59 protein-coding genes, 1 tRNA gene and 2 pseudogenes (1 of these 62 running past the window's edge) are annotated in these 57671 nt (G+C 47.3%); 46 read left to right on the top strand and 16 right to left on the bottom strand.

Annotated features, from left to right (window positions below; all coding sequences use genetic code 11):
• Nucleotides 1–253, top strand: partial view of a LysR family transcriptional regulator gene (locus M3650_RS14460; protein WP_251575731.1) — the final stretch only. It extends 629 nt beyond the left edge of the window; only the last 253 of its 882 coding nucleotides appear in the window; its start codon lies off the left edge, out of view; the stop codon is at nt 251–253.
• Between the two features lie 88 nt (nt 254–341).
• Here M3650_RS14460 and M3650_RS14455 read toward each other — a convergent pair whose 3' ends face one another.
• From M3650_RS14455 to M3650_RS32615, 6 genes are all read right to left on the bottom strand, one after another.
• Nucleotides 342–1493, bottom strand: a complete 1152-nt coding sequence (locus M3650_RS14455) for a Ger(x)C family spore germination protein (protein ID WP_251575729.1) — start codon at nt 1491–1493, stop codon at nt 342–344.
• A complete protein-coding gene (locus M3650_RS14450; RefSeq protein ID WP_251575727.1) occupies nt 1490–2995 on the bottom strand; it encodes a spore germination protein in 1506 nt (501 codons plus the stop codon). The genes M3650_RS14455 and M3650_RS14450 overlap by 4 nt, the downstream gene beginning before the upstream one ends.
• On the bottom strand, nt 2967–4088 hold the full coding sequence (locus M3650_RS14445) for an endospore germination permease (protein WP_251575725.1): 1122 nt from the start codon (nt 4086–4088) through the stop codon (nt 2967–2969). The genes M3650_RS14450 and M3650_RS14445 overlap by 29 nt, the downstream gene beginning before the upstream one ends.
• Before the next feature lie 141 nt (nt 4089–4229).
• A tRNA-Lys gene (locus M3650_RS14440) sits at nt 4230–4302 on the bottom strand.
• Nucleotides 4303–4434: 132 nt separating this feature from the next.
• Entirely contained in the window at nt 4435–5055 is a 621-nt protein-coding gene (gene ytaF / locus M3650_RS14435) for a sporulation membrane protein YtaF (protein ID WP_251575723.1), read from the bottom strand.
• The gene (locus M3650_RS32615; RefSeq protein WP_369011128.1) at nt 5043–5297 is read right to left on the bottom strand and encodes a DUF3973 domain-containing protein; all 255 of its coding nucleotides are present in this window, start codon (nt 5295–5297) and stop codon (nt 5043–5045) included. The genes ytaF and M3650_RS32615 overlap by 13 nt, the downstream gene beginning before the upstream one ends.
• A gap of 270 nt (nt 5298–5567) precedes the next feature.
• On the opposite strand from M3650_RS32615, the gene M3650_RS14430 reads away from it, so the two are divergent.
• The 4 genes from M3650_RS14430 (at nt 5568) to M3650_RS14415 (ending at nt 9149) form a co-directional block, all read left to right on the top strand.
• Complete coding sequence (locus M3650_RS14430; protein ID WP_251575721.1) at nt 5568–6227, top strand: DUF1232 domain-containing protein; 660 nt, start codon at nt 5568–5570, stop codon at nt 6225–6227.
• 191 nt (nt 6228–6418) lie between these two features.
• Nucleotides 6419–6808: a cupredoxin domain-containing protein gene (locus tag M3650_RS14425; RefSeq protein WP_251575719.1), complete on the top strand. Its 390-nt coding sequence runs from the start codon at nt 6419–6421 to the stop codon at nt 6806–6808.
• Between the two features lie 152 nt (nt 6809–6960).
• Nucleotides 6961–8289: a WD40 repeat domain-containing protein gene (locus tag M3650_RS14420; RefSeq protein WP_251575717.1), complete on the top strand. Its 1329-nt coding sequence runs from the start codon at nt 6961–6963 to the stop codon at nt 8287–8289.
• A 158-nt stretch (nt 8290–8447) separates the two neighbouring features.
• Nucleotides 8448–9149 (top strand): 4'-phosphopantetheinyl transferase family protein, encoded by a 702-nt coding sequence (locus tag M3650_RS14415; protein WP_251575715.1) that lies wholly within the window; start codon nt 8448–8450, stop codon nt 9147–9149.
• A 130-nt stretch (nt 9150–9279) separates the two neighbouring features.
• Here M3650_RS14415 and M3650_RS14410 read toward each other — a convergent pair whose 3' ends face one another.
• Nucleotides 9280–9822: a hypothetical protein gene (locus M3650_RS14410; RefSeq protein ID WP_233696858.1), complete on the bottom strand. Its 543-nt coding sequence runs from the start codon at nt 9820–9822 to the stop codon at nt 9280–9282.
• Between the two features lie 150 nt (nt 9823–9972).
• Between M3650_RS14410 and M3650_RS14405 the strand changes: the two genes are divergently transcribed.
• The 3 genes from M3650_RS14405 (at nt 9973) to M3650_RS14395 (ending at nt 12801) form a co-directional block, all read left to right on the top strand.
• Nucleotides 9973–10713: an aspartate/glutamate racemase family protein gene (locus M3650_RS14405; RefSeq protein WP_251575713.1), complete on the top strand. Its 741-nt coding sequence runs from the start codon at nt 9973–9975 to the stop codon at nt 10711–10713.
• A 110-nt stretch (nt 10714–10823) separates the two neighbouring features.
• Complete coding sequence (locus M3650_RS14400; protein WP_251576082.1) at nt 10824–11834, top strand: Gfo/Idh/MocA family protein; 1011 nt, start codon at nt 10824–10826, stop codon at nt 11832–11834.
• Nucleotides 11835–11859: 25 nt separating this feature from the next.
• A complete protein-coding gene (locus M3650_RS14395; RefSeq protein ID WP_251575711.1) occupies nt 11860–12801 on the top strand; it encodes an AraC family transcriptional regulator in 942 nt (313 codons plus the stop codon).
• 1167 nt (nt 12802–13968) lie between these two features.
• Here the strand turns inward: M3650_RS14395 and coaA are convergent.
• Nucleotides 13969–14889 (bottom strand): type I pantothenate kinase, encoded by a 921-nt coding sequence (coaA, locus tag M3650_RS14390; RefSeq protein ID WP_019422104.1) that lies wholly within the window; start codon nt 14887–14889, stop codon nt 13969–13971.
• Nucleotides 14890–15247: 358 nt separating this feature from the next.
• Here coaA and M3650_RS14385 point away from each other — a divergent pair, with 358 nt between their 5' ends.
• On the top strand, nt 15248–15808 hold the full coding sequence (locus M3650_RS14385; RefSeq protein ID WP_251575710.1) for a hypothetical protein: 561 nt from the start codon (nt 15248–15250) through the stop codon (nt 15806–15808).
• A gap of 298 nt (nt 15809–16106) precedes the next feature.
• On the opposite strand, the gene M3650_RS14380 is transcribed toward M3650_RS14385, so the two are convergent.
• A complete protein-coding gene (locus M3650_RS14380; protein ID WP_251575708.1) occupies nt 16107–16739 on the bottom strand; it encodes an HAD family hydrolase in 633 nt (210 codons plus the stop codon).
• Between the two features lie 242 nt (nt 16740–16981).
• On the opposite strand from M3650_RS14380, the gene M3650_RS14375 reads away from it, so the two are divergent.
• The 12 genes and pseudogenes from M3650_RS14375 (at nt 16982) to M3650_RS32610 (ending at nt 27666) form a co-directional block, all read left to right on the top strand.
• Nucleotides 16982–17854, top strand: coding sequence for a LysR family transcriptional regulator (locus M3650_RS14375; RefSeq protein ID WP_251575707.1), 873 nt, complete (start codon nt 16982–16984; stop codon nt 17852–17854).
• Nucleotides 17855–18442: 588 nt separating this feature from the next.
• On the top strand, nt 18443–18847 hold the full coding sequence (locus M3650_RS14370) for a Fur family transcriptional regulator (protein ID WP_019422096.1): 405 nt from the start codon (nt 18443–18445) through the stop codon (nt 18845–18847).
• Entirely contained in the window at nt 18817–19554 is a 738-nt protein-coding gene (locus M3650_RS32300; RefSeq protein WP_251575705.1) for a winged helix-turn-helix domain-containing protein, read from the top strand. The genes M3650_RS14370 and M3650_RS32300 overlap by 31 nt, the downstream gene beginning before the upstream one ends.
• A gap of 338 nt (nt 19555–19892) precedes the next feature.
• Nucleotides 19893–20819 carry a thioredoxin-disulfide reductase gene (gene trxB, locus M3650_RS14360; RefSeq protein WP_019422094.1) on the top strand — a complete coding sequence of 309 codons (927 nt, stop codon included), beginning with the start codon at nt 19893–19895 and terminating at the stop codon, nt 20817–20819.
• 62 nt (nt 20820–20881) lie between these two features.
• Nucleotides 20882–21127, top strand: coding sequence for a glutaredoxin family protein (locus M3650_RS14355; RefSeq protein WP_251575703.1), 246 nt, complete (start codon nt 20882–20884; stop codon nt 21125–21127).
• Between the two features lie 35 nt (nt 21128–21162).
• Nucleotides 21163–21753, top strand: coding sequence for a peroxiredoxin (locus M3650_RS14350; RefSeq protein WP_251575701.1), 591 nt, complete (start codon nt 21163–21165; stop codon nt 21751–21753).
• Between the two features lie 133 nt (nt 21754–21886).
• Nucleotides 21887–23431 carry a glucose-6-phosphate dehydrogenase gene (zwf, locus tag M3650_RS14345; protein WP_251575698.1) on the top strand — a complete coding sequence of 515 codons (1545 nt, stop codon included), beginning with the start codon at nt 21887–21889 and terminating at the stop codon, nt 23429–23431.
• Nucleotides 23415–23699, top strand: a pseudogene (locus M3650_RS14340) (transketolase); the annotation flags it as partial. The gene zwf and the pseudogene M3650_RS14340, both read left to right, overlap by 17 nt.
• 327 nt (nt 23700–24026) lie before the next feature.
• The gene (locus M3650_RS14335; RefSeq protein WP_251575696.1) at nt 24027–25832 is read left to right on the top strand and encodes a Gmad2 immunoglobulin-like domain-containing protein; all 1806 of its coding nucleotides are present in this window, start codon (nt 24027–24029) and stop codon (nt 25830–25832) included.
• 155 nt (nt 25833–25987) lie between these two features.
• Nucleotides 25988–26971 carry a phosphotransferase family protein gene (locus M3650_RS14330; protein WP_251575694.1) on the top strand — a complete coding sequence of 328 codons (984 nt, stop codon included), beginning with the start codon at nt 25988–25990 and terminating at the stop codon, nt 26969–26971.
• Complete coding sequence (locus tag M3650_RS14325) at nt 26952–27329, top strand: hypothetical protein (RefSeq protein ID WP_251575692.1); 378 nt, start codon at nt 26952–26954, stop codon at nt 27327–27329. Before M3650_RS14330 ends, M3650_RS14325 begins: the two co-directional genes overlap by 20 nt.
• Nucleotides 27223–27666 (top strand): YrvL family regulatory protein, encoded by a 444-nt coding sequence (locus tag M3650_RS32610; protein ID WP_369011122.1) that lies wholly within the window; start codon nt 27223–27225, stop codon nt 27664–27666. Before M3650_RS14325 ends, M3650_RS32610 begins: the two co-directional genes overlap by 107 nt.
• Here M3650_RS32610 and M3650_RS14320 read toward each other — a convergent pair.
• Nucleotides 27561–28088 (bottom strand): integrase core domain-containing protein, encoded by a 528-nt coding sequence (locus M3650_RS14320; protein WP_285848463.1) that lies wholly within the window; start codon nt 28086–28088, stop codon nt 27561–27563. The genes M3650_RS32610 and M3650_RS14320 overlap by 106 nt on opposite strands.
• Before the next feature lie 56 nt (nt 28089–28144).
• Between M3650_RS14320 and M3650_RS14315 the strand changes: the two genes are divergently transcribed.
• The 8 genes from M3650_RS14315 (at nt 28145) to M3650_RS14280 (ending at nt 33734) form a co-directional block, all read left to right on the top strand.
• Nucleotides 28145–28879, top strand: a complete 735-nt coding sequence (locus tag M3650_RS14315) for an RNA polymerase sigma factor (protein WP_251575690.1) — start codon at nt 28145–28147, stop codon at nt 28877–28879.
• An 18-nt stretch (nt 28880–28897) separates the two neighbouring features.
• On the top strand, nt 28898–29473 hold the full coding sequence (clpP, locus tag M3650_RS14310) for an ATP-dependent Clp endopeptidase proteolytic subunit ClpP (RefSeq protein WP_233696875.1): 576 nt from the start codon (nt 28898–28900) through the stop codon (nt 29471–29473).
• A 166-nt stretch (nt 29474–29639) separates the two neighbouring features.
• Nucleotides 29640–30704 (top strand): P-loop NTPase family protein, encoded by a 1065-nt coding sequence (locus M3650_RS14305; protein WP_251575688.1) that lies wholly within the window; start codon nt 29640–29642, stop codon nt 30702–30704.
• Nucleotides 30705–30800: 96 nt separating this feature from the next.
• Nucleotides 30801–31055, top strand: coding sequence for a hypothetical protein (locus M3650_RS14300; protein ID WP_251575686.1), 255 nt, complete (start codon nt 30801–30803; stop codon nt 31053–31055).
• A 162-nt stretch (nt 31056–31217) separates the two neighbouring features.
• Nucleotides 31218–31379 carry a hypothetical protein gene (locus M3650_RS14295; RefSeq protein WP_251575684.1) on the top strand — a complete coding sequence of 54 codons (162 nt, stop codon included), beginning with the start codon at nt 31218–31220 and terminating at the stop codon, nt 31377–31379.
• Between the two features lie 157 nt (nt 31380–31536).
• The gene (locus M3650_RS14290; RefSeq protein WP_251575682.1) at nt 31537–32484 is read left to right on the top strand and encodes a ring-cleaving dioxygenase; all 948 of its coding nucleotides are present in this window, start codon (nt 31537–31539) and stop codon (nt 32482–32484) included.
• On the top strand, nt 32484–33095 hold the full coding sequence (locus M3650_RS14285) for an alpha/beta hydrolase (protein WP_251575680.1): 612 nt from the start codon (nt 32484–32486) through the stop codon (nt 33093–33095). Before M3650_RS14290 ends, M3650_RS14285 begins: the two co-directional genes overlap by 1 nt.
• Before the next feature lie 27 nt (nt 33096–33122).
• Entirely contained in the window at nt 33123–33734 is a 612-nt protein-coding gene (locus M3650_RS14280) for a flavin reductase family protein (RefSeq protein WP_251575678.1), read from the top strand.
• A 46-nt stretch (nt 33735–33780) separates the two neighbouring features.
• Here M3650_RS14280 and cdaS read toward each other — a convergent pair whose 3' ends face one another.
• Nucleotides 33781–34413 carry a sporulation-specific diadenylate cyclase CdaS gene (gene cdaS, locus M3650_RS14275; RefSeq protein WP_019422078.1) on the bottom strand — a complete coding sequence of 211 codons (633 nt, stop codon included), beginning with the start codon at nt 34411–34413 and terminating at the stop codon, nt 33781–33783.
• A gap of 544 nt (nt 34414–34957) precedes the next feature.
• On the bottom strand, nt 34958–36883 hold the full coding sequence (locus tag M3650_RS14270) for an acyltransferase family protein (protein WP_251575676.1): 1926 nt from the start codon (nt 36881–36883) through the stop codon (nt 34958–34960).
• Nucleotides 36884–37387: 504 nt separating this feature from the next.
• Here M3650_RS14270 and M3650_RS14265 point away from each other — a divergent pair.
• From M3650_RS14265 to M3650_RS14235, 7 genes are all read left to right on the top strand, one after another.
• Nucleotides 37388–37597: a hypothetical protein gene (locus tag M3650_RS14265; RefSeq protein ID WP_019422075.1), complete on the top strand. Its 210-nt coding sequence runs from the start codon at nt 37388–37390 to the stop codon at nt 37595–37597.
• A gap of 32 nt (nt 37598–37629) precedes the next feature.
• Nucleotides 37630–38301 (top strand): hypothetical protein, encoded by a 672-nt coding sequence (locus tag M3650_RS14260; RefSeq protein WP_251575674.1) that lies wholly within the window; start codon nt 37630–37632, stop codon nt 38299–38301.
• A complete protein-coding gene (locus M3650_RS14255; protein ID WP_251575672.1) occupies nt 38301–39491 on the top strand; it encodes a glutathionylspermidine synthase family protein in 1191 nt (396 codons plus the stop codon). Before M3650_RS14260 ends, M3650_RS14255 begins: the two co-directional genes overlap by 1 nt.
• A gap of 5 nt (nt 39492–39496) precedes the next feature.
• On the top strand, nt 39497–40186 hold the full coding sequence (locus M3650_RS14250) for a hypothetical protein (protein ID WP_251575670.1): 690 nt from the start codon (nt 39497–39499) through the stop codon (nt 40184–40186).
• A complete protein-coding gene (locus M3650_RS14245; RefSeq protein ID WP_019422071.1) occupies nt 40183–40572 on the top strand; it encodes a DUF350 domain-containing protein in 390 nt (129 codons plus the stop codon). Before M3650_RS14250 ends, M3650_RS14245 begins: the two co-directional genes overlap by 4 nt.
• Before the next feature lie 142 nt (nt 40573–40714).
• The gene (locus M3650_RS14240) at nt 40715–41857 is read left to right on the top strand and encodes an AI-2E family transporter (RefSeq protein ID WP_251575668.1); all 1143 of its coding nucleotides are present in this window, start codon (nt 40715–40717) and stop codon (nt 41855–41857) included.
• Nucleotides 41858–41874: 17 nt separating this feature from the next.
• Nucleotides 41875–42954 (top strand): hypothetical protein, encoded by a 1080-nt coding sequence (locus M3650_RS14235; RefSeq protein WP_251575666.1) that lies wholly within the window; start codon nt 41875–41877, stop codon nt 42952–42954.
• Nucleotides 42955–42991: 37 nt separating this feature from the next.
• Here M3650_RS14235 and M3650_RS14230 read toward each other — a convergent pair whose 3' ends face one another.
• Nucleotides 42992–43579 (bottom strand): TetR/AcrR family transcriptional regulator, encoded by a 588-nt coding sequence (locus M3650_RS14230; protein WP_251575664.1) that lies wholly within the window; start codon nt 43577–43579, stop codon nt 42992–42994.
• Nucleotides 43580–43938: 359 nt separating this feature from the next.
• Here M3650_RS14230 and M3650_RS14225 point away from each other — a divergent pair, with 359 nt between their 5' ends.
• Together M3650_RS14225 and hprK are read left to right on the top strand one after the other, a co-directional pair.
• The gene (locus tag M3650_RS14225) at nt 43939–45117 is read left to right on the top strand and encodes a cation:proton antiporter (protein WP_251575662.1); all 1179 of its coding nucleotides are present in this window, start codon (nt 43939–43941) and stop codon (nt 45115–45117) included.
• Nucleotides 45118–45268: 151 nt separating this feature from the next.
• Nucleotides 45269–46174, top strand: coding sequence for an HPr(Ser) kinase/phosphatase (hprK, locus tag M3650_RS14220; protein ID WP_019422066.1), 906 nt, complete (start codon nt 45269–45271; stop codon nt 46172–46174).
• A 203-nt stretch (nt 46175–46377) separates the two neighbouring features.
• On the opposite strand, the gene M3650_RS14215 is transcribed toward hprK, so the two are convergent.
• On the bottom strand, nt 46378–47172 hold the full coding sequence (locus M3650_RS14215; protein WP_251575660.1) for a divergent polysaccharide deacetylase family protein: 795 nt from the start codon (nt 47170–47172) through the stop codon (nt 46378–46380).
• Nucleotides 47173–47411: 239 nt separating this feature from the next.
• Here M3650_RS14215 and M3650_RS14210 point away from each other — a divergent pair, with 239 nt between their 5' ends.
• From M3650_RS14210 to M3650_RS14190, 5 genes are all read left to right on the top strand, one after another.
• On the top strand, nt 47412–48500 hold the full coding sequence (locus M3650_RS14210; protein ID WP_251575658.1) for an amidase domain-containing protein: 1089 nt from the start codon (nt 47412–47414) through the stop codon (nt 48498–48500).
• Nucleotides 48501–48586: 86 nt separating this feature from the next.
• Nucleotides 48587–50065 (top strand): oligosaccharide flippase family protein, encoded by a 1479-nt coding sequence (locus tag M3650_RS14205; RefSeq protein WP_251575656.1) that lies wholly within the window; start codon nt 48587–48589, stop codon nt 50063–50065.
• 167 nt (nt 50066–50232) lie between these two features.
• Complete coding sequence (locus tag M3650_RS14200) at nt 50233–50943, top strand: polysaccharide deacetylase family protein (RefSeq protein ID WP_311295084.1); 711 nt, start codon at nt 50233–50235, stop codon at nt 50941–50943.
• Nucleotides 50944–51094: 151 nt separating this feature from the next.
• Nucleotides 51095–51205, top strand: coding sequence for a hypothetical protein (locus tag M3650_RS14195; RefSeq protein ID WP_019422061.1), 111 nt, complete (start codon nt 51095–51097; stop codon nt 51203–51205).
• A gap of 521 nt (nt 51206–51726) precedes the next feature.
• A complete protein-coding gene (locus M3650_RS14190) occupies nt 51727–52230 on the top strand; it encodes a C39 family peptidase (protein ID WP_019422057.1) in 504 nt (167 codons plus the stop codon).
• A gap of 887 nt (nt 52231–53117) precedes the next feature.
• Here the strand turns inward: M3650_RS14190 and M3650_RS14185 are convergent.
• Nucleotides 53118–53792: a C40 family peptidase gene (locus M3650_RS14185; protein WP_311295083.1), complete on the bottom strand. Its 675-nt coding sequence runs from the start codon at nt 53790–53792 to the stop codon at nt 53118–53120.
• A 342-nt stretch (nt 53793–54134) separates the two neighbouring features.
• Between M3650_RS14185 and M3650_RS14180 the strand changes: the two genes are divergently transcribed.
• From M3650_RS14180 to M3650_RS14170, 3 genes are all read left to right on the top strand, one after another.
• The gene (locus tag M3650_RS14180; RefSeq protein ID WP_251575652.1) at nt 54135–54830 is read left to right on the top strand and encodes a response regulator transcription factor; all 696 of its coding nucleotides are present in this window, start codon (nt 54135–54137) and stop codon (nt 54828–54830) included.
• Complete coding sequence (locus M3650_RS14175; RefSeq protein ID WP_251575650.1) at nt 54827–56185, top strand: HAMP domain-containing sensor histidine kinase; 1359 nt, start codon at nt 54827–54829, stop codon at nt 56183–56185. Before M3650_RS14180 ends, M3650_RS14175 begins: the two co-directional genes overlap by 4 nt.
• Nucleotides 56186–56489: 304 nt before the next feature.
• Complete coding sequence (locus M3650_RS14170; protein ID WP_251575649.1) at nt 56490–57434, top strand: DUF4073 domain-containing protein; 945 nt, start codon at nt 56490–56492, stop codon at nt 57432–57434.
• A 73-nt stretch (nt 57435–57507) separates the two neighbouring features.
• On the opposite strand, the pseudogene M3650_RS14165 reads toward M3650_RS14170, so the two are convergent.
• Nucleotides 57508–57671, bottom strand: a pseudogene (locus M3650_RS14165) (IS30 family transposase); the annotation flags it as partial.

Below are 57671 nucleotides of genomic sequence, written 5' to 3'. Positions count from 1 at the left end.
TCAGCTTGCGGGTATGGATATCCAACCGGAAATTGAACTGGGCAGCGTTGATCTATTGGTCCAATTTGCACGGATAGGCCTGGGGATTTCTTGCGTGGTGAAGGATTATATCCGTGATGAGCTGAGGCAGGGGATTCTATACGAGATCGTGCTCGAAGATCCGATTCCCCCGCGCAGCATCGGGATCATCACATCGAAAGAAATGCCGCTCTCCGTGGCGGCCACTCAATTCCTCCAGTTGCTGCAAACGTGAAAGAACGAACATTACGCTGGAGATTGAATCCGCGCTCGTGCAAAATTACGGAATGCCCTAGCGGCGGCCATCCACTGCCAAGGCATTCCTAACGGCGCAACCGGTTCATTCCAGCATGCTCGATATGAACGTTGACCTCGATCGAATCGAGCGAGTCGGGTGTCAGTTGCAGCAATGCTCCATTTTGCGCTCGTTTCCACTTCTTGTTGCAATTCCGGTAGACATACTTCCGCAGCGAGTACACATCGACCTTTTTACGAAGCCCCTGTTCCCATGTATGGCGTACTTCGTCACGTATTTCTTGCTTGGCAAGCGAGATGATTTCTGCTTCGCTCAAACTCCCCATTACTTCCTCTATGTAGCCGTTGACATCTATTTTTAGCTTGAACTTGGGATCGAGACCACGAATAGCAACGGAAAGGCTCGATTTGGGTTTGGTCAGCGCAAGCACGGCTTCCGGCTTCTCTCCGCTGCCGATATTGATGGGGGTTCGTGTGATTTTCTCGGATAGCCATCTTATGCCATGCATATGCTTTAGATTGAACCAGCTTCGAAAGATGCCGTCTTGAAGCGCATATACGCCGTTGATTTGATACTGGTCGACTTCCTTATCATTCTCCGTCCATTTCTTCTTATTGATCGACATACTCGGCAGCAGCAGTGTGGATCCCGGCTCATTCAATTCCACAACCATACGATAGAGCTGAACGGGTGGAATATAAGCTTGCTGCTTTAACACATCATTCGGAGCATGGAGTATGGATGCAACGGGGGATTGGTTGAAAGGAATCGGCAAGGTAAATAAATCAGGGATAGATTCTTTTGTCCCAAAGACCCATGGCGTGTATCGAATTCCGGAAAACCGAAATACTGAATCGATCATCTTATTCACATCTTGTTGCAGCGCATGTTCGCTAAAAATGATCACCGTTGTATGATCCCATAAAATTTGCAACGAAGAAGTGGTATACAAGTCGTTAACGGCAGAATCGAGCGAGTAGCCCTCGCCACGCCCGACCCACACCGGTGTTTTGCCTGTGCTCTTCATTCCTTCTTGCTTGGCAACGTTGGAGAAGTCTAGAGACTGGGTATACACGACATATTTACCATCCTTGTAGTCGATACCTAGGGCGGCGATATAGTTGATGTCCTGCACACTTCGGATATCCCAGCAGCCTGCCAGCGAGAGTATTATCATGCAGCACGCGCCGAACAGGATGCATGCGTTGCGCATCCTCATGTCGAGTCATCTCCTTGCCGCGTATCATCGGTCGTATTCAGCATCGCCGGACGCCGTTTCAGCCATTTGACCGGAACACCGAACAGCGACTTGAGCATGTCTTTGAAAATAGGAGGCGACAACGGAGCAAGGTAGGGAATCCCGAAAGATTGCAATGTCGACAAATAAACAAGGATAGCCAGCATCATCAAGAAAAAACCATACATGCCGAGCACGGATGAACCAATGAGCACGAGCAGACGCAAGATGCTGACCGTGCCGCTTAACGTCTGATTGACAAGCGTAAAGGTGGCAACTGCAGTAACGGCTGCCACGACGAGCGTCGTAGGCGAGCTAAGTCCGGCACGAATAGAGGCATCCCCGACGATTAAGCCTCCAACGACGGCGATGGTCTGGCCAACCGCTTTCGGCAAGCGGATGCCTGCTTCGCGGAAAATTTCAAATAAGCCGAGCATTAGAATCATTTCCATGGGCGCGGACAATGGCAGCCCCAGACGGGAAGTCGTAACCGTCGCCAAGAGCGGAAATGGCAGTTGCTCCAGACCAAATGCGATCAAGGCAATCCAGAACCCCGGCATAAAAATGGAAACGAGCAAGCCGATGATACGCAATATTCTTTGAAACGTCACAAAGAAATAAGGAAAATGGATATCCTCCGGCGATTTAAGCGTCAATACCAAATTGGCTGGACCGATCAGCACCATTGGCGATCCATCGACAATGATGATGAAGCGGCCCCGCACAAGCGCTTGCACGACATAGTCGGGGCGCCCAATATAATCGAGCAGCGGGAACAAGGCATACTGCGAATCGCCTAGCGCTTCTCCAAGCTGGGAGCTGCTTACGACGGCGTCGGTATCGATCTGTCCGATCCGTTGTCTGACTTCATTCAACATATCCGGATTCGCGATATCCGCTATATACAGCAATGACACCTTAGTCTGGCTGCGCAGCCCTATGGAATAGGTCTCGCACTTCAACGAACGGGTCCGCATCCGCTTGCGTATGAGTGCCACATTCGTGGACAAGCTCTCCGTAAAACCATCTTTCGGACCTTTTATTGAAATTTCCGTATTCGACTCTTCGGGGGAGCGATTCGGCGGGTCTGCAATATTGACAGAGTAGAATAGGTTGTCCCGTTCAAATCCGATGATGAGCTGACCCGAGAACAGGACTGCCTCCGCCGCCTGTATTCCTGCCGTTGGATCGAACGGCTGCAGCGCAAGCGGATTGTTGCGGAGCAAGCTGTCCAAGGAATGCGCATCTTCCAGCAACGCCTTCAATTGCGGAATGACATATTGGTTCAACTGCTTAATGTCTGCCAGGCCATCGCAATAAATTAATGTAACTTTATAAAAATTACTGCTGGGACCAAATAAATGGATCTCGCTCCGGATATCACCGCATCCAGTCAGGCATGCCAATAAACGTTCGATAGTTAACGGCAGCTGTTCTGCTTGCTCATTGAACGGGTTAGGAGTCGGAACAAGGTTCTTGTTCATGTGCAGCCGCTCCTTTGGATTGTCGTTGATGGCTGGCGGCCAGAAGAGCAAGCAGCAATGACAGCAGAACAAGCCCAAAGGTTACGCCAGGAAAATAAAAGGAATGCAGCATTTCTACAAAACGAATGTCATCATTATCCGCAAGTATGGCTGCGCATAGAATGACCGCTGCCAACAGCCCGGCGCCGACTCGTTGGTGCGGGCCGCGCAGCGGCAATAAATCCAAAATAAGAAACAACTCCAACGAAATCCTGATAAACGAACCAGATAACCATTGATAGATGGAAAGAAAGTCTACATGTTCGATATATTTTCCCGCCGTTACAATTCTCCATTGCTCGAAAGCGGGATAACGCATCGAGGACGCATTGGCAGCTCCAAAGTTGGCGATTGAGCCCAGATAAGGGCCGATGGTCAGTCCGGCCAAAATGACTGCCAACGCCGCCATCCCCCAGAAGCCAGGCTTCTTCGAAAGATGGGGCTGCAGCAAAATGACAACAATCAATTCTGCCATCCCGCCTCCGATAAGCACCAATCCGCGTATGACCGGGGCAATGCCATTCTCCAGTACCGGCAGAATAAGTGAATAATCTTTGAATTGGAAATTTGCTCCCATCACGAAATAGCCTAGTATGATGACGACCGGAAGAAGGATTCCCGCGCAAATGGCGATAGCCTGAATGCCGGCAAGCGCGCTCGCTAGCGAAAGCAAGACCATTGTAGCGGTAATGACAACTATCGGCGTGTTCGGCAAATAGGATATTTTCGACCATGTGGACGTGTCCTTTAACGTGACAAACGCAGCCAGCAGCAAATATGCGACAAACAGCAGCGTGATAATCCACGCTGTTGCCGCTCCGCTTATTTTGCAAAGCCATGGGAACAGGGCATCGGTTCCTTTCTTGCGTATAATCCATATGAGAAGCGGGATCCAGCAAAGGGTAAGAACCAACGCCAACAATACGCTTATCCAACCATCTTTATGAGTTTGCCGCAACAAAAGCGGTATGACAGTAACATGGTTCAACAGCCCCGTGGACATTACCAATATGAAACAGGTTTGCAGATAGGTAATGGAATGGCGTGGCGACATCATCTGTTCTCCTTCGTGCAGTTATTATGCTGCAGTATTGCGTTGACAACCATTAGTGTTAGTCGAATCCATGAAAATCATCCCATAAACAGCAAAAAGAAGGCAGCAACCTGCTGGTTGCTGCCTTCTTAATAAAAGTAGTAGGACCGGTGGGGCTCGAACCCACGACCTGATGATTAAGAGTCACCTGCTCGGCCAACTGAGCTACGGACCTTCGATGTTTATATGTTAATCATAACATATAATGGGCGTAAAGGGTCAACCAATATATGCCTCGTTCGGCAGAGGCCGAACCGCAGACCGCTCCTTTAGGAAGGAGCGGTCTGCGATTCTAATAGGCGTTGCTTTACAGCCATGCATTGAATGCAACCACTATAATGATGGCTCCGCTTAATACGGTGCTGAATTGCCCTACAGTGAAGGAGCCTATGCGTATGTTGGCCACCTTCTGGCCGATAATCGCACCCAGCCATAGGGTGATGAAGCTGCCAATTGCCGCCGTCAATGATATGGCGATAGGGGACAGCCCGATTAATCCAGCGCTGAGACCATTGGTCAATGCATTTGCGGAAAGAGCGACGCCGAGTATAGCGGCTTCGATAAGGTTAATGTTGCCGGAACGGTCTAAATCGGCTTTTTCCGGATTGGATATTAAACCTTCGAGGCCGATATTCCCTGTATCAGGAGCAGAAGCCCGCTTGCTCCGGGGCACGGTCAGCAGCACGATGCGCACTCCGACGACCAGCAATATGAATGTTGCCAATAAGGTTGGGAGAATGCCGGGAAGAATGGTTGAAATCCATTGACCGAATAAGATTCCTGACATACTGAACAAGAAGCAAATGGCCGCAATAAAGGAGTTCGAGAGTAAGCCGATGCGAATTTTCCGGATTCCATACGATATGCCTACACCTAAATTGTCAATGCTCGATGCCGCCGCAAGCCCCAAAATCATTAACCATGCCATTGTTGAAGCACCTCCTTGTCATTGTGTTCCGTGTGGGCATGAAGTAAAAGACGCATCTCATTCATCATAGTGTGGGACGATTCAGAATAGGATGGGGGCACGATTTTTGTAGGTTTCCTCTTCTTGTTTTCACTGCACACGCCCATGTGAAATTGCTGCTTGAATACCTCATCGATGTAGTACACATTCTTGAATACGTGAGCATCCCTGTCACTTTCCAGGTGGTAATGCAGACATGACATACAATAGTACATGTTACCATCTCCCCTTCTTGTTGTCATTACGCCGACCCTGTGGGTCTGACTGTTGAGATATGTTATGTGCATCTGTTGAGAAAGGTGCATCGGGCTGAGCTATGAATTGAGAAATCTTCAACATTGCGATCTAGGCCTGCCGAAAATGATGAAATAGGCGAAAGACGGCAAGATTGGTGAGCAGACGTTCCTCATTCGTGCATATACTGATAGCGATAGACCGTGTTCTATATTTCACAGGAAAGGATTGAATTGACAATGCCGGACCATCAAGGGACAGAGGACTTGGGAATGCTGTTGAAAGATTCGTTGAAGCAACAATCCCTTTCCATGCGAAAATTAAGCGGGCTCACCAATATCGATACAGCAACGATTTCCAGAATTATCAACGGCAAGCAGCCGGCAAAGCTCGAACATCTGCGCCGATTCGCGGAGCACCTTCATCTCCCGATGGATAAATTGCTGGAAGCGGTAGGATTGAATAAAGGGACGCAGCATAAAGAACTGCGCGAGGAGATCGGTGATTCCGTGGCGACCATTCAGGAATTGCTGCATTCTATCCGGCTGCTGGATTATCAGGTGACGGCAGAGCACGTTCGCCAAGAACTGGCGAAATATGAGCAATATGCGCAAACGGAAGAAGGGAACCGCATCATTTTGGAATCTTTTCATAGCAAAGTGAAAGAAGTAAGCGGATGGGGGCCCTTCATCAATCAATTGCATTACATGTTCTCAAAATATTGCGACGAACGCGTAACTCCAGAAGATCGGTATATCTTGGGAAGCGCGCTCTTGTATTTTATTTTGTCGGCAGATATTATTCCGGACTATTTGTTCCCTATCGGCTATATCGATGATGTCATAGCTGTGCAGCTCGCCATGGAGCGTCTGTCTTCCTCTGACGATTCGATTGCTTGAGCGAATTGCGGGAGCATCCGATCCAGTATTTGTCACTGTTCGTTCAAACATCGTTCACCTTCCGTTCATATTGGACTAATAATTGTGATTTAATTTATAGCTACAATAGATAACAGGGAAGAACATTTTTCCAATACTGAACCGTTCGCGGCAATTCGTGAACAGGGTGAATGAGTTGAGGGGGCATTGATGTGAATAAGAAATTTGCCATTGCGGCATCCACACTTCTTCTCGCCGTGGCTTTGGCTGCATGCGGCAGCTCGGGAAAAGATTCAGCGGCGCAAGGAGAAAGCACGCCGGCCAACGCTTCTTCGAGCGATGTGCAAGCCGTCACCTTGAAAGCGTCCAATTTTGAATTTGATCAGAAAGAAATCAGGGTAAAGAAGGGCCAAACGGTCAAATTGACGCTTGAAAATAGTCAAGGGATGCACGGTGTAGAAATACCGGATTTGAAAGTGAAGCTAGACTCGCCGGGAACGACTGAGTTTGTGGCTGACAAAGAGGGAACATATGAATTCAAATGCTCGATTATGTGCGGCACCGGTCATAATGATATGGTCGGCAAGATCATCGTTGAGTAAGGATTAGATAATAAGCTGCGCATGGTCCAATCAATTCATGGATCATGCGTTTTTGTTTTGTCAGCAATTCGTTCATGTCCGTCTACATGAGCTTCGTATATAATGGAAAAAGAGCTCGTTGCATTAAGGAAGCGAATTGGAGAGGTGAAGATATGACGTGGTTGAATGAAATCGTTGCCATGCGATGGCGTCAAGAAGGAGAGCGGTACGCCAAGGATGTCAATGAATTTGTGCGCAAAGGGTTGACCGAGGGCTGGGATGCAGTGGACGAGGGTGCTTTGCAGGAGGACGGCCGCCGCGAGCTGGCGGAACAAGTATTCGGAATGGTAGCCGCCGCGAATGAAGCAGGAGATATCGAACAGCTGCGCAGCGCGCTTCCGCCGGCCACGTGGCCGTTATTGGGAACGTTCGAGGATAGAATTCAGGCGGTGAAATCATTGTTTTTCATCGATGAGCATACCATTGTCTTCCGAGCAGGCGCAACCTGGGAAGCGGGCTGCGTATATGTCGTCAGCGAAGAAGGGGACACGAGGCAATTCGAGCATATCACGCTCGTCGGTCGTTCTCCTAATTGTGAAACGTATGCGATTGTCGACGAGGAAGGCATCCGCACTTTACGTGGAATACATAATGATTTGACAGGAGAGCTGCTGCACTCTTTTTCTTGGAACGACATACTCGACTCCATTAAGAGTTTGGGGTGTCCTATGCAGTCCTTGGCGGACGCAGAGCAGCCTCATGAGCAACTTACGGAAATTATCCCGTTTGCTGACGGTAAGAAGCTGATTGTTGTGTCCAATCTAGGAATCTATCTGATTGAAGCCGGAGTAGCGAATCTGCTTCATCCGTCTGCAGAAGAAATCGAGGATTGGAGCAGTGACGATGTTGAAGCCATCTGGCTTGATATGGTTCATGCTGCGCTGTCGCACGATGAGAAGCATATCGCCCTTGGAAGCCAAGGAAGCTCACACCTGCTATACGACGCGGAAGGTAATTTGAAGGCAGAAATCTATCCCGAGAGCAGCTATCCGCATTGCTGTTTATTTAGCGGAGATGATGAACGCATATTGTTCAATTCTTGCCATTTCTACAATGGCATTACGCTGTCCGCTTCTATACAAGAGGCACTTGCCTCAAGTCCGCTGGAGGCCGGAGAGGAGGATATCATTGAAGACGGGGCCCGTGTGTATGCCGCTGCTGTTCGTGGCGATGAGATGATTCTAGGAGATGCCTACGGTTATTTGAGAACCGTAAGGCTTGACGGAGCATTGTTGTGGCAGCATTTTTTGGGCAGCACGATATCGGGCATTACGGTCAGTCCTTCGGGCAAGCGGCTAGCTGTCGGTTCATACGGAGGCATGCTCCATCTACTGGATTTGGATACGGACGAACGTGATCCTTACGCGATAGGGACCGCTGCACATCGAGAACTGGCGCGATGGATCGTATGGAAGGGACTAGAACAGCCCTTGCAGTGGTAACGTATGGCTTCCTGCTCAGTAAAGCAACCTGCAGACTGTATCAGCTATAGCTGAATCACGGGATGAAAGAAGGAATTCATCATGAAACGAAGCTTGAGTCTGGAACTGGAAATGTCATAGTAGTGGAACAACTAACATTCATTAGGGAGGTGTAGCGGGTGCAATTGGTTATCGTTCCGGTTGACGGAAGCTGGGATATGGAAGAGCTGCTTCCTTATGTAAGCGAAGAGCGGAAAAGTAGCATTGCTCGCTTCAGACAAGAGATCGACGCCAAGAGAGCGCTGCTTTCCGAATGTATCGTGCGCGCGTTGATCATATCCCAATACAGGTGTTCAAATGAACACATTCGATTTGAACGTCACACGCATGGCAAGCCTTATGCGGCAAGCCATCCCGATTATCACTATAATGTCAGCCATTCGGGGGATTGGGTCGCATGCGCCGTGGCGGATCTTCCGCTGGGCGTAGATATCGAGCAAATCCGTCCCATCGAGTTGTCGATTGCAGAACGCTTCTTTGCCGCTTCTGAAACGGAGGCGATCCTGTCATTGTGCGAAGCGGAAAGACTTCCGATGTTCTATAAGATTTGGACATTGAAGGAAAGCTTCGTGAAGGCGGAAGGGACAGGGCTTACCGTCCCCCTTGACAGCGTTGCATTCACCGTAGGCGGCATGAATGACATTCAGATGGCCGCACGGAATCAAGAATACCGTTATCGTTTCCGGATGTATGCTCCCGACCCGGAACATATGCTAGCCGTGTGCGCAAGCGGCTGCGAGTTCCCGGATCAGCCATGCGAGCTGACGGTGTCAGCGATAACTGAGACGCTAAGCGGAAGAAACGTTTTGACGCTTGCATAAAGACCTTATTTTCATATACAAACCGCCATTCGGCACGGAGGACATGAATGTTTCATTCCATCGCCGGACGAGCGGTTTGTTTTCTATGTGAAATCGAAACACTCAATAATCTCCGTGAGGTGCTGGCTGCTCAAGATTCCAATGCTTCAATCGACTTCAATACATGATCGATTAAGGAATCGATGTCATCGATATGGCTTTCATTCACTTTTTGGCGAAACTTCGCCCTGATTCGATATACCCCATTGTCGGCTGGCTCAGCTGATATACTCGTTGCTGCATCGCCGTATGGCTCTAATTGATATGAGCGCTCGTGAATAATATCCGCCGATTCAGCCCAGAGAGCGGTTAATTGTTCATGAACGTGATGGGAGTGAACCGCCTGCTCTCCAGGCAACTCGAAGGTAAGCTGAAGCTCTGCTCCGGGCTCTTCATCAACGATCCGTATGCCGCGAAGCTCACCGGTGAAATCAGCCAAGCCGCTCGAAATTTGAAGCTCGGCGATACAACTGCCATCCTGCGGCTTTACTCTCATTCGAAACGTCCGGTTGTATCCCGCCAGATCGATAATATCTTCGCGTCCGACGATCAGTATGCCAGCTTCTCTTTCCACATCATACAGCTTGCCTTCGAACACCACTTTCAGATTGTCGAATATCGTTGGGTCAAACATTGCTTATGCCTCCAGTCGTTCTAACCTTCTTTATTTATAATCAATCTTAGTACAACGGCACCTCATCAGTAAAGGAAGGGGCAGCATGCATGGCACTGCATGAGCATTTATGCGAAAATGGAGTAAAAATGGATTAGGGGTGCTTCGCTTTTGAAAACAATAGGTCTTATCGGCGGCATGAGTTGGGAGTCATCTTTACTTTATTACCAAATTATAAATCAGCGAGTAAAAGCAAAGTTAGGCGGGCATCATTCTGCAAAAAGTCTGATGTACTCTGTAGATTTTCAAGAAATCAAATCCCTTCAACAGCTAGGCAACTGGGATGAAGCCACAAAAATGATGATTGATGCAGCGCGAAAACTGGAAGCTGGCGGAGCCGATTGTATCGTCATCTGCACGAATACGATGCACAAGATGGCAAGCGAAGTAGAAGAATCGGTATCTATCCCTTTACTGCATATCGCTGATGCAACTGCGAATGAAATCATAAAAGACGGAGTAAAAAAAGTCGCTTTGCTGGGAACCGCGTACACGATGGAACAAAATTTTTACAAAGGCAGACTCATTGACAAGTATGGGCTGGATGTCGTGGTTCCGGATGAAGCAGAGCGAGGGATTGTACACGATATCATCTATCATGAGCTATGTCTTGGAATTATTAACGAAGAGTCTAAGCAATCCTATGTAAAAATTATTGATAATCTTATTCAACAGGGAGCTGAAGCCGTTATTCTTGGATGCACTGAAATAGGGCTGCTCATCTCACAACATAATTGCAGTATACCCGTTTATGATACAACAAAAATTCATGCTCAATGTGCTGTCGATTTTGCGATAGGCGTGCCGAGTGGCGCGGCCTTGTCTGCTGTAAAAGAGTGCATAACGGATTGATGCTTCATGTCGTAAATTTAAACACTTGATGTCGCCATATTAAACTTTTAATTCGAGTGAGCTGTGTTATATTGAATGCAGGTGTCATTATTTTATATACAAAGGGAGAGATGGCTGTGTCACTTCGCATCGGAAAATTAAGCTATTGGCACGTGCATGCTTGGGACTATACAAAACAGGCGGAAGAACACCCTGAGACGATAATAAGTGCGGTATGGGATGAAAATCCGGAACGCGGCAAGCAAGCGGCAGATAAGCTGGGCGTGCCTTTCTATGCTTCGCTTGATGACATTTTGGCCAGTGATATCGACGCCGTTATCGTGGATACGCCGACTCGCATGCACCGGAATGTGATGATTGCGGCAGCTAACGCCGGCAAACATATTTTCACCGAGAAAGTGCTTGCGCCCACGTTGAAAGAAGTTAATGAAATTTTGGAAGCGGTGGAGAAGAACGGCGTGAAGTTAACGGTGTCGCTGCCCCGATTGAATGATGGTTATACGTTGACGATTCAGCAAATATTGGCCCAACAGCTGCTCGGAAAAGTAACGTTGGTTCGTGTCCGCTTATCTCATAACGGAGCGATTGCCGGGTGGCTGCCAGATCATTTTTATAGCCTGGAGGACTGTGCAGGCGGCGCGTTGATCGATCTTGGCTGCCATCCAATGTACTTAACGCGGCTATTCCTAGGAGAAGAACCGGTTGATGTCTCGGCTCAATATGGCTATGTTACAGGAAAAGCGGTGGAAGATAACGCGGTTTCGATGCTTTCGACGAGATCAGGTGCCGTAGGCATCGTCGAAGCGGGCTTCGTGAATTCGTATTCACCGTTCACGGTAGAAGTGCATGGAACGGAAGGAACACTCCTGTACGGAACCCCGGAAGCGAAGCTTCTGCTTCGAACTAACCGTCAAGGAGCTGAACTAGCACATGATTGGCAAGAACAGCCGTTGTTGTCCAATCGGGATAGCGCTTTCCATCAGTGGGTCAGTCATATTCAAAATAACACGAAGGCAGAGGAGAATATCCGAATGGCGGTGGAATTGACCAAATTAATGGAAGCCTCCAACCGCTCGGTTGCAGAACGCCGCGCCATTGGTCTGAAGGAGCTGGAACGCTAATCCGAATTTCAGGAGGTGTTATTCAATGAATTCTTTTCCATACGAAATGATGTGGGAGCGTAAGGATGCATTGGAACGCCTTGATTTGCGGATCCGCTGGGGACATTATGAAATCCGGGTGCTCCGGTTCCATCTAACGACGTTTCCACCTGGCAAAACGGTAGGATTTCATAAACACTCAGAGTTTGAATTCCACTTCATTCCCCGGGGAAAAGGTAAAGTGATCATAGAGGATCGAACGTTCGATCTAACCGCAGGCATGTTCTATGTAACAGGCCCCGGAGTCATGCACTATCAAGAAGCCGATGCGAACGAAGCGATGGACGAGTTATGCCTGCATATCGATATCGTGGACCGTTCCTCGGCCCCATCTATCGGCGATGATCGGAATGTAGATAAGTGGGAAATCGCAGACTCCGGCAATTGTATTGAAATGCTGGAATCCTTGCCGCTGCAGCCAGCCATAGATAAACATGACGCGATGTGTTGTTTTCTTGAAGCTTATCAGGCTCGCTGCGACAATACCTTAGGTTCGTACACGGCGATTAAGCACAGCATTATCCAAATCTTGCTGCGCGCGGTAAAAGCCTATGATATGAAAGACATGCCAGCCAGTCTTCCATCGCGCGACTTGAACGCGAACCGCTATCGGCTCGCTCTGCAATATATTCGTGCCAATTATGCGGGCATGATGACGTTGAAGGATGTGGCCGAGAAGCTGAATATAAGCTCGCGCCAGCTTCAGCGTATTTTGAAAGCGCACCATGATAATCGGTCGTTTTGCGCTATTTTGGAGGAAGTGAGGCTGGATGCGGTGTGCCGGAAGCTGGTGGAAACGCGGCTTCCCATTGAAAAAATTGCTGTGTCCGAAGGGTTTGCAAGCGCAAATTATTTGCACGCCGTATTTCGCAAACGATTCGGAATGACCCCTTCGCAATATCGCGAGCGGGAATTCAAGTCCAGATAGCGAAGCTCTGCTGTATTTCATGCGAAATATAGCAGAGCTTTTTCGTTCATATAGCATGCAGGCTGGTGATGCCTGAAATGAAGTTCGTCAGGAATGCTTCAGCATCCGAACAACAGCAGACATACGATGACCAAAAGCAGGAAAAGAACGAGGATGATATCCGCATGAGTCAAAGCGGGGGACGACCTTCTGTATTCAGCACAACTGTTCGCCATGTATGCTGAACCCCTTTCACCTTACCGTAATAATTCATTGTATGAAGAAGGCCAGCCTTTCTGATTGGACACCTATCCAATTAGGTGCTGACATTGAAGCAGGAAGAGCGACCGCTCTGTTCATAAAAATTATTATGTTAACTTAAGCGTCAAATAATTATGATTCCTAAAATGTAATGCATCGATTTTCCTGAGTTTAATACCAGCAGTCATCACTCTAGCAGAGCTCGTGCGGCAGGTATCTTGTTACTCTAGCGATTGTCAGATAGCCAGTTACTTGAGTGACTGCTATGCAGCCAATTCCTCTGTTGATTGCCATGTGGTCAATTCCTCTAATGATCGTAATGAAGTTGCTTGATGCATATGCCTAATCTTCCATCCAATCGGTACAGAGACAGCGGGCGAATGCTCACCTCATTACAGGAAGCAGTTGGTCATATGGATTGCACCTATTTCATCGCCCGAACTGTGAGAGACAGAAGAGCAATACACTATTTCCTGAAGTAAGGGGAGAATGAAGCTAAATGGTTGAGAACGAGTGTACAGTCGAGTGTCTCTTTTCCAGTGAGAAATGCTCATTTCATTGGATAACTTATTAGTGTCGAGGAGGTATTTATGGATGCGAACTTATGGGATTCTACAGCGGCCGCAGTTATAGGGATAGATTGGATGAACTGGTGTACCGTTCGAATTTGCTTGGCAGCGACCGTACTGTAGCTAATCGTGGAGTAAATAATGCGATAGCAGTCCGAACAACATACCCGGACTGCCATTTTTATGGGGTGAGATAATTAAGGGAGTTTACGTTCCTCTTTGTCGTCCGGTCGATCGCGGCCGGTTCCTATATTTACAGCGCCCTGCAATACGAAGGTAAGGAGAGAGATGCCGACGACAGCCAGAAGGCGAATAGGCCCGTTCGATACAGCAGTGTATGCTTAGAAGCGTGAATCCATTACTTGCGAAGGTGAACGTTCTGGATTCGATGATCGGTATCCTTGCTTAGGATGAGCTTGGCGCGGCCTTTGGTCGGCAGTATGTTTTTAGTCAAGTTCACCTGGTTGATATCTCTCCAAATACTTCTTGCTCTAGTAATGGCCTCTTCTTCCGTCAATTCGGCATAGCGATGAAAGTAAGACGTCGGATTCTGAAAGGCCGTATCCCTCAGAAGCAGAAAACGCTCGACATACCACTTCTCCAAGTCGGGTTCCCGCGCTTCCACATAAATGGAAAAGTCGAAAAAGTCACTGACAAATACACTGGCTTCCCTGCTCACCTGCAGGACGTTGATGCCTTCGAGGATGAGAATGTCAGGCTTCTTTACCTTTATAGTCTCATCTGGAATGATATCATACGACAAATGGGAATAGACCGGAGCATGCACCTCGGCTTGTCCCGCTTTAATGTCCGTCAGAAATTGTATGAGCCGCTTCGTATCATAGCTTTGGGGAAATCCCTTCTTGTTCATCATGCGCTTATCTTCAAGTATCCGGTTCGGATACAAAAAACCATCGGTCGTCACGATTTCCACTTCGGGATGCTCTTCGTATTGGGACAACAGTGCTTGAAGCAGCCGTGCTGTCGTGCTCTTGCCTGCGGCAACGCTTCCGGCGATTCCAATGATGTACGGCACTTTGTCTGTCTTTTTTTGCAAAAAGGAAGCTGTTGTCGCTCTCAATTGCTGCGCTGCCGCCACATGGAGGTTAATCAGCTTCGTCAAGGGAAGATAGATGTCTTCTACCTCGTCCACAGATATGCGCTCATTAATGCCTTTCAAGGACTCAAATCGTTCCGGAGATAAAGACAGGCGGGATTGCTCATGAAGCCTGGACCAGTCTTCCCGTTCGATTGTTATGTAGGGACTGAAGATATGCATACTATACCTCTCAATCGGAGTAATATGTTCGGTATGATTCATTGACATATTGTCTCAATAATAATGACCCCAATATAAAACAATTGTCAAGAGGTTCCGTTCGCAGTTCAACAATTTTCACGGATGAATGATGTTATGGAACTTGTAATCTCAAGCAGCTCATTGTATAATTTATACAATTTACGACAGGAGGTGTGAAGAGGTCGATGATTTATTTCCTGTTTTTTGCAAGAAGCGGGGAGCGACACCTTTTACACCCGGGCTGGGTTCGATGGACACATCGGGTAGGGCGTTGATTCGTCCTACTCTTTTTTGTGTTTCATAAAGTTAAAATATTTTTACACGAGGAGGTTCTCGCATGTGCTTTATGAAAAGAACGGCCATCGTTATAACCGGACTGATCGCCGCGATAACGATGACTGTGAGCGATTCAATCCCATCTGTCCATGCTGAAGAAAGCGTCAAACATGTGCTTTACATGGAAGGTAAGCAAGCGAACGAAACGGATATGTTCATTCAGAACGGACAGATGTTTGTCTCGCTGAAGCAGTTGGCAGCGGCTTTTGGGCTCCCGCTCACATACTCCCTTACTGATGAACTGTTTACGTATCATGACTATAAGCTTGCAGCCGGCGATCATACGGTCTTGGTATGGGGGAACAGTTATCGGGGGTATCAGATTAACATTCGCGCTGCGGGCGAGGAAAGCTGGGAAAATGATGCCGTAGTATACAAGCCGGAACTGAACTGCCAGCCTGAGTCGGATTATTGTGAAGTAATCAAAGAAAAATACCGCGGTCCTGTCGCACGAGACGGAAGATTGTACGTACCTATACGTATGATAGCCAAAGCATTGGACTTGACGATGGATGTGCAGAAGAAAAACAATCAATTCTTTGTCGACTTGGTCAAACGATAATAGAGTATAACAAAGGCCTTTCACTGGATACAATGCAGTATAATTCCAGTGAAAGGTCTTTATATATTTCTGATAGAATCCGAATCCGAATCAATATGAAATGTTCGAAATAACAATTTCAGTCCAAAAAACCGCCACGTCGCATCTCCGTGGCGGTTCGATCGTATCCGTCATACCTGGCAACTCCTTACCCTAATGAATCCGTGCACTTCCGTAATCTTATCATAATCCGATAGGTTTGTTAACTTGGCCAGGATGGGCTTGGGATTCTCAATCCGCCATTCTTATTACGCACCGTCTAGCGGGCATAACGGGCAATCAACTGCAATATGTCCAGTGGAGATTGAAGCTGATAACGGACATGACCGGATATCTCTTTCTTGCTGCCCCATAACGCCAAAGCAAAATCGATCCCTGCTCCGTGCGCAGCTTCCATATCGTAACTTGTATCGCCAATGTAGATGGCTTTCGTCGGATCCACGCCATATTTCTTGATAAATGCAAGCAATGGTTCTGGATGGGGCTTATGGCGCAGCGTATCATCGGCGCATATCGCATTCGGCACATAGCTGCTTAGCCCAAACGGCACAAAGTCGTCGATCAATTCTTGCCGCGTCTTCGAAGTTACAATGCCCGCAGCCATCCCTCTCTCATGAAGCGTCTTGAGCACGTGTTCGATACCTGAAAATACGGTTGTCAGATGCGCATTTTCCTGCAAATATTGATTCCATTTTGCTTGCACTGTGTCAATCTCCTTCACTTCAAGCTTCATCAGCGCGTCACGGCCGGGAATCCCCAATATGAGATGCAACTGCTCGTCTTCATACACCGCTCCAAGCTCTTCATATAACACTTGCTTCAATGATGCGATAAGCGCCTGTTCCGTATCAATCAAAGTACCGTCAACATCAAATATGATGCAATAATACAATTGTTCATCCTCCTGTTCCGAAGTCACACCTTACGCAAGATAAGTGTCCTACTGGCTTTGTCCCATTATATTTGCTAGCATTGAATTTGTATAACGAATATATTGCATGGTAACAATCGGATATTTCGATTCAAAACAAGGGACTTCGAGGGTGAAAGCAAGATTGGATGTTGAATTGCCTCTCAAAATACTTCGTGATTAAAAGGGAACTTTTAAACAACCTCTAAAGAGGAGGGATTGAAATGGATATTGAGCAATTGCAAGCTTTCCTTGCTGTAGTAAAGAGCAAGAACTTCACCAGAAGCGCAGAGAGCTTGCATGTGGCGCAATCGACGGTAACGGCAAGAATTAAGACATTAGAGGAGTTAATGGGAACAACTTTACTAATAAGAAATAACAAACACGTAGCTTTAACACCAGCAGGCGTGTCCTTCTTGCCCTATGCCGAGAGAATGATTTCTCTGTATGCGGAAAGTATAGAGGCATTAAAATTGCAAGAAAAGTATTCTGAAAGATTTGTGATCGGGGGACCTACTTCAGCATGGATGTATATATTCGGGCAGCAACTGCGGGAATTCCAGCACAACCATCCCGCTATTGCTTGCGAATTATTGACGCACTCTTCGGAGAATACGTTAGAGAAGGTCATTGACGGTATTATTCATGTGGGTATTACTTATATGAAGCCGCGCCATCCGAGACTGGCGGTGCACCACATCATCGAAGATGATTATGTTTTTGTCGCTCGTCAACCGTTCGGTCGCAAGATCACGATGGATGATTTGCACCGATCGAATTTTGTGCTGAATGACTGGGGCAAGCCATTTATGGATTGGTTTTACCATGAAATGGGTGAGAGGTATATGCCTGCCTTTAAAATCAATCAGACAACGATTGTGATGAAACGTTGCTTGGAGGAAAATTGGTTTACCTTAATTCCCAAGTCGATCGTTAAGAGTTATGTTGAAAATAAAGAGCTTCATATTTTGGAACACGAATTAACATGGCAGCCTCCTAAGCATAATGTGTACGCGGCAACGTTAAAAATAATTGGAAATTCGAGTCTGGCCGCTTCTATTTCAGAGCTGTTGGCCAGCCTGTACGGTGCCCGGTAAAAGAGGAACTTCGGCAAGCCGGTACGTGCAGCCATTCGCAAGGAGTGGCTGCTATTGGCTGTTGAGATTGATACAGCAACGCATTCAATTAAAGCTTAAGCAAGCTGTCAGCCCTGTCTTAGCCCGTACTCTATTAGTTGGGTGTACGGGTGGAACGACGCCCCCAACGGTCGGCCAGCAGACCCCGAACCCGGAGTAGAAAACGACACGCGGGTTTGCGTGGCGACGCAGAACTCGCTTTTTTCTTGTCCATGGGTGAGGTCGAAGTTAGTCCCATTGGAACATGTACAGTCAAGTGTACGGGCGCGGTGGCTAAACGGCATGTGGACTGTAATTTGTCCAATGGAACGGATCGTTTTTCAGCTATTCGCGCGGATGAAGCGTCAAACCATTGGATCAATTCCAATCGAAGCGACGGTATAGAGATATGCGCTGCTGTTCATTGGATCAAATCCAATGGATGGGACAAGTGGGCACGCTGACACGCCCAACCCTTCCGCCTTACTTTTTCACGGGGGATGCAGTGAGGTTGACTTATAAGGCGATGTTTTTTATATTTAAACTAAGTATAAAAATGGAGGTTTCCTCATGGCTCGCAAAGGAATGTTAACGATTCCGCGTAAAACGATATATGATATCATATCTCATTCATCAGATCACCCGACCGCGTCGGACGTCATGGATCGTCTCAAGGAACACGGACATAGCTTCGCCTATGCGACGGTATATAATTCTCTCCGGTACTTGACGAAGGAAGGTCTCATTCGCGAGTTGAAGCTGGAAGGAGACGCAAGCCGCTATGATGCGCGCACGGATGATCACCAGCATGTCGTGTGCGTCAAGTGCGGCCGGGTGGAGGAAGTATGCATCTCTAAGCCTAAGGAGTGGTTGGAGCGTATAGCTGAGGAGACAGGTTTCGCTATTACGGAAGAGGAGTTTCTATTTAAAGGAGTGTGTGCGGCGTGCAGCGATTCGAAGAAAACAGTCCAATAAATGATAACGCAACAGGTTCTGCAACGAGCTTCGAAGAGGGGCAGTTCTGCGAGACGACGCGACGGGTCGTCATCGTCAGTCCGTTCCCGGCATCCATTCGTTCACTGTTCGTCGCCCTCACCATCCGCTGTTATGATGTTCTGCTGTTCCATCAGGAACAAGATCCAGTCTTGCTATCGATGAACAGTGACTTAATTATCGTCGATCGGACGCGGACCGTTCCTGCCGATAAGTCGGCTTCCATTCCCGGAAATCATCGTTCCATGCTCCTTCTGCACGGTGAAGGGGAGGATTCCGAAACGCAAGGAAAAGAGGTTCTTCTGTGGCCTTGCCCGATCGAAGCCGCCTTGGCCAAGATCGAGGAACTGGTAAGTTCGAATGATTCCCTGCAGCCGATGGAAGGCAATGACCAATTGCGGTTCAAGGATATAGTCGTTGACTTGAAGCGCATTATTGTACTAAAAGCAGGAATGAAAATCGAACTGACCCGAACTGAATTCGATCTGCTCAAAGGGCTCTTGTTAAAAGGCGGCGGCGTGATGACCAGACAGGAAATTATGGAGTTTGTGTGGGGAGAAAATTATTTCGGAGGCAGCAACTCCGTCGACGTTCATATTAAAAGCTTGCGCCAGAAGCTGGGGGATGCCCCCAAAAATCCAAAGTATATCGTTACCGTAAGAGGGATCGGCTATCGAATAGCTGATTAATCTTCATGAACCCTTCATGTATTCTTCATGAAGGGTTCATTTTGTCTTCATCATACCTTCATGATGCAGCGTTGCACCGATGGTATGATGTTTTTGTAAGCAAGATTTATAGAGGTTGTTTAAAAAGTTTCTTTTGATCACGAAGTATACCTTGAAGTAAATTCGACATCGAATCCTGCATTCACCCTCGAAGTCCGGAGCTCATGTAGTCTTGCCTAACGCTCCTCCTTCTTCGGGTTCTTGCAACCTTCTCGGTGCTGAAAAGGGCCTTTTTAAACACAAACTTATATTTAGTTTAAGTTTAAATATAAATTGAGATAAATGATGGAGCTGATATCATGTACAAAACAGTAATTGTCGGAACGGGACCTGCCGGACTTACCGCAGCCATTTACTTGGCCCGTGCGAACTTGAATCCTTTAATTATCGAAGGGCCGGAACCAGGCGGCCAGTTGACCACGACTACTGAAGTCGAGAACTTCCCCGGCTTCCCTGATGGAATTATGGGGCCGGAATTAATGGACAATATGCGCAAGCAAGCGGAACGCTTTGGAGCTGAATTCCGTTCGGGCTGGGTGAGTCAAACGGATCTGTCTCAACGCCCGTTTACGTTGACGGTTGATGGACTCGGCGAGATCCAGACGGAGACGTTGATTGTATCGACAGGCGCATCCGCCAAATATCTCGGTATTCCCGGAGAGCGGGACAATGTCGGACGGGGTGTCAGCACATGCGCCACTTGTGACGGCTTCTTCTTCCGCAACAAGAAGATTATCGTCATCGGAGGAGGGGATTCGGCGATGGAGGAAGCTAATTTCCTGACACGCTTCGCCTCTGAGGTTGTTCTCGTCAACCGTCGCACTGAGCTGCGCGCTTCGAAAATTATGCAGGAACGCGCGCGCCAAAATGACAAAATTAGCTGGAGCTTGAACCGGACACCGCTTGAAGTAGTAGCAGGAGAACATGGCGTGACCGGTCTGAAGGTAAGAAACAACGATACCGGACAGGAAGAAATCATCGAGACGCAAGGCATCTTCGTGGCAATCGGCCATACACCGAACACGAAGTTCCTCGGCGGTCAGCTGACGACGGACGAGCACGGATATCTGCTGGTCAATCCAGGAACGACGGCAACGAACATTTCAGGCGTATTTGCCTGCGGAGACGTTCAGGATAACCGATATCGTCAGGCCATCAGCGCAGCCGGTACCGGCTGTATGGCGGCACTTGATTGTGAACGATTTCTGGAATCCGTTCATTCGTAATGTACCCTTTTGATGAGGATAAATATTGTAGGCTTAATGAAGCTAATAAAGGAGAGAAACCAATGTCCAATAATAAAAAAGTAATCGTCTATTCCAGCACGCATTGCCAATATTGCACGCAAGTTAAAAAATTCCTCAACGAAAAAGGCGTCGAATTCGAAGAACGGAATATCGACAAGGATGAAACGTATGCCGAGGAATTGTGGAATACCGGGATGAGATCCGTACCGGTCACTGTCATCGGTGACGCAAACATTCTTGGTTTTAACCAAATCCAATTGAACAAAGCTCTGGCAGAATGCCAATAAAAATATGAAAATACGAACGTAAGAGGAGATATCAAATGACGCAACCAACATCCATGACAGCAGCTACGACAATGACGACCGACTATCCGTTTGCCAAAGTAGGCCTTCCTGCGCCTTCCTTCAACCTGCTCTCGACGAAGAATATCGAGACGCTCGAAGAGCGTATTTCTTTGGAGGATTATCGCGGGAAATGGCTCGTGTTCTTCTTCTGGCCGTTCGACTTCACGTATGTATGCCCAACCGAAATCGTTGCCTTCAGCGACAGCTACGAGGAGTTCAAACAGCTTGACTGTGAGATTCTCGGCGCCTCCGTCGACAGCATTCATACTCACCGGGCATGGATTCAAACGCCGCGCGACCACAACGGCATCGGTCCGATCAACTATCCGATGGCATCTGACTTTACAAAAGAGGTTGCTCATAGCTATGGCATTCTCGATGAAGAGACGGCAGCTGCGCATCGCGGCTTGTTCATCATCGATCCGGAAGGAATCCTACGTTACCAAGTGGTGACAGATATGAACGTGGGCCGCAGCGTCAACGAAACGCTGCGCATTTTGCAGGCGCTCCAAGCGGGAGGTCTGTGTCCTGCGAACTGGAGACCCGGCCAGAAGACATTAGGCTGAGGCACATGCGCAATCATGGGAAATCCGCTCCTCCGAGCGGATTTCTTTTCATACGATTATTTCACTTCATAATAATACGAGTTCAAAAAGGTCACTATTTGAACAACCTCGACAACAGGCAGGAGGGTTTTGAATGAACGCAGCAACCTTTGTACTATTTGGAGCTACTGGAGATTTGGCACAGCGCAAAATCTATCCGGCCCTCTTTAACTTATATATTGATCGTAAATTGTCCCCATCGTCTTCCGTCATTGGTCTTGGAAGAACGGAATGGACGGAGTCCGATTTCCGCAGCCGTGTGGAACAATCTATCCGGACATTTTCCAGACGGCCGGCAGTGAATGAGGCCGAGCTGAACGCTTTCTTGGATCTGTTCCGATATTGCCGGCTGAACGTGGCGGTTCCGGAAGATTACGAGCAGCTTCTCGAGCTGGTGCGCCAGCGCGAGCAACAGCTTAGCATTCCCGAGAACCGCATCTTCTACCTGTCAGTCGCTCCGGAATTGTTCGAGACGATTGCGCGGAACATCAAGGAAAGCGGCTTGGGCAGCGTGTCTGGATGGAAGCGTCTCTTGATCGAGAAGCCGTTCGGCAGAGATTTGCAATCGGCCCGCGCCTTGAACGAGCAGCTAAGCAGCGTATTCGCCGAAGAGGAAGTGTTCCGCATCGACCACTATCTCGGCAAGCCAATGATTCAGAACCTGCAAATGTTGGAATACACGAACCCGATCTTGCAGGCGTTATGGAAAAACCAATACGTCGCCAATGTGCAAATCACGGCGAGCGAAACGGTTGGCGTCGAGGAGCGCGCGGCTTACTATGACAAGGCCGGCGCAATTCGCGATATGTTCCAGAACCATATGCTGCAAGTGCTGACGATGTTCGCCATGCAGCTCCCGAGACACAGCACGGCCGAGGACGTCGCCGACAAGAAGAGATCGGTGTTGGCCTCGCTGCGGCAGCTCCACAAGGAAGAAGTTATCCATCATGTAATCCGCGGCCAATATACGTCAGGATACATCGATGGCAAGCCTGTTGCAGGGTACACCGAAGAGCCCGGTATCGGAGCAGCATCTAACAATGATACGTTCATTGCCGCAAGACTGTGGATTGACAATTACTTCTGGAGCGAGGTTCCATTCTACATTCGAACAGGGAAGCGGATGGCGGAGAAATCGACCCGCATCGTCATCGAATTCAAAGATCCGCTCGATAAATATAGCCGGACAAATGAGCCGACCACTCCGAATCTGCTGATCATCGATATCGGCCCGAACGAGGGGATCTCCTTCCAGCTGAATGTGAAAGATGCGAACAACGATTTAAAGACAGAACCGATCCGCGTTCATTATGCCGCCAATCAGGACGATGTCCCTGAAGCGTATGAGAATCTAATCCATAATGCGCTTGTGGGTGATCCAACATTTTTTGCCCGTTGGGATGAAGTGGAGCTGTCCTGGAAATGGGTGCAGCCGATTCTAGAGGCGTTCGAAGATAAGGCCAACAATTTTGTGCCTCTTCACTTGTATGAAGCAGGCAGCGTTGGTCCCGAGGCGTCCCGGGGCCTTCTGGAAGAAGACGGCTTTCATTGGTGGCCTGCTCTCGATTCAGATGCAGCAACGGTATCACATATCGCCAACAAAAAAGGAGAAGAGTGCAAATATGAATCCGTCCGTTGAGCAATTAAGTGTTACTACAATTCGAACGTTGTCCATCGATGCGGTGAACCGGGCCAATTCCGGTCATCCCGGCTTGCCGATGGGAGCCGCGCCGATGGCGTACGCTCTCTGGGCTAACCATTTGCAGCACAATCCTGCCAATTCGGGCTGGTTCAATCGCGATCGGTTCGTCTTGTCAGCGGGTCACGGTTCCAGTCTGCTGTACAGCCTGCTGCACTTGTTCGGCTATCAAGTTACGCTGGATGACCTGAAGCAATTCCGGAAGCTTTTGAACGTTTGAAAGTCCGAAATATACGACATGCTAACATGCAGAAAGGCTATAACCTGCTACGCATCATCCGGAAGGCAATGCATCATGAGAGTCGGGTTAATCGGTTTAGGTAAAATGGGACTCAATCTGGGTCAAAATGTATTGGAACGATAGATTTCGGAATGGATTAACAAATACACCACTTTCCCGTAAATGGGAGGTGGTGTTTGTTATTATTCGCTTGAATCATGCGGCATATTGCAGCAAAAGGAATGTTCATGACGGGATTCGGCATACAATCTGATGACCCTTAGTGGCGGTCAGAGAAAGGAGGAGGAATTCGGTATGAGCGTCAATCACACTGATTACTTGCACGAAATAGCCGGCTCACTCCCGCCCGGAGCAGAAATTGCACTATTGCCGAATAACCGACCGGCATATATCGTTGCTGATATAGACGGAGACGGCCAGAATGAGATCGTCGCCGTATATAAAGACCAAGAACAATTATATGTCACGATATTGAAGCAATATGACGGCACGTGGAGAAGGTCGGCGGTCATAAAGGGGAATGGTTATAACGTAACGAACTTGTTGGTGGCGCTGGTTACAGGAAGTAATGCCCATAATATTATCATTGGGTGGCAGATTGGAAGCATATGGTCGGAATTGGATGGGTTGCAATGGACGCCACACGGTTTTCAACACCTGTTTCCTAAGGGAATCTATTTCAGCAAGCTCGAGGTCGAAGATATGCCTGGCAAGCACGGAAAGGACGGAAAAGCTGAAATCGCGTTATGGGTACATGATACAGGAGATGCGTATACAGTTGAAATTTATCGTTGGAGCCCGACAGGACTGATTCCGGCTAAGGATGTATACCCTTATTACTTCAGAAGGGTAGCAGCTTATTACGAAACATTAGTGAAGGAGCATCCAAGCTTCTCATTTTATTGGTACTATCTTGCCGACGCGCAGGCCAAGGCAGGCATGCCAAATTTAGCGTTGAAATCGATTGAGCATGCGCTCAGTCTTCCTCATCCTTATCCATCCAAAGAGAAGCTGCTTCAGCTGAAGCAGGAGCTTGAGCATACTCAATCGAAGCCCAAGGCCGATGCCAAAGGCATTAACAGCCTGATACTCGATATGAAGCATGGAGACGTGAACGGAGATAGGGTGCCGGATCGGGTCTTTTTGACGGGAAACAAACCTTTCGGAGCAGGAAGTCCATTTTTCGATAATATTGACCTATTCGTGCAAGACGGCCATACCAAAGACATTACAAAAATCCCTCTTGCCGCAAATGCCGGATACAATCCGACGATATTTTTAGGGGATTTTACCGGTGATAAAGTGGACGACATTTTTATTGTAATCGATGCTGGAGGAAGCGGCGGCATCATATACGCTAATCTATATTCCTTTAAGAATGATCATTTTCAACGTATATTTGATTCTGAAATCTACAACAAAACGAAAGAGAACTACGATGTCGTATATAAAGACAACTTCAAAGTGGATGTCATCAATCGTCAGATGAGCACCAAGTATACAATTGATATCGCGTATAAAGGTGCCGATTATTTGGCATCCATTTATGATCAAAATGGAAAACTGATAAAACCAATGACAGGAGAAGTAGGTAATGTAGGCGGGCTGTATCCGATTGATTACGAACGAAACGGTACTTACGATTTGACTGCCGCTCAAAACATTATTGGTCAGTATGAAGCAGATCGGTTGGGAATACTCGAGACCGTCCTGCATTGGAATGGAACGAGCTTTACCCCGATTAGACAGTTCGTTCAAATATATGGAGCAGAGCTGCAAGCCGGCGAGAAGCAAGCCCCCTTTGGAAATGAAGCATTCCGCAACCTAATGATCCACAAAATAAGCCCCGGTCATTATGTCGTGAAAGGCGAAGCCCGAGTATATGAGGGGACCGTACAATTTGAAGTTATGGAAAACTCGAAGCCGATTATTAAGTCATTTACTACTGCAAGTGCTGGAGGTCCAGACTGGGGCAAGTTTGAAATACAGATCAACTTTGAAGAAAAACCGCAATCATCGGCAGCGCTCATTCTGTATGAAGAGAATCCGTCGGTGGAAGGCCCGAAACAGTTACATAAGCTTATGGTGCCTTTACATTAATGATTGAAGTATTGTCATAACCAATCGAGCCTTGTGTTCGGTTGGTTTTTTTGCTTGGTCGCAGCAGCCCAACATCCAATGGATGAGACAAGGAGGGGCGATAAAGGTGCGGCTCTGTTACAATGAAAATGTTGAACATGAGGGAGGCTCGTAGTATGAAAGACAATTGGGAAAGAACGGAAGCTCCTGTAGCACTTAACTTGCTTGAAATCGAGGCGCTGGTCGGCCCCTTATTTAACAGCAAACGACTGACTGCTGCAACACGAATTAGCGAAGGATACAGCAATACCAACTATAAGATCCAACTTGACGGAATAGATAAGCCCTACGTGCTTCGCTTATATAGGGGAGGCGAAGAGGTGGCGGACAAAGAACTTGCAATTTCCCGGTTCGTTCAGGACACCGTCCCTGTTCCGCATATACTGTGTGCCGATATGAGCTGCACCAGATTCGAGAGGCCGTGGGCCGTAGTCGAGTGGAAAGAAGGGGCGCTTTTGCGAGATGTGCTAAGAGAAGGCGCTGCTGAAGAAGTCATTGCGACAGCGGCTTCCGTCGGCAGCTGCCTCGCCCAAATTCATGCTCATTCCTTTCCTGTAGCCGGATTTTTCGGTAAAAATCTCGATGTAACTCACTCTTTTAGGATGGACTCCGATCATTTTCTCGCCTTTATCGAGGATAGTCTTTTTGTAAAGCAATCTGGGTATTGGCTTGGGAAGGAGCTTGCGCAAGCTCTGTGGTCATTCAGCCAGCGATACGGCCCGCAGTTATCGGGACAACTGGAAGCGCCAGTTCTTGTCCATTCCGATTTTAACGGATTAAATATACTTATCCAGCAATCGCGAGGCTGCAGCGTGTCGGCAGTATTGGATTGGGAGTTCGCTTTTTCCGGAAGCCGGCTTGTGGATATCGCCAACATGTTACGCTATGAAGAGAACGACTCTACGTTTGAGCGCCATTTTATTCGCTCGTATGTGCAATCCGGCGGAGTTCTTCCTTCCAACTGGAAGCTGCTGTCTAAGTTAGAAGATCTAATTGCCTTATGTGATATGCTGAATCATTCGACGGCAGAGGCGCCCAACCGAGTGCTTGATTTAAAACGGTTAGTCACTAAGACATTGCATGAATATGCGCCTTTTTGACGGCTTTAGCGGAAACTGCAAGATTCGCGCCCTGTTTTTGCCACGGCCAAGACTATTTAACAAAGAGATGGCTAAAAACGTAAGAAAGCATTCATCGAAAATGGCTGATGCGCTTGACTCTATTGAGAAATGGACAGAAGGGGCAATAGTGAAAGCAGCAGTTCCGGTTAAAGTTCCAAAAGATGTTGCTGAGGCAATTGCAAAAGTAATTTTGACATTTATTAGCCACATCATAACGAGAGAGGTAAAAAATGAAAAGAAAAAAGGAAATGTTAAAAGAGATAATTCCCATCATTATTGTAAGTATTTTATTGCTTTCTATACTGATTGGAGTTGTTTGTTTTTTTCTTTTTTTTAATATCGGCATTTTCGAATTATTAGGAGTCGAATATGAATCATGGACGTCGATATTGATATTTTTCGGTTTTTCATTGATTGCTGATGCTATTATCAATGTGATTTTAATATTTTTAAAAGCCAGATACTTTCATAAAACCGGGCGAATTGTCAAGAAGCGGCACGCCGCCATTTTTCGGATTTTACTCGACTTTTCTGCTGTTCATATTATTGATGAATTGATGACCTCGGTTCACTTCTCTATTCTTTCTGAGATTGGTTTTGTGCTCATTATATATCTGATTGATGCATCCATATCTTCGAGCAAACGCGAGTCAGATAAACCAAGAAATGAATAAGCTGCATGAGTTGAAGATCTTTGCCGTACCTGCTTATTTTCCCGCCCCTGTTTTGTATATAGATCCACTATCCGTATATTGTTTTTAGTGGCTCGAGCCAGCAGTTTAAATGCTCTCACTTCGTTTTTTTCGAGTTTTAGAAGAAATTCCGTAGGAGAATAGCCGTACAAACTTATGTGGATTCTCAGGTTGTTGTAACAGTCCATAGACCCATCTGCTGCGGCAAAAGCTTCCTCAAAGCTCATAAACATGTGACGCTTAAAACATTCGCGCTCCAAAATGCTGTGAAAGGACTCTGCGTATGCGTTTTTGTTCGGAGTTCGATCGGGTGTGCGTTCATGAATGAGCCTGTCTACATCGCCGTAGAACTCTCTGAATTTGTTACTTTTATACTGCGGCCCGTGGCCGCGTATCTTTTTCAATCGTTCATACGTTTACTTAGTGTAAATGATGGACTTAGCAAAGGAGGGCCCTTTCCATGGCCTTTGTGAAATCCGATTTCCAATCATCCGAAGCTGAGGTGCATGCTGCTCTTGTTGAGGCGCTCCCTTCGCTCCGGAACTATTGTCTATCCCTGACTGCTTCGAAGTGGGAAGCGGAGGATCTCGTTCAGGAAGCTTGCCTCAAGGCGTTGCCGGCTTTACGCCGCACAGGCGGCGAATCAGTTCATCCCGAAGCTTACTTGCTGCGGACAGCCAAGCATGCCTGGATTGACCGCATCCGCAAGGATCGTGCCGCTAAGCGGCTTCAAGACGCGACTGAACTTCCGATTGAGTCAGGCGTCGATACCCGACTGGAGCTGGAGTCCGCGTTGTGGATTATGCTCAAGCACTTGTCGCCGCTGCAGCGGACCGTATTTCTGCTGAGAGTGGCGTTCGGATACACATCAGCCGATACCGCAACACTGCTCAATACTACGGAAGGAGCAATTAAGTCAGCGCTTCACCGTGCCCGCACAGTGCTTGGAGCCCTCGGCAAGTCCGAAGCCGAACGGCTTCCCGACCCATGGGATCAGGACGCGGAACAAGAGCTGTTGAAAGCTTATCTGTCCGCATTCCGCAATGGTGATGCGAACCGGCTCGTCGCTTTGGGAATGAACGATATCATCGAGCCTGTTGTATGCATAGGGACAGTGCTCGAGCACCGCGCCCGCCGCAGTCAGGGAATGGGGACAAACACCGTCTACAGCTTCCATTCCTTGTTGGCGGCATAATGAAAGGAGAAGCGTCCCATGAATTTAGTACCGTATGTGGTCGAGCAGACCAGCCGGGGAGAGCGCAGCTACGATATTTATTCCCGGCTCTTAAGCGACAGAATCGTCATGGTATCCGGAGAAATTGAAGACCAGATGGCCAATTCGATTGTGGCTCAGCTGCTATTTTTAGCCGCAGAGAACCCCGAAAAGGATATTCAAATGTACATTAACAGTCCGGGAGGCTCGGTGACCTCCGGTTTCTCCATTTATGATACGATGCGCTTCATTAAGCCTGATGTATCTACAATCTGCATAGGGATGGCGGCAAGCTTTGGCGCCGTTCTGCTCGCGGGAGGCGCGAAGGGCAAGCGGCTGTCGCTCGCGAACAGCGAGGTGATGATTCACCAGCCGCTCGGCGGGGTGCGCGGGCAGGCGGCTGACATCCAGATTCATGCTGATTGGATCATAAAGACCCGGCACAAGATTAATCGCGTCCTCTCTGAGCATACCGGCCAGCCAATCGAACGGATTGAGCAGGATACGGACCGCGATCGATTTTTGGATGCGGAGGAGGCTGTAAAATACGGGTTGATCGACCGGATCGTCCAGTAATAAAGGTATAGCACAACTGATAAACCAATCGAACTCGAAATTGTTCGATTGGTTTTTTTGTGCGTTGTTTTGGACTAGTGCGGATTTATGGAATAATCATTCAAATAATAATTGCTTTTTAGAGTAAATATAATTACTATATAAAGTAACAAAGGAGGGGATATGAGTGCGTGAGCATTTACAGTTGAATGTTCCATTGCTGCGGCGGCGGGTTCCGAATCTGACCGTAGCGGCCAAGGCAGCCGGGTTGAGGCCAGCTACCGTATCGAACCTGTGTACCGGCAAAATACCCGTTGGGCGAGCGGAAGTCCGAACGTTGGTTACTCTCGCCGCGCTTGCCGGCTGTACATTAGATGAATTGATCATTCGGGGGAGTGGGATGGGCATGATTGAGACAGGCGTAAAAACGTTGGATTTGTTCGCTCCGCTTGTGCGGGGCGGTACGGTCGGTCTGGTCGCGCGGCCAGGGATGGGACAGCTGGTTGTCCTGGCGGAAATCTTCCATCGGCTTCGCCAGCGCGGGTTCACAGCCGTGTTCTGGATGCCCGCGGATGAAAGCGCCGGGGTTAGCGATGCGGTCGATGCGGCCGATATTACATGCAGGTCGATGGATGAGGTGTATGAGCATATCTTGAGCTTGCGTGACGAACGGGATGTCATTCTTGGAGCCGACCGCGAAGTAGTGCTGTCGGGAGAACTGCTGGCTTTGCAGGAGCGGCTGCAGGGACCGGGAGAACGGCCGGTCACGATTACGCTCGTGGATACTCGCGGTGAGTCCGTCGACGCCGAGCTGCCATATGGACCGCTCGATACACTATGGCGGTTCGACATGGGGCTGTCGAGCCGCAGATTATTCCCTGCGGTGGACCCGATTGCTTCCACTTCTACGATTTTGGAGGGGGCCCAGCTGGAGGCGAACCACTTGACGGTTCAACAACGCGCGCGGAAGCTGCTGCGCCGTTATCGGGAATTGCACGCGCTCGTCACTGTACACGGGTTGGAGCATATCCCAGACAACGAAGTCGAGACGTATCGCCGCGGAGAGCGATTGGAAGCCTTTCTCACCCAGCCGTTCTATATCGCGGAGCCTTATACGAACAAGAAGGGCGAATGGATATCGCTGCAGGATACGCTGGAAGACGTGCGGCGCATCTTGGATGGCGGCGCAGATGATTACGAAGCAGGCAAATTAATGTACATCGGCCGTTTGGGCGCGGACGGAAGCTCATAAGGTCAAAGGATGGAATAATACGGCAAGGGATAAGGAGATTTGAGGCATAGACGGCAGCTTGAAAGGTTGAATCGATTATAGAATGAGGTGATTGAAGTGCAGCCTGATTACTATTCCACACAGAAACAGATCGAGATGGAACAGGCCGCTATCGAACTGGAAGCGCGAACGATGTGGATGCGGCCGAAGCAGAGCGCGGCAGGAACGCAGCTGGGTGAAGTGCACGATAAAGCGATGCGCGTGCTCGTTGAATTGCTCGATTCCGAGCACGAGGAGCATCGACTGCGCGCCGCGGAAACGATTATGCGGCTTTCGGGAACCAAGAGGCAGCGGTACCGGTTTGGATTATAATCTTAATTGTAAGTACTGCTGGGCCTGACGGTATTATTGCCGCCAGGTTCTTTTTCAATCCCCAAAGTTGAGAGGATGTACTGACTTGACAAGAGTATGAAAATATAATATCTTTAATTCAAGATAATTAAAGTAAAGACTTTATCCGGGAGGTGACATGGAATGAACCGTACGATGGATAATGACCAGGCCGTTTCGCTTAAGCTGTTCGTCGTCCTTTCCAAAGTCTATCGGACCCTCATGGATCATGAGGTTTATGATATGAAACGTAATGGCGCCAGGAAGACCGCAGAGTCATTCATGCCGAGAGTTCAAAAAGGATAGTCTCACAATCCTATTTAGCAGCGGAACTTTTTTGGAATGATATCTCGAAATGAAGATAATAAGCATCGAACTAATAGGTAAATGATTATGACGTTTTTAGGATAGGATACGGTTCGTTATCGGACTATATTGGAGAACGATAAAGGAGAGAACACATATGACATTGCAAACTGCAGGAATTCATCATATTACGGCCTTTGCAAGAGATCCGCAAGCAAACGTCGACTTTTACGCTGGAGTGCTTGGTCTGCGGCTCGTCAAGAAAACGATTAATTTCGATGCTCCTGAAGTATACCACCTTTACTTCGGCGATCATGCGGGAAGCCCAGGCACGATCATTACATTTTTCCCATGGCCTAATTCGCGTAAAGGACGTATCGGTGGCGGTCAAGTGGGAATTACGACGTATGTCGTACCCCCAGGCTCGCTTCGTTTTTGGGAAGATCGCTTGAAGCGCTTCGGAATTTCGGTCATGAAAGCGACAAGGTTTGCGGAAGATTATCTTCAATTCTCGGACAATGAAGGGCTGCGGCTCGAACTCGTCGAACGACAAGCAGGTCCACATAGCGAGTGGACATTTGGTGGCATTCCGACCGACAAGGCGATTAAAGGGTTTGGCGGTGCCGTGTTATTCAGCACGAATACAGAGAAGACGATAGATACACTCGAAAATATACTCGGATTAAAAAAAGTCGGAGAAGACGTCCAGTATGCTCGTTTCCAGGCTGCAGGCGATCTTGGCAACCTCATTGATGTGCCACTGACTAGCTTGGAGGCTGGAAATGGGGGTGCAGGCACCGTACACCATATTGCATGGCGCGCGAAAGACTTTGCGGAGCACGAGGAATGGAGAAACATAGTAGAGCATAACAACTATCAATCGACGCCGATAATCGATCGTCAATATTTCAATGCCATCTATTTTCGGGAAGGAGGCGGCATCTTATTCGAAATTGCGACGGATCCGCCAGGTTTTGCGCGCGATGAAGACGCAGACGCGTTAGGCGAGAAATTGATGCTGCCAAAATGGTTTGAACCGCATCGCTCTGCAATTGAAGCAAACTTGCATCCGATCCAAGTACGTACATTGGAGGAGGGGAAATAATGAAGCATATTTTCGAAAAGGGTGCCGATTCAAAGGCGCCGACGCTAGTTCTATTTCACGGAACCGGAGGAACGGAGCACGATTTGCTGCCGCTCGCCAACATCATTTCGCCTGAATCCTCAGTGCTCAGTCTCCGGGGCAATGTACTGGAACATGGGATGCCACGTTTTTTTAAACGATTGGCCGAAGGCGTCTTCGATGAGGAAGATCTGATCTTCCGGACAAAAGAAGTGTACGATTTCTTGGAGCAGGCCGCTGATGAATATTCACTCGACAGAACGAACCTGGTTGCCGTCGGTTACTCCAACGGGGCTAATATTGCAGGCAGCCTGCTATTTCATTATAAAGCTGCATGGAAGGGCGCCATTCTCCATCATCCCATGGTTCCACGGAGAGGCATAGAGCTTCCTGGCTTATCAGACACCCCTATCTTTATTGGGGCGGGCACAAATGACCCGATTTGTTCGCCTCAGGAAACAGAAGAGCTTAACAAGCTGCTCAGCGAAGCGGGTGCATCGGTTGCCATCCATTGGGAGCACTTCGGCCATCAATTGACAGCTTCGGAGGCGGCAGCAGCAGCGACTTGGTTTCGGGAACAATTTTTGAAATAATTGCGCAGGGTGAACAGGAGGATAGATATGATATCGATTGATCCGGCAATGCAAAGCGAACGGGATAATTATAAGCTGCTCATCGGCAGTGTAATTCCGAGACCCATTGCTTTCGTAACGACGCTCTCGCAGGATGGAGTATTAAATGCCGCACCGTTCAGCTATTTCTCGATCGTCTCGAGTACGCCGCCGATGCTGTCGGTATCGGTGCAACGCAAAAACGGAGTCATGAAGGATACAGCCAGAAATGCAATCGAGATGGGGGCGCTTGTCATTCACATCGTGGATGAAGCCGCCATTGCGGCCGTAAACGAAACGGCGGCCAACTTGCCGCCGCATGAGAGCGAAGTCGAGTTAGCCGGTTTAACGCCGGTTGCAAGCGAAACGATTGCCGTCCCGGGCATCGCTGAAGCGAAGGTCAGAATGGAATGTGTGTTGGAAAGGTCCATACCGCTCGGGGGAACTGGCGAAATACCGACCTGCGATTTGCTTATCGCTCGTATCGTTCGCTTCCAGATCGCGGATGACATTTATGACAATGGCCGTATTGATCCCGAAAAGTTAAATCCGGTCAGCCGTTTGGCAGGAAGCTATTATTCCACATTAGGAAAGCTGTTTTCGATAGAGCGTCCACAATAGTGGAGTGCAATTAAGCCATAACCTCCATTGGTCGTACAGATGGTGGTTATGGCTGTTCGTCGTTCGGATTAACGGGAGCAATTGGATAGAGTTTGCCATTCAAGGCGAATGATGCCGTTCCTCTTTCTTCAGAGACGACGAGCACAAGGGCATCGCTGCGCTCGCTCAATCCCGTTGCGGCACGATGCCGGGTTCCTACTTTCGTTCCGGCAGGGACGGAGTGGGACAGGGGCAAAATATTGCCAGCCGACACGATTTCGTTCGCTCGGATGATGACGGCGCCGTCATGGAGGGGACTGCCTGAAATGAAGATGGACTCGAGCAGCGAATGGGTTAAGGTTGCACCAATAGGAGTGCCCGGCTGAATCAAATTTTCAAGCGAATCTTCTCGCTGCACGACAATCAACGCACCGAGCCTTCGCTGTGTCAAATGATTAATGCCTAATGTCAACTCGGCATATTTGTCCGTATACGGAGATAAATAACAATTCAAATAGAACGAAGCGGCTGTCGATTCGATCTGTATGATTTGTTTCCTTATATGTTCAAACATACCGAGCAAGCAGTTATTTTCACGATCGAGCACATCCAGACTGTGGCGGATATCGCCAAATACCTGCTCCAATTGTTGTCTCAAATTACGTTTCACTGCGGACATATTGCAATTTTCAGTCTGCATTACAATAGACTCCTTATCATGCCTTAGACTTCATGTAAATCTAATGTAGACTGCCCGTTACTTGTTTATACTGGAAACTTCATGAAAGGACTAATGCCAGCACCGACTGCACCTTGCAATAATGTCAGAGTCCCCGATAGAACTGAATGGTGAATCGATGTTTGGATTAAAAATGCTATATAGGTTGAACTACATTGTTTTTCCGCAGTCAAAGTAAGTTCCATTGGAAAATTTACAGTAGAATGTATGGATGAGGCGGCTGTACGGCATTTTAACTGTATTTTGTACAGTGGATCGGGCTGTTTTCTGCGATTGCGGCGGAATGAGTGTCATAACATTGGACGATCTCCAATCAAACCTACCGACAAAGAGGTTTACGTGCTGTTCCATTGGACAGAATCCAATGTAGGATGAGACAAGGAGGACACAGCTTAGCTTTTATCCCTGCCTTTTCGCTTGTTAAGAGGAGCTGCGCTGGATGACTTTTAGTTCTAGCTTAAATCAAAGGACATCGTACTTTGTGTGAGCACGATGTCCTACCTTTTTATCCGTCATTTCGTTTCGCAGGCGCTAATCTTACTCGTACCGCTTCGGCTACGAGTGAGGCATAATACTTGGCTCCGGACTTATTCAGGTGCACTCTGTCAGGTGCGAAATAGGAGTCTTTATCTTTGCTGGCCGCGTGCCAATCGACGAGTGTGGCATTAGGCAGTGCTTCAGCTACTTCTTTCAAAGCGGAGTTGACTTGACTCTCATATTCATCCGGCATACGGGTGTTTACTAATACGATTTGTCGGACATCCTCCAGCGAACTCAAGTAGGCAATCAATTTTTTCTTGTTGAATACTCCGTTCGTTCCCAACTCAACAATGAGATACTGGCCCAGTTTACCTTGTTCTTTAAGCTGCTGCAGCACGTCGGGAGCTTTGGACATTTGGCGGCCGATCTCCGCATCGACTTCGATATTCTGGAACTGCTGCTCCAAGTAGGGCGCGACATCGACCATAATAGAGTCACCGATGGCCGTCACCATGAGCTCTGCCTGGATACTTCCCGAGTCCGGCGGATCCGGCTGCTTGTTAACTACCGAATCGACATGAGGCTTGCGAGAAGGATCGGGGTTATTCTTTGTCTCAGCCTTACCACCCTCATGCTTGGAACGATCGGGAGCAGGCTTGTCGGGCTTATCTGTCTTACGGTGATCCCTCATAACAGAAGGGCTCTTCTCATGCGTCTCGTTGCTGGCCGAGATGACGGGAGTCTGATAACTCATGCCGAAGCAAAATACGATGAATACGCCCAAAATGCATACTGATGCAATCCAATGCTTTATCCGTACCTGATGCCACTGCCAACTCTTGTCGGCGATTTGTTGGCGGACCGACCCCAACTTGCCGCGACGAACCGGTTCTTCGATAAACCGCCATGATATTGCGGCAACGATGAAACTGAGGACGATCTGTACAATGATCAGGCTCCAATCGGTTTCCCCTCTCCGATCAGCCGGACTGGTCAATACGATAACAGGATAATGCCATAGATAAATGCCGTATGATCGAACGCCAATCCACCGGAGCGGCCCCCAACTCAACAGCCGGCTCAAGCTGCTTGCCGGATGAGCGACCGCTGCGACCACCATGGCAGCAGCTATGGACAGGAGGACGAATCCGCCGCGATACAGCATATCGTCATATCGATTCATTAAGAAAAACATCTCGATGATGACAATGAGTCCGGACCAGCCGATAATTTCAATCACCACCCGCTCCGGGCGAGAAATTCCAATGCGCAATCTAGCGCTCGGCCACAAAATGGCGAGCGCTGATCCAAGCAACAAAGCGAATGCCCGGGTATCCGTTCCGAAATAGACTCGGCTAGGATCGGTTCCAGGCTCATACATAATCGCCATAGCCATAGATGAAATCGCTGCAACGGCGAGTATTGCTGCAAACAGCTGTCCGCGCTTCGGAGCATAACGGAAAGCAATAGCTAACAGCAGCGGCCATATCAGGTAAAACTGTCCTTCCACTGCAAGAGACCACATATGTATAAAAGGGGATTGAGGCCCAAAATGATCAAAGTACGAAACCTGATGAAAGATAAGCCACCAATTGCTGGAATACAACAATGTTGCCAGCACATCCCCTTTTACCGTAGGGAGCAGGGACTTATCCATAATTGTAATCCACGCCACGACGGCTACAAGCATGACGAGCATGGCGGGAAGGAGCCGGCGTGAACGGCGAATCCAGAAGTCTTTGAGATGAATTCGATGATTTCGTGTCCGTGCGGCAATGATAATGTCCGTAACGAGATAACCAGACAATACGAAAAACACGCCGACTCCCAGAAATCCTCCAGGCAGCCAAATCGGGTCAAGGTGATAAATGATGACCACGAGCACCGCCAATGCGCGGAGTCCATCCAACCCTGTCATATAGCGTCCTTGTTCCTTACTCCGGCCATTCATATTTCATATCTCCTTCATAGTCTGAAACCGAAACCGTATGTATGAAATGGAATGCTCTGTCATTCCACTGATAAATGCTATGTATAACCCGATCACCAATCCACATGCGATCCATTCATTTCTCTATCCTTTCTATATTCAATTGGTGCGTCCGCATGAATGAAGGCATAAAAACCCCCGTTATCTGCTACATAAGAAAACGGGGGATTATCCTCAACAGCATATATACTTCATCAAGCGACTTGAATCCGATTCACTGCCCGCAGTCATCACGATATGTATTCCTGTCATAACTATAAATGACTATTGAACCGTTATCGTTACAAAGTCATCACAAAAACGATTCAAAAGCGTAACACCTGTTATTGTTACGCATTAAAAATGCCTTGGTTGTTTTAGATATGAAACTTACCATATATTAACGCCGTAAAAAGATATGATTAGAGGTAGTTCAAAAAGTCCCTTTTTGATAACGGATAATGAACAAGTTTGGAGGAGAATTCATTGCACACCAAAATCGTTATTTTCGAAAAATCAGCCTCCGGGGAACTTCTTCCTATCGATGAACGGGAATGGAACGCAAATATGGTCCAATTGCTGGATCATGCTAATTATTTGCTCGTGAACGACATCGAATACGAGATGCTGGAAGGACGCCTGAACGTAAACACGGGGGAGTTTGAACTGCTTGTCGTTGCGGCACAGAAGCCATAAAGCGGATGAAGCAGGGGAGGAGGCAAGAACAGATGAATGAGGAGAAACGAACCGGTGAACAAGCTCCGGAAGAGAAACCTAGACATAAAGAGAAATCATTAAAGGTGTTAAGCACCTCGCTGGGCGTCGCCTTGGCGGCCAACTTGCTCTTAATCCCATCGGCATTGGGACAGGAAGCGGCTGCACCGGCCGATCAGGCCAAATTAGTAGAATGGTCTACGGAGGAAGTCAAGAAATATTTCGATGCGAATGTGGATTGGAACATTCCTCTGCCCCAAGAGAAGGAAGGGGAGCAGCAAGGAAGTGGCAGTGGAGGCGCTGTTGCTTCAGGTGGAGCTAGCAGCCAATCACCGACCGTCATCCATCACGGCGGCTTTGGATGGGACGATATGCTGCTGTACCATTTGATATTCAACAATGGAAGAGCCTATTCTTCTTCCGGTTGGTCGACGAGAGGCGGAGTCTACGATACGCGCACTAATGCGCCCTATAAGACCAAATCGTTTTCGGCTGATGCATTTCAGAATCGTCCCGTCGTGAATTCGGCGATTCGCCCGCACACGTCGAACGGATCGGGTTCGATAATTCGGCGTTCGTCCGTCGGCGGCACTAAATCGAATTCTTCCTCTCCTGGTGGTATCGGCAACAAATCGAGCGGGTTCAGTTCTTCGAACAGCTCGAAGGGAGGAGGCTTCGGCGGATAATGGGATTCGAAGTAATCGGGACGCCTCATGCCGATAGGGCTTCACGTGTCGCTCAGCTTGCAGCGCTTGGATTCGGTTGGGCCGATTGGCAGGAGGAACGGTATTGGATAGACCAGATCGTCACCATGAATAGGCACACGTATCAGGAGCTTTTTTCCGTATCGGCAAAGCTGTGGAGCATTTTTGACAAAGCAGCCCGCTTCGTTATCGGACGGAGGGATCTGTACGACCTGTTGTCCATTCCGGAAGTGCTGTGGGATGGATTGGACACGCTGACGCTGGACGAGTTCGGCAAGCTGAGCAAGTATGCCCGCTTTGACTTTGCCATATCGGATAACGGGGCCATCAAGCTGTTGGAATTAAACGCGGATACGCCAACCGGATATGTGGAAGCAGCAGTGGCAACGCCGTGGATGTGCGACCAACTCGGCGCATGGACACCGAACTCGGCCATGGCCGACCGGATAAAGGAAGCTTGGGCTGTGGATCGGCCGGACTATGCCGCTTGCGTGGGCTATGGGGAGCATGCTGAAGATTCAGGAACGATCGATATGCTCGTACAGCATTCCGGGCTTCCGGTTCGCTGTGTAGATTGTCTGGAGCTGTGGGTCGACGATGGCGTGGTAAAGGATGCCACACAGCAGGCGATTCACAGTCTCTTCGCGCTGTACCCGAAAGAGTGGATGGCGATCGATGATGGGGGAGAAGCGTTATCTTATGCCATTGAAACGGGCAATGTGCGGCTCTTTAATTCACTGCATGCGGTCATCTTGCAGTCGAAGGGGCTGCAAGCCGTCATCTGGGCGGTACATGAACTAGGGTCCGAGCTGTATACACCGGAAGAGCACGCCGTTATTGAACAGTATATGCTTCCAACCTACAACAAAGCCGTGTTCGACGGAAGCTACGTATCCAAATCGATGTTCGGGCGTGAAGGCGGATCCGTATGTCTGTTTGATTCGCACGGCAACATGGAAACCAAAGATGAAGAGGGCTTTGACACAAGCTGTTTCTTCAGCAGGGTGTTCCAGAAGCGGGCAGAACTGGCAACCGTACGGCTGCACAACGGAGATTATCACCTGCTGACCGGTGTATTCGTCATTAATGGAGAGCCGTGCGGCATCCTCGGACGCGCCGGGGGGCTTATTACAGGCAATAGCAGTCATTTCGTAGCGATTGGAGTGAGGTGATAGTCATGAACCAAGACTGGAACCGTCAGAGACGGGATTCGAACCGTCACCGCAAGGGCCATTCAAGCCTAGATAACCAGCGCACGCTTAAAATAATTATAGCGTTTGTCGTTATCATTTTTTTCATAGTAATAGCCAGTCAACTGTTCAATTCTGGAGCGGACGATGCCGGATATACAAGCGCAACCGCGACCAATACAGTCCCATGGGACTACAAAATTGATAGCGCCACGGTCGGCGACATCATCGGCGGGGATATGACGCTGCTGCCGGATAACGAGCTGCTGCCGAATGACAACAACTATGCGACAGGAGACAAGATTTGGACGCTGCAATATATGACCGCTGAAATGATCGCGGGCAACGAAGGACGCAATGACGTCCGATTATCGTCCTGGGAACCGATCAAGTCGTATCCATCCAAACAGGACGCGGAGAAAGATTTGCAAAGCTTAAAGGTAAATTTAAGCGCCGATGTCGAGCTGCTCGGTGTATATAAAACGGAGTATCAAGGCAAGTTCCGTCAGTTCGCCGTCATGACATTGCCTTCGGGGCATACCGTCAAACAGCCGATCGACGAGACTCGTTACTTACAGTTGAAAGATAAGAAAAAGGTGAAGGCTGTGTTGGAAGAAGTGCATGACTTTGTTGATTATGATTTGGCGATGGCCAAATTCAGGGGGTGGGCAGATTGATCGCCATCAATATTATGATTAGTATCATCGTTATCATTGTGCTGCAGTTTGTTGGGATGTACATTTTCAGCTTGCTGACCCCGTATAACGATTTCGATGAATTGAAGCAAGGAAACGTCGCTGTCGGGCTTGCGATGGGCGGCAAATTTTTGTCGACGGCAATTGTACTTGGAATCTCGGCTTACACCAATACATCGATCTGGCATATGGCTCTCTGGTTCGCAGTCGGTTATGTATGCTTGATGATGACCTATTTGCTGTTCGATTGGGTTACGCCAAGGATGAAGCTGTCCGAGCAGCTGCAAGAAGGCAACGTTGCCGTAGGCGTACTGCTCTGCTTCTTGTATATCGGTATGAGCTTCGCGATTAGCAGCTTAATCATATAATCGTCAATTCGAGAGAAGCGATAAACGAATACCAATTTGTAAACCAATCGAGCGCGATGACGCTTGATTGGTTTTTATTGTATAATATTTTTATTGATTGCCCAACGCTGATATTAGGGAAGGTAGAGAAGGGGGAATGGGAATGGAGCGACCTCCATCGAGGACAACCAAATTCAGGATGTTTTTTCTCAACAATAAATTTGTCCTGTTTTTGCTAATTTTGCTGCTTATCGGACTGAACATATTCGTTTTGACCAAGATTTCTTTTGTTTTTGCTCCATTGCTCATCCTAATCAAGACGGTGCTGCTTCCGGTGCTTTTATCGGGGGTCTTGTATTATTTGCTCAATCCCATAGTCGATTATTTAGAAAAGAAAAAGGTAAAGCGCCCATTTTCTATCCTTATTCTCTATCTATTGATTCTCGGAATCATTACGATTGTCGTGTTGGCCGTCATTCCGGTCATCCAGAGACAAGTATCCGACTTGATTGCCAACTTCCCTGTGTTCAGCGAGCAAATCCAGACGCTATTCACCGATTTAATCGGCAGTGACTTCATTAATCGGTTCCAGCAGACGATTGCTTTTGAATCATCGAAATTGATGAATACGATATCCGAACGTGCATCTATCCTCTTAAATAACACATGGTCAGGCATCGGCGGCTTTTTAGGAGCTGTAACAGAAACTGTCCTTACTCTTGCAACGGTGCCGTTCATATTATTCTATTTGCTGAAAGATGGAAAACGGCTGCCACAGTACATTCTGTCATTCGTACCGACTACGCTGCGGAAGCAGACCGAACAAGTCATGACGGAGATGAACCATCAGATTAGCTCCTATATCCGCGGACAGATCATCGTTAGCTTCTGTATTGGAATTCTGCTTTACATTGGCTATCTTATTATCGGTCTTGAGTATTCGCTCATTTTGGCCGTTATCGCAGCCTGCACGAGCATCGTTCCTTATTTGGGGCCTGCCATTGCTATCACGCCGGCGTTAATCGTAGCGCTTGTGACATCACCGGTTATGCTGCTCAAGATGATCGTCGTCTGGACGGTAGTCCAATTGATTGAAGGCAAGTTCATTTCGCCACAGATAATGGGTAAGTCATTGCAAATCCATCCGATCACGATTATATTTGTCATCCTGACAGCCGGTAACTTATTCGGAATTATTGGCATCGTCTTGGCTGTTCCCGGCTATGCCGTGTTGAAGGTGGTAATCACTCATTTGTTCAATTGGTTTAAAGCTCGTTCACATCTGTATGAACCAGATGATATTTAGTCAAAGTGAGGTGCTTTATGTTGAAACATTCGCATTCCTGTTGGCGCACGCTATCATTTATTGCAGTCATCACGGTCGCATTCGCCCTCGTACTGCCCGTATCTACATTTGCAAGCGGGGGAGACGAAGCTGATATTCAAGACTGGCCCGTCAATGAACATGCCGTACTTCATGTCGTGAGCGGAAGCGGGCAAGATTACAATGTCAACCTGCCTCCTTTTATCGATTACCGTCTCATGGACGGCGGGGCACAGCAAGGTAAGCGGCTAATCCTGTACGGAACGGGTCAATCGCATCAGGCACTGGACTTGACCAAGTTGACATTCACACCGTTCCCGAAATTCAGCCCTGGGGTGAAGACGGATAATTTCGATGAACTGGTGTCCGATCGGATGCATAAGCAGGAGACGTATGTTGTGAAGAACGGCCGCACGTTATACCGGCTGAATGTCAGCACCAAACAGTACGTCAAGCTGTTCGAGAGCAGCAAGCAAATATACGGCGTCTCCTCCTCGCCGGATGGAAAATATGCGGCATTGCTCATCACCACCGATAAGTATGAAGGACCAGGCGCTGACTTACACGTGTTCTCGCGAGAAGGAAAGCTGCTGCGCTTACGGCAGAATGCTGCTTTTTTATCCCACAGCGATGGCATGTTCAGCATGTATCCGATGCGATTCTCCGACAAGGATACAATCGAGGTGCTGACCGAATATGCCGCACACACCGATCAAAATGCGGTACAGGGTACAATGGCATGGAAATGGCGTACGGGTGAGAGGGTGTTCACTCCAACTCCTTATGCTAATATTAAAGGCAATGTCATGACTGTCCCAAATGATGAAGCCAAGTTCAAAACGCTACCCATTCCGAAAAACCTCAGCGTTTCATTAACTTCTATGGAGGATGAACGGCCTCTCGTTCACTATTCACCGGATCGCAAGTCATTTGTGTATCAAGTGCATAATGATCAGTTATGGCTATATTCCTTCAAGACATCGAAATGGAAAAAGATCGGTCAAGGCACGTTCGTGAATTGGCTCAGCGACAGCAAGCTAATCTGGTTGGAACGGTATCAACCTTTTATCCGAGTGTAGTAACGACAACCGGGTATACGGCCCCATTTACCTCATATTAGTGAAAGTAGCGGTCAATCAATATATCTAGTTGCATTTCAATTGGAGGCAAATTCACATTTGCACCTGCTTGCAAAATCGGAAGCATGAGCGTTGGGAGGAAGACAGCACCGAACACTTGCGTCATCATCATCATCAGCTTTTCTGCATCTTCTTCTCCCGTCAGTTCTTGTAGAATTGCTTGGACTTTGTGAAATCCCATTGTTTTTAGAAAGATTCCATACTCGTATTGAGATTCAAAGGTGACGGCTCCCTGAGTAATGATTCTTTTGACCAACTCGGGGTATTGCTGAATGGTGCTGACATATTGAAGCAGGAACATCTTTAATCTTTCCTTGGGTGACAACGTCAGATCGTCTAGTACTTCGAAGCTCTCTTGAAATGAAGTAAGCAAGACTTTTACGGCTTCGCTAATTAATTTTTGTTTCGATCCGAAATGGTAATTGACGAGCGCAATGTTAACATTGGCCAGAGAGGCAATCTTTCTGACCGTTACGGCTTCGAATCCTTCACTTTTGATTAATTCTAAGGTGACGTTCAAAATATTCTCTTTTGTCGATACGTCATTATTCAACGGTGGATTCATCTTATCCCTCCTCGTGCACATTTTCATATTCCTGAGTTTAAACGGCGTTTAAATCATTGTTTAACTGTATGTTATCATCATGACTTTTGTTCGTCAACCGCGCATAAAAACACGTCGCAAGTCATGTTCCCGCAGATATGACGTTCCGGTTCGATTGCAGATGGATGTTACCATGGTCGAAGGAGGAACTATCCATTAACTGGGTTAGTGAAAAAAGTATTGCAACTTACTTTGCACTCCCGTATAATATGATTATATTTGAATAAAAAAATAATGTTTTAATTGGAGGAGCCTGCCATTCTGGGCTCCTCTTTGTCTTTTTACAATTGTTAATTATTTCAAGGAGTGTGAGACAGCTAATGGAATTCATTTTGTATCTTCTCTTAATCCTACTATTCACAAAGATAGCCGGTGATTTATCCGTTCGAATCGGGCAGCCGGCAGTCTTGGGTAAATTGTTAGTGGGCATACTGCTGGGTCCAGCCGTTCTAGGCTGGATTCATAATAGCAGCTTCATTCATGAGCTATCCGAGATTGGTGTGCTCCTGCTTATGTTTATCGCTGGCTTGGAGACTGATTTGGAACAGCTTCGAAAAAATTGGAAGTCTGCATTTGCTGTAGCCATCGGCGGAATCATCCTGCCATTCATCGGAGGCTACGGTGCAGCCATTGCATTCGGCTTTACCCCTAGCTATGCTTTATTTTTTGGAGTACTCTTCTGTGCCACTTCTGTCAGCATCTCAGTCCAAGTGCTGAAAGAAATGAACCAATTGAACTCTCGGGAAGGGACGACCATCCTAGGTGCAGCAGTAGTCGATGATGTATTGGTCGTTATCTTGCTTGCCTTTATAATGAGTATTCTTGGACAAGGTTCGGATGTTTCGCTCGGACTGTTGATTGGCAAAAAAATATTGTTCTTTGTCGTCATCTTCTTGGCGAGCATGTTCCTCGTTCCGCGAGTGATGAAATGGTTAGCGCCGTTAAAGGTTACCGAGGCGGTCATTAGCGCCGCTTTAATTATTTGCTTCGGCTTCGCCTACTTTGCTGAATGGATGCAGATGGCCGGGATTATCGGCGCATTTGCTGCTGGTATCGCTGTATCGCAAACAACCTTCAAGCACGAGGTTGAGAAGAAGGTCGAGCCGATTGCGTACGCCATCTTCGTTCCTGTCTTTTTTGTAAGCATCGGTCTGAATGTATCGTTCGAAGGGATCGGTGACCAACTTGGACTGCTGATTACGATTACCATCATGGCTATCATTACCAAGCTGGTGGGCGGATGGATTGGAGCGCGACTTACTGGATTTGACAATCAATCTTCTCTCGCCATTGGATCCGGAATGATTTCCAGGGGAGAAGTAGCACTGATTATCGCTTCGACCGGATTACAATCTGGACTGCTGATGCCAGAGTATTTCACTTCCGTCGTCATTATGGTTATTATTACGACCTTGGTCACACCGCCATTGTTGAAAATCATGTTTAATAGAAAAGATAAAAACCAAATCAAGTCCAGTGAAAAAGCAGTGAACTTTTAAAAAATGGGAGCCTACAGTTTCTAAGCTGTAGGCTTTACTATTTTTGAGGTTTTTTCTGGAACGTATCCCTTTTAGGACGATGGAATGTAGTGTATTTGTCGCAAACTGGTTGTATAATTGTGAAAGTGTTCACGTCAAAGGAGGAAACGTTGTGAAAAAAATAACGGTCCAGCAGCTCATTGACCGCTTTCAATTGGAAATATTATCGGATGATGCCGGTTCCGAACGTACGGTCTCAAAGACGCGCGTGCATCGTCCTGGACTGGAATTCGCCGGATATTACGATTTCTTCCCGCAGGAACGAATTCAAGTGCTCGGGAAGAAGGAGATTACCTATCTTCATACTTTGACCGAAGAAGAACGTAACGAGCGAATCCATAATGTGGTTCGGTACCATCCGCCTTGCTTCATCGTTACCCGGAATCAGGAAGGGCTCACGTATTTAATTGAGCATTGCAACAGAGAGGGCATACCATTGCTTCGCACAACAGAAGACACTTCCAAATTCATTGGCGTCGTGGACTCGTACTTAACGAAAATGCTGGCGCCTGAAATCCAAGTGCATGGCGTGTGCGTCAACGTGGCAGGGATTGGGGTGCTTCTGCGAGGCAAGTCGGGGATAGGAAAGAGCGAGACGGCTTTGACGTTGATCCGGCGCGGACACCGTCTCGTCTCCGATGATGCGGTTGTGCTGAAGAAGATGAATGCCGAGACCTTAATCGGCACTCATGACGGCAAGACGAGAGAATTTCTCGCGCTGCGCAGCATTGGATTGATTAATGTGGCACGCATTTATGGTCGGAGCGCCTTTCAGGAAGAGACTCGAATCGTGCTGGACATCGAATTGGCGAAGTGGAAAGAGAATGAATTGAATAATGAACTGCAATTGGAGCCTGGTTATGTGGAGTATATGGGTGTGAAGGTGCCTACGATTCAAATTCAGCTGCAGCCAGGCCGCGATGTTGCCAGTCTGGTCGAAGCGGCAGCGAATAGCTGGTATTTGCAGCTGCAAGGCTATAGTGCCGCAGAAGATTTCATTCAACGATTGAATATGTAACCTATGAGCAAAATGATTAACGCTGATTCTATTTGTAACGGATGAGAATATGGGGCACGCAACCATCCTATACTCGGGTCGCCCGCTGAATAATCGTTAATGACCTCTTTACAGTTATCCAAGACATAGTGCAGTGCAATAACCTCAGGAGATGGTCCTGAGGTTATTGATAATGATTTTCCTTCATTTTTAACCTTGCATGATCACATATTGACCATGGTCTTGTTTACTGGATCCAACAACTCCGTTATTTTCTTGAACGTAATTTGTTCCTTGCTCATTTTCTCCATTTGTTCTTTCAGAACGGATGCCGTTATTTTCCCGGCATTGCCAACGTGTCCAATGGCAACACATACATCATGTTGATTGAGATGCTGCCGCATCAACATGAATTGCTTTTGGATCGCTGCCTTTGTATGAACATCATCCAGGAAAATATGATTTACAAAACAAGGAACTTTGACCTCACGAGCTACTTTTGCAACGATACTGCGATAATTGGTGTGACTATCCAAGAAAAAGAAACCGCGCTCCTTGCATGCTTGAAGTACATTCCTCATTACTCGCGGATCGACCGTAGCCTTAGAACCCATGTGATTGTTCATCCCCACCGCATAAGGGACGTTGTCTATGGCGGCATGAACACGCGTGCGGATTTCAGTGTCGCTCAAATCGGTCGTGATTGCGCCCGGACCAAGCCAATGCTTCTTCCCTGATAACGCCTCCATCGGCATATGAACAATGACATCATGTCCGGCAGCGTGCGCCCGCTTGGCATCGTTGACCGTGTTCGGCATGAAGGGCATAACGGCAACGGTTACCTTAAACGGCAGTTCCATCACTTCTTTTGTGCCTCCTGTGTTATTGCCGAAGTCATCGATTACGACGATCGCTGTTTTTCCGTGCACTTTCAGTTGCGATAAGGCTTGAGCAGGTTCAGGAGAATGTAGGAGCGATACCATGACGGATGCAAGGATTAACAATTTACACCATTTCATGTTTATATTCGTACGATTCATCATCCACACCCTATTTCATGATTCTGTACATATCGTCTGAACATTTATCGGAATTTAATCTGAAATTTTTTGACAGCATCATATATCCTGTGCTGGACATATTAAACAGGACGTTCATGTTCCTGCATCAATACATGTAAGCAGTGATTTGAAGTAAGGGAGAATGGAAGATGTTCAGGCAAATGTACTCAATGATTTTGGTTATTTGTTTCTGTAGCATGGCGATGTTGCCGCAGGCAGCCGCAGCACCTAAGGAGCTGGATGAAGAGCTTTCTGTCTTTATACGACAGCTTTTCTCGGAACGGGCCCATTATTTGATTCATCAAGACAAAGACAAATTGAGCAGATACTATTTGAGCTCTAGTGCATCGAGCCGGAACGCTATGCGGCATGAAACGGACAGATCCGAATATGTTCAAGCTTGGGCCGAACGCAGAGGAATCCAATTCGTAAACGCGAAGAGCCATGTGCGCATTATTCGAATAAGCAAACAAAAAGATAAAGCTTATATTTCGACCGTAGAATCCTTGAAGCTCGATTATGCCTACATCCATAGTATGATGCCTGTTCAATCATTTGGTCTTGGGACCCGTCATGCTCTGACTATAACGAAGACAGACGGAAAGTGGCATGTGCTGCGTGAGTGGTATTTGGATCCGCTGGAGGAAAATCCGAAACTGATTCCAGATTCGGACGGTATGATCCTGAGTTCCAATCGTCATGTCGAGTCATCCGAGCTTGAGAAACAGTCGGCCTCGAATTCCAAGCGGAGATATAATCGCCATAAAGCTGTTGAATATGCGAACAAATATGCTGGTGCAGCTTGGGGCTCAGGCCATAAGCATCGTTATAACCCGAAATACCGGGATTACACCGGATTAGGCGGCGATTGCACCAACTTTGCATCCCAATGCATCGGGGATCGGCAGGAAGGCGGCGGCTTGCGGATGAGTGGAGGTTGGCATCATATCAAATCCGGGGGTGGAAGCCGAACATGGGTTCAGACCGATGCTTTCAAGGATTTTCTTCTCCGCAGCGGTTATGGCACGCTCATCGCAAGAGGGAATTTTCAAGACATCGTTACCGCAAACAAACGGCACCCGTCTGGCGCCATCGCGAAGCTGCGGCCTGGAGATCTGATTGCTTACATGCTCCGAGGCGACGTTGACCATTTTTCGATCGTTGTTGGCTTTGACATGAATGGATATCCGCTTGTGAATTCTCATACGGCCGATCGATATCGGGTTCCGTTTGATCTCGGTTGGGATAAACATACCACTTATTTACTGATTCATATTCGCGACTGAATTGACTTGCAGCACAGGGAACATAACACAATCATTCCGTTCATACAATGATGAGGACAAGACGGAATGGTCGGTGATTTCTATTGATGCTGCCAGCAATCGTAAAGCAGACGGCGCTCCGCACTGGAGCCATTTTTGCGGGAAAATGTATCGGTTTAGTCGGAAGAGTCACATTGACAAGGCTGCTCGGAGCAGAAGGAATCGGCCTATACCAGATTGCATATTCGTTCTACGGGATTGCACTGATGGTCATCACAGGCGGATTGCCCACTGCTCTAGCCTTGTTCACAGCTAAGCACCCAGCCAAGGGGTGGGGAGCTTTTCGGAACATGTCCGTACTCGTAGCCCTAATAGGAGCTGCTTCTGGATTTCTTGTATACTCGAATTCAGGCGTGATCGCCACAATGCTCGGGAACGACCAACTCGCGGCAGCGGTGCGTTACCTGGCTCCGGCACTTATCGCCGTTCCGCTGCTTCAGTTATTGCGAGGGTATATGCAAGGCACAGAGCGATACGGAGTGATCTCCGTCTCCGAGCTAGTGGAACAAGGCGTACGGGTCGCGCTGTTGATTACACTCGTCATTCTGTTCTCCTCCCATGGGATAGGAGCCGCGCTTGGAGCTGGCATTACAGGGACGGCGATCGGCGCGCTAGTTGCGTTCATCATCATAACGATATACGTTGCCGCATCGAAGCAGATTGCAACAACATCTGCACAGACATGGTCGTATGGCGGAGAGCTGAGTATCCTATTTCGTACCTCTTTGGCTATCGGATTCACAAGGATGCTTGTACCGGCGTCTGACTTTATCGACTCGATACTAATTCCGAGGCGGTTACAAGCAGCCGGGAATTCGGTCTCGGAAGCAACCGCGATGTATGGCGTCTTTATGGGGATGGCCATCGTCATAGCGTATGTGCCGACAATCGTCACGGCTGCGGTATCACACACGATGACGATGAAGATTGCTGCAGACTTTCAGCAGGGACGAATGTATCAATACCATCGTAAAATCGAGAAAGTGTTGAAACTCGGTTGGACATGGGGTAGTTTGAGCGGGATGTTTTTATTTCTATATGCAAGTGAGCTATCGAATTTCATATTCGGTACGCCTGAGGCAACGGAACCGATACGTTTCTTATCAGCTATTCCACTCATCGTAGGACTTCGTGAGTTGACGACAAGCATGCTGTGGGCGCAAGAACGAAAAAGTACACCCTTGGTAGGACTGATCGGCGGCATCGGATTGTCTACCGTGCTTCTTTATTTCCTGTTGGCGCTTCCGGGATTCGGATATAAAGCGGCATCCATCGGCACCCTCACGTTGGAAACGGTGGCGGTACTGTGGAATTTGCGGGCGCTCCGCTCAAAAGATACTACCTTATTCCAGTTGAAATGGATAGGGTGGGATCTCGTATTATTTATCGTAATCATGCTGTTCGTCTTTCCTTTTGCTATGCAGCATATTCATTTGAGTCATGTAACGACGGTTGCATGCAGTATGCTCCTGTACTGTACATGCGCGGCATTCATCATCGGAATACGGATGAAACATCTTAAATAAGGACAACGCCGATGTCGTCGTATCTGCTTTCATGCATGACGTCGTAATCAAAAGGGGACATTTTGCACAACCTGTATAAGGAGTAATAGTTGGAATGAAAAGGATTAAAAGGTGCATACTTGGTTTGTTGCTCACAATGCTGACTACACAGTTCCTTATATCGACGGTTGTTTCGGCACCGGCACCAAAACAACCGATATACACAGACTCGGTTGCCGTACTTATGTATTCATGAAACGGACCGCAGCTCAGGGACGATAAAGACAAGCCTATTTCGAGCACTGCTATCCTATTTAACACAGCGTGGATATCACTTTATATCTCTGGAAGAGTTCCGTCAGTACATAAATGGGGGCAAAGTCCCTCCCAATGCGGTACTCGTCACATTCGACGACGGGTATGAAAGCTTTTATTGGAATGCTTTCCCGATACTGCAAGAGCTCCATGTTCCGGCTGTTAACTTTTACGTTACCCGACGTATGTTCTATTCTGGAGGTCTGCATGTTCCTCTCATGAAGAGAGATCAAATCAAGAACATGCTGAATACGGTCCCAAGAATCGATATCCAGTGCCATACCCATAATATGCATAAAAAAGTAAACGGAAGGGCCGTGCTAGCGTACCGGTTGCTGAAATCGCTTCAAATGAGACCTGTCGACAGCTTCGCTTATCCCTACGGAAAATATTCAAAGGATGCGAAATCCGCCATCTATGAGGCTGGGATCCGATATGCATTCACCATCCGGCCTGGAATTATGACACGGCATGCCAATCGCATGACGATCCCTAGAATTAATGCCGGAAATCCTTCAATCACTCCGCAAAAATTGCACGAATATATCGTCCGTTTTGCCAAATCAAACTCTGCGGTAAAGTGAGCCAAGCAATTGTGGCTTTACAGCAATGGGGACGCTCCGGGGTAGGATGAAGTATAGCAGCCTGAGCGTCAATTTAGGCATATTGCCGTGTCAGGATGTAGATTGACCTAATATAATATTTACGTATCATCATATGAAGGAGGGTTCATCAATGGGCGAATGCGTTAAAGGTGTAGGAGGCTTCGGTCCACTCTTCACTTCAACGGCAGTCATTCTGGTTCTCTTCATCCTTCTAGTTATTGTCTCTACAGGATTCTGTTAAGAACGATAATAAGATTAAATACATCATACCCTTCGTAATCAGGCACATTATTGTTTGAATCCTGCCGATGATAAGTCGGCAGGTTTTTTTATGATTAAATTCCGGCATGCAAGAACTAAGCTTGAAAGGAGGAGCGGAAAGAAGAGGAATTTGTTTGTTTTGCCCAATGCGCAGATTCTGTTGCTCTTTCCTGCAAAGTCATGGCTGTTCTGCAGGGGGAAGGGAACACAAGAGCGGTGACAGCAGGTATGGTGGTAAAGGTTATGTTATCCAGCCGCAGAAATTTTCGCCACATATGAAGATCGCTCCACACATCTTCAGGACCGGGAGCCCACCCTTCGGGAAGCCGCCGATAGGTGTCAATGCGGTGGCCCGCAACCGTAGGACCGAATATGTTATATGGCCCTGAGAGTGATGGAAATGAAAGAAATAGACAATTATATAACATATATTCCCTTGTTTTGTTTTCGCATGGAGAATATTATAGAGATAGAACTTTGCCTATTAAGGAGTGAGAGCGCGTGGAGTTTCATAATTTTTTTATTAGTCAAAATGACCAAAATTATTATCCGGAAGCAACTTGCGGGGTGGCAAGTCTGTCGATGCTGCTGAAATTTAACCGTATCATGGACAATATTACATTCAATGAGCTCGCTGAAGAACTGAAGCTGACTGTGCCGCCGAAGGAAAAGGGATATGATGAGGACGATCAAGCGATTGGAACCTATCCGGAAGATCTCGTTAGGTTTTGCGTTTTGAACAATATTGCGTTTCGGATGTCATTTTATGACGATGAATGGAAAGATAGCTTAAAGAGAGCTCCGATCATGGTATTAATGACTGGAAATGAGGAGGAATTTGGTCTTCGCAATTCTCATTGGGTCGTATTGGTGCAGAGAGACAAAGACTTTTTTACATATCTGGATCCTTGGCACAAAAAAGAAACAAATAACTATATTAAACATATGTCTTCCGTTGATTTTCATAGGTACTACACAGGGATTGCATGTCAAATATTAACCTAGCCGCACTTCTGGGCATGCCTTTATCGAGTATGTAGGAATTTTACGAATGGCCGGTAACTATTACGTTACCGGCTTTCTAATTTTGCAGCGTTTTGATCCTCCTCTTAACAATCTTCTGGCTTGATCAAAATAATCTTTTTCCTGATAGAAATAATCCTTGAAATGGAAGAAAAGCTGTCCTTTATTACGTTAAACTTGATAAACATTTTGACGTGGCAGTAGCAGGGGGTGGACCAGTAGGTCTTAGATTGCTTGTGAATTGGCGGTTGCAGGCCGATTTCTCGCGACTCGATACGGAGCTGGAGATCCAGGCAATGATTCAGATATGGTGTCAAGCAGGAAATACAGTAGGTTCAGGCTTGAAATGAGCGATGAATTGATAACGATACGCTGCCAAGTACTTCTCTCCATTCTCCCTCTCGTTCAGAAGGGGCATCCCTCCGTAGGGTGAGGTTAACTGTGGTGTACATGTCTCTAGTAACCTTGCTTCTCGGACGATGCAGCAACATCACCGTTAGCTCACCCCGCCTAGCTCCTGAGGCATACGGGAATCGTTATTACTGATCGAAGGGGAGAGTGATCGGAAGCGCCGAACGGAGAGAGTATCGCCTCCGGTGAGGTTCCTTGCATAAATGTAAGGAATCCGTTATGCAATTCGATAGTATCGATGCCCTGTTCCATGTAAGCTAAAAGCACGATATCATTTCAATTCGCACAGAGGAGACTACGGTTATGGAAGAATACAAAGATGTATGGTTTACTCAAGTTGTCACGGTTACATGCATGGCAGGATTTACTCTTTTGACACTCGTTGCAGGCATGATCAATCTATTTCATATGTAAAAAGCAGGTTCCTCAATGAGAGCCCTGCTTTCTATTAGAGACTATTAATTATCATCGTTGTTGTTATCCCAATAATTCCAGCCCCACTGTCTATTTTGTTTCCAGTGAGAAGGAGAGGTATCCTTTTGTTGCTCTTCAGGAGCCTCCACAGCAGGTTGTTCGGGTTCTGTTGGGACAGGCTGTGGCGTTACTGTTCCATCTTGTCCACCATTAGAAATGACGCGTCGTGCAGTTACGTATGTTTTGTCCCACGTGCTGCCGGAGAAATCAGAAATGGTTACACCGATGCCGACTCTGTAGGTGTGGATAATTTTATCTCCGCCCATATAAATAGCGACGTGATTAATAACCCCATCCCGGTTCGTATCTGAGAACACTAAATCCCCTGATTGCAGATCCTTTTTGGACACTGAAGTGCCGACCTTGGATTGCTCCTGCGACGAGCGCGGAATGTCTATTCCATTTTGATTAAATACATACTGAGTAAATGAAGAACAATCGAAAACATTTGTATTTCCTGATTTTGCTCCGAAATTGTAGGGTACCCCTATCAATTTCTTTCCTGCTGCAATTACATTATCCGCAACCGATGATTCGGATACGGAGGCTGCTTGAGCCGGTTGAGGCGATACTAGCATGCTTCCGGAAAAGGCAACCGCAAGGCTCAGGCTGATTCCCATTACTGTTTTACCGATATGGCTTTTCTTCTTGTTGTTCATGTCTTCCTCCTTATGGCATGTTTCGTTTTGGTAATCGCACTAAAAACACCATAACACAACAATCAACCCCATCAATTACCAGCGTTGAAGCAAACCCTGTGACCATAGCTAATTCATCCCTATTATTAAAAACTGATGAGAAATCCTTAATGTTCAATCTCTTGAGAACAGAGAGAATGTATAGTTTAATAGTATCTTTTATTTTAAGAGAGTGATCCTATGCGCTTCCATTTCCATAAGACGTATATTTTGGAGTGCTTAAGGGAAAATAATTCAAGAATAATACTCCCTAAAATAAGAAAAGAAAATTGGTCTACAACTAAATAAGGGGACGATTCGAGGATGGAAAAAGATGTTTTGATCATTGAAGATGAGGAGAAAATATCAAGACTTCTGCAACTGGAGTTATCCCATGAGGGCTACCATGTTGAATTAGCGGAGAACGGCAGAGAGGGCCTGCAGAAAGCATTATCCAAGGCATGGGATCTGATTATTCTTGATATTATGCTGCCTGAATTGAACGGTATCGAAGTATTAAGAAGGCTGAGAAAAATCGACACTTGCACCCCCATAATTATATTGACTGCTCGAAATACGACTCCCGAGAAAGTGAGCGGACTGGATCAGGGCGCGAATGATTACATTACAAAACCTTTTGAAATTGAAGAATTACTTGCAAGGATAAGAGCTTGCTTTCGAAGCCGAAGTGATGAATCGGCTAACGATGACAATGACGAGCTCCGGGTAGACAACCTAATTGTCAATAAGAAAACTCGGGAAGTGATTCGTGAAGGACTGAAGATGGAACTTACTCCTAAGGAATATGACCTTCTTATCTATTTAATGGAACATAAAAATCAGGTATTGGATCGCGAAAAAATAATTAACGAAGTATGGGGCTATGACTTCGTGGGCGATACGAACGTAATCGATGTGTATGTAAGATATATAAGAAAAAAAATCGATAACCCTTTCAAAGTGAAACTGATCCAAACCGTCCGCGGGATAGGGTACAGTATGAGGGAAGAAGAAGCATGAAGCTAAAAAATAAAATAACCTTGCTCACATCCGTCTTATTGATTTGCATCTTGCTTTGTGTCGATCTCGTCATCTATTTTTTGTTTATCAAAATTGCAACGCAAAACGAAATCGAATCCTTGCAAACAAAAGCCGAGCAGATTATTGAAAAAATCGGGCCAAATGCGATTATGCAAAATAAACAGAATCGCCAGATACGATATTACATGCTAGAGAACACGACAATACGGATTATTAATCCTCATTCGGAGATGGTCAACTTCATCCAAAAAGATTACGAAATCGAACTTCCCGAGCCCCAATTCAGTCCTGTAAAAGAGGCAAAGTTGATACGGGACGACGGTCAAAGAGTGCTTACGGTGCGGGTTCCCGTTCAATACGGTCCGGAAATTATCGGGACGCTTGAAACGGTGGAACGGATGGCTGCACTTGAAAGCAGTCTGGACATCCTCGTGTCGATACTTATTTTGTCCACAGCTGCGGCGGCGCTGCTGTGTTTCATTGGGGGCTTAGTTCTATCCAAGACAATACTAATGCCGATATCGAAAAGCATTGAGACCATGAAGGAAATTGAAAGCAGTCTTACATTTAAAAAGATTCCTATTAACGGAAAAAAGACAGATGAACTGTACAAGATGACGGAAACCTTTAACCGAATGATGGAACGATTGGAAGAAAGCTTTCTGAAGCAGCAGCAGTTCGTGTCGGACGCTTCTCATGAATTAAATACGACACTAACCATTATTGAAGGCTATGCCAGTATGCTTCGGCGATGGGGTACGGACGATAAGAGCATTCAAGAAGAGTCCATTGAATCCATTTATGAAGAATCCAAACGGATGAGGAAGATGACGCGGCAGCTGCTCGATTTGGCATCCTCACAACAGGGAATCGAGCCGATACGTGAACCGTTCAATCTTGTGGAGTGCTGCAAACAGGCATCAAAGCTTGTGCGCAAGCTGCATAACCGTGAAATCAAAATTCATTCAACCTCAAGAGAACTCATCATTGTCGCCGATCCAACAAAAATAAAGCAGCTCCTTATTATATTGATTGACAATGCATTAAAATATAGCACAAAATTTATCGAAATATACATATCTGAAGCAGAAGGGGATATGATTATCCGGGTGAAAGATTGTGGCATCGGAATTGCTGAGGATGAAATCGACCTCGTCTTTGAACGTTTTTATCGTGTCGATCGTGCCCGTCAACGTAAAACAGGAGGAGCTGGCTTAGGACTCCCTATAGCACAGTCGATCGTGCGTGAGCATTATGGGTCGATTGACATTGTAAGCGAAGAAGGAGTGGGAACGGAAGTGATCGTTCATTTGCCTAAGGATGGAACATCATGAACTTGCCCATGTTTAAGCTGGTCATCCTTTTGATGGATGGCTTTTTTATTTTTGTGATTTTAAGAGTAATTTGTATATTTTTATGAGACTTATTTACTATTTAGAAGTAAAAAAGACCTATATTAATTATTGATTGTTCAGAATCTCATATAGTAGAATAGACTCATTACCCAGATGGTATCCAATATCGGGCAGCACGGGAGGTAACGGAGGCAGTTCCAGCTCGGGCGGAGATACGGGCAATCCGGATCAGCCGGGAAATCAATATCGCGATGTTTTCGATACGAAAACATATGTGAACCGCATGGAAACGAGCGTAGATCTTCAAGTCCAGACACAACAAACCGGAACGGTATTTTACATCGCCGTGCCAGTCGATGCGCCATGGGGAGCTCCAACGGCGGAGCAAATAAAAAATGGCTTGCAATATGATGGAAGTCAGGCGTTTTCGAGTCCGGTCCAAGACTCTATTACGAGCAATACGAATGTAGCTTCGATTATCGAACGCGGGAAGCTGCGCAATTATGGTTTCGGTTTCTTTCCTGTAACCTCCATCTCATGGAATCTGGATTATCCGGATATGCCGATACTGTCCCTTCATTTTGATCAGATTAACCTAGGCAACGAAAAAGGGTTTGGAGTGGAAGCGACATTTGTAAAAGACGCCATTTACATGAATGAGCAACGGCCGGACGGCATGTCCACCAAGCACGGAATCGGAGCCTTCAGGCATTATGGCGGGGAGAAACTCGTGGAGTTAATTACAGAGCAATTACAGATTGAAACGGGTTCCGTTGACGACCCAAGCAAGGCAGATGATGTTTTTACGTTTGTCGACAATGTTTATCTATTTGTGGGGGCAAGCGATCATTCCAATACCTTCTCGGACGCGACATCGGCAATGGAGTGGTCAACAGATGGCGGGAGCAGCTGGACCGCATATGACGAACAAAATCCTCCAGAGTTTCCGGGAGATATGACAGTCTTAATAAGAGAATGCGGAAGCTCTATTTTACCGCCGGGAGATGTCCAGACCTTTGAATTTACTTCAACCATTCGAATGCAATTTGAGGGCAATGATTATTTGTCTAACAGTAGTCACAATTATGAATACTCGGTTAACGATGGTCCATATGTGCACATGCCTTTCGATGAACAAGTATTCTTTAAGCCAGGGGATAACGTTAAGGTGCGTGAAGAGGCACGAGGCATTTTTTCTGCTGGTCAGCCCCGAGTTTTTTTGTTTTAACTAGGATAGAAGCAGGCAAGTTCTCTCGCAATGGTGTGAGAGGACTTGTATGTCTTTTGTAAATGACGGATTGTCAAGCCAAGTGCGACAGTTCACTCACGAATGATTCGTACGCCGTTTTCCACCCAAGACATTTTCTTGGTCGATTATTAATCAATTCTATTGCATGTGAAAGTTCTTCCTCTGTGACCCTAGCAAAGTCATGTCCCTTGGGAAAGAACTCTCTGAGGAGCCCAT

It is taken from the genome of Paenibacillus sp. MER TA 81-3 (genome assembly GCF_023713585.1).
GTDB lineage: Bacteria > Bacillota > Bacilli > Paenibacillales > Paenibacillaceae > Paenibacillus_B > Paenibacillus_B profundus.
Note: the sequence above shows the minus strand (reverse complement) of the source record. Positions and strands in the feature narration are given on the sequence as shown.

Excerpts from the sequence above, each read along its gene's own strand:
- M3650_RS14455 (WP_251575729.1), bottom strand. The coding sequence starts at position 1,493 with ATGAGGATGCGCAACGCATGCATCCTGTTCGGCGCGTGCTGCATGATA.
- M3650_RS14450 (WP_251575727.1), bottom strand. The coding sequence starts at position 2,995 with ATGAACAAGAACCTTGTTCCGACTCCTAACCCGTTCAATGAGCAAGCA.
- M3650_RS14445 (WP_251575725.1), bottom strand. The coding sequence starts at position 4,088 with ATGTCGCCACGCCATTCCATTACCTATCTGCAAACCTGTTTCATATTG.
- ytaF (WP_251575723.1), bottom strand. The coding sequence starts at position 5,055 with ATGGCATGGTTAATGATTTTGGGGCTTGCGGCGGCATCGAGCATTGAC.
- M3650_RS32615 (WP_369011128.1), bottom strand. The coding sequence starts at position 5,297 with ATGTCATGTCTGCATTACCACCTGGAAAGTGACAGGGATGCTCACGTA.
- M3650_RS14430 (WP_251575721.1), top strand. The coding sequence starts at position 5,568 with ATGCCGGACCATCAAGGGACAGAGGACTTGGGAATGCTGTTGAAAGAT.
- M3650_RS14420 (WP_251575717.1), top strand. The coding sequence starts at position 6,961 with ATGACGTGGTTGAATGAAATCGTTGCCATGCGATGGCGTCAAGAAGGA.
- M3650_RS14410 (WP_233696858.1), bottom strand. The coding sequence starts at position 9,822 with ATGTTTGACCCAACGATATTCGACAATCTGAAAGTGGTGTTCGAAGGC.
- M3650_RS14400 (WP_251576082.1), top strand. The coding sequence starts at position 10,824 with ATGGCTGTGTCACTTCGCATCGGAAAATTAAGCTATTGGCACGTGCAT.
- M3650_RS14395 (WP_251575711.1), top strand. The coding sequence starts at position 11,860 with ATGAATTCTTTTCCATACGAAATGATGTGGGAGCGTAAGGATGCATTG.
- coaA (WP_019422104.1), bottom strand. The coding sequence starts at position 14,889 with ATGCATATCTTCAGTCCCTACATAACAATCGAACGGGAAGACTGGTCC.
- M3650_RS14385 (WP_251575710.1), top strand. The coding sequence starts at position 15,248 with ATGTGCTTTATGAAAAGAACGGCCATCGTTATAACCGGACTGATCGCC.
- M3650_RS14375 (WP_251575707.1), top strand. The coding sequence starts at position 16,982 with ATGGATATTGAGCAATTGCAAGCTTTCCTTGCTGTAGTAAAGAGCAAG.
- M3650_RS14370 (WP_019422096.1), top strand. The coding sequence starts at position 18,443 with ATGGCTCGCAAAGGAATGTTAACGATTCCGCGTAAAACGATATATGAT.
- trxB (WP_019422094.1), top strand. The coding sequence starts at position 19,893 with ATGTACAAAACAGTAATTGTCGGAACGGGACCTGCCGGACTTACCGCA.
- M3650_RS14355 (WP_251575703.1), top strand. The coding sequence starts at position 20,882 with ATGTCCAATAATAAAAAAGTAATCGTCTATTCCAGCACGCATTGCCAA.
- M3650_RS14350 (WP_251575701.1), top strand. The coding sequence starts at position 21,163 with ATGACGCAACCAACATCCATGACAGCAGCTACGACAATGACGACCGAC.
- zwf (WP_251575698.1), top strand. The coding sequence starts at position 21,887 with ATGAACGCAGCAACCTTTGTACTATTTGGAGCTACTGGAGATTTGGCA.
- M3650_RS14335 (WP_251575696.1), top strand. The coding sequence starts at position 24,027 with ATGAGCGTCAATCACACTGATTACTTGCACGAAATAGCCGGCTCACTC.
- M3650_RS14330 (WP_251575694.1), top strand. The coding sequence starts at position 25,988 with ATGAAAGACAATTGGGAAAGAACGGAAGCTCCTGTAGCACTTAACTTG.
- M3650_RS14325 (WP_251575692.1), top strand. The coding sequence starts at position 26,952 with ATGAATATGCGCCTTTTTGACGGCTTTAGCGGAAACTGCAAGATTCGC.
- M3650_RS32610 (WP_369011122.1), top strand. The coding sequence starts at position 27,223 with ATGAAAAGAAAAAAGGAAATGTTAAAAGAGATAATTCCCATCATTATT.
- M3650_RS14315 (WP_251575690.1), top strand. The coding sequence starts at position 28,145 with ATGGCCTTTGTGAAATCCGATTTCCAATCATCCGAAGCTGAGGTGCAT.
- clpP (WP_233696875.1), top strand. The coding sequence starts at position 28,898 with ATGAATTTAGTACCGTATGTGGTCGAGCAGACCAGCCGGGGAGAGCGC.
- M3650_RS14295 (WP_251575684.1), top strand. The coding sequence starts at position 31,218 with ATGAACCGTACGATGGATAATGACCAGGCCGTTTCGCTTAAGCTGTTC.
- M3650_RS14290 (WP_251575682.1), top strand. The coding sequence starts at position 31,537 with ATGACATTGCAAACTGCAGGAATTCATCATATTACGGCCTTTGCAAGA.
- M3650_RS14285 (WP_251575680.1), top strand. The coding sequence starts at position 32,484 with ATGAAGCATATTTTCGAAAAGGGTGCCGATTCAAAGGCGCCGACGCTA.
- M3650_RS14280 (WP_251575678.1), top strand. The coding sequence starts at position 33,123 with ATGATATCGATTGATCCGGCAATGCAAAGCGAACGGGATAATTATAAG.
- cdaS (WP_019422078.1), bottom strand. The coding sequence starts at position 34,413 with ATGCAGACTGAAAATTGCAATATGTCCGCAGTGAAACGTAATTTGAGA.
- M3650_RS14270 (WP_251575676.1), bottom strand. The coding sequence starts at position 36,883 with ATGAATGGCCGGAGTAAGGAACAAGGACGCTATATGACAGGGTTGGAT.
- M3650_RS14260 (WP_251575674.1), top strand. The coding sequence starts at position 37,630 with ATGAATGAGGAGAAACGAACCGGTGAACAAGCTCCGGAAGAGAAACCT.
- M3650_RS14255 (WP_251575672.1), top strand. The coding sequence starts at position 38,301 with ATGGGATTCGAAGTAATCGGGACGCCTCATGCCGATAGGGCTTCACGT.
- M3650_RS14250 (WP_251575670.1), top strand. The coding sequence starts at position 39,497 with ATGAACCAAGACTGGAACCGTCAGAGACGGGATTCGAACCGTCACCGC.
- M3650_RS14240 (WP_251575668.1), top strand. The coding sequence starts at position 40,715 with ATGGAGCGACCTCCATCGAGGACAACCAAATTCAGGATGTTTTTTCTC.
- M3650_RS14235 (WP_251575666.1), top strand. The coding sequence starts at position 41,875 with ATGTTGAAACATTCGCATTCCTGTTGGCGCACGCTATCATTTATTGCA.
- M3650_RS14230 (WP_251575664.1), bottom strand. The coding sequence starts at position 43,579 with ATGAATCCACCGTTGAATAATGACGTATCGACAAAAGAGAATATTTTG.
- M3650_RS14225 (WP_251575662.1), top strand. The coding sequence starts at position 43,939 with ATGGAATTCATTTTGTATCTTCTCTTAATCCTACTATTCACAAAGATA.
- M3650_RS14215 (WP_251575660.1), bottom strand. The coding sequence starts at position 47,172 with ATGAAATGGTGTAAATTGTTAATCCTTGCATCCGTCATGGTATCGCTC.
- M3650_RS14210 (WP_251575658.1), top strand. The coding sequence starts at position 47,412 with ATGGCGATGTTGCCGCAGGCAGCCGCAGCACCTAAGGAGCTGGATGAA.
- M3650_RS14205 (WP_251575656.1), top strand. The coding sequence starts at position 48,587 with ATGCTGCCAGCAATCGTAAAGCAGACGGCGCTCCGCACTGGAGCCATT.
- M3650_RS14195 (WP_019422061.1), top strand. The coding sequence starts at position 51,095 with ATGGGCGAATGCGTTAAAGGTGTAGGAGGCTTCGGTCCACTCTTCACT.
- M3650_RS14185 (WP_311295083.1), bottom strand. The coding sequence starts at position 53,792 with ATGAACAACAAGAAGAAAAGCCATATCGGTAAAACAGTAATGGGAATC.
- M3650_RS14180 (WP_251575652.1), top strand. The coding sequence starts at position 54,135 with ATGGAAAAAGATGTTTTGATCATTGAAGATGAGGAGAAAATATCAAGA.
- M3650_RS14175 (WP_251575650.1), top strand. The coding sequence starts at position 54,827 with ATGAAGCTAAAAAATAAAATAACCTTGCTCACATCCGTCTTATTGATT.
- M3650_RS14170 (WP_251575649.1), top strand. The coding sequence starts at position 56,490 with ATGGAAACGAGCGTAGATCTTCAAGTCCAGACACAACAAACCGGAACG.